Origin of the sequence: Paracoccus sphaerophysae, assembly GCF_000763805.1 — a bacterium.
GTDB lineage: Bacteria > Pseudomonadota > Alphaproteobacteria > Rhodobacterales > Rhodobacteraceae > Paracoccus > Paracoccus sphaerophysae.
The window spans coordinates 1-55,586 of record NZ_JRKS01000004.1 but is presented as its reverse complement, the minus strand read 5'-3'; the positions used below and the strand labels follow the sequence as shown (position 1 = coordinate 55,586).

Sequence of the window (55,586 nt, the reverse complement as noted above, 5' to 3'; positions counted from 1 at the left end):
CGAGGCCGACGAGGCCGAAGCCGCCTGAGCGCCGCCACGTGCTTCTCTCAAGGGCCGTCCCTGACTGGGGTGGCCTTTCCTATTGGAACAGCCGCACCACCAGCGGCGCGATGATCGCCGTCAGGATCGCGTTCAGCCCCATGCCAATGCCGGCAAAGGCGCCCGCGGTCGGGTTGACCTGGAACGCCCGCGCCGTGCCGATCCCGTGCGCGGCGGTGCCCACGGCCAGCCCGCGCGCCCGCCAGTCGCGGATGCCCAGCAGGTTCAGGAACGGCGTCACGACCATCGCCCCGAAGATGCCGGTGCACAGCACCAGGGCGGCGGTCAGCGTGGGCTGCCCGCCCAGCCGCTCGGCGATGCCGATGGCGACGGGGGCGGTGGTGGATTTCGGCGCCAGCGCCGCCAGGATCTGCGGCCCGGCGCCAAGGGCGCTCGCGATGGCCAATGCCGACACGACCGCGACCAGCGACCCGGCCAGCAGCCCCGCCGCGATCGGCAGCACCGCCCGGCGCATCCGCGGCAGGTTGTCGAACATCGGCAGCGCCAGCGCCACCGTGGCCGGGCCCAGCATGAAATGGACGAACTGCGCGCCTTCGAAATAGGTGGCGTAGTCGGTGCCGGTGACAGTCAGCAGCACCCCCAGCAGGATCACCGCGATCAGCACCGGGTTGGCCCAGCTTTGCCGCCCCGCGGCGCGGAAACAGGCGTCGCCGATGGCATAGGCGGCCAGCGTCGCGGTCAGCCACAGCAGCGGACCTTGCGTCAGATAGGCCCAGATCAGCGCCGGATCAGCCTGCATCCTCGCCTCCTGCGTCGTCGTTGCCCGTCAGCCGCGCGACGGCGACAAAGGCCCACGCCCCCGCGGCCAGCGCCAGCAGCGTCGAGCCGGCGATCGCCAGCACCGCCGCCGCCGCCTGGTCCCGCAACAGCGGCAGATGCGCGACGACCCCGACCCCGGCCGGGACGAAGAACAGCGACAGATGCCCCAGCAGCCCGCCGATGACGCCGCGCAGCCGCTCGGCCAGCGGCTGCCACAGCCGGAACGCGGCCAGCAGCAGCACCAGCCCGACCACCGGCCCCGGCAGCGGCAGGGCGAGGGCGCGCGAGGCGATCTCTCCGACCAGCTGGAACGACAGGATGATGACGAGCGCGGGGACCATGACCGGCATCATGCCGCGTCGGCGGGCCTTGGGCCAGCGGCGGAGCGGCGCGATCCCGCATGGCGGAAAATGCGAGCCATTGTGGATAACGCGGCCGCAGACACCATATCTGGCGTCTTTCGTTGACTCGCGGACCCTCCGCCCCGAAACTGCCGGGGCGATTCCCCAAGGTGCCGCGATGCGCTTCGACAAACTCCGCCTCACCGGCTTCAAGAGCTTCGTGGACCCGACCGAGCTGGTCATCCGCGAGGGCCTTACTGGCGTGGTCGGCCCGAATGGCTGCGGCAAGTCGAACCTGCTGGAAGCCTTGCGCTGGGTGATGGGCGAAAACCGCCCCACCGCGATGCGCGGCGCGGGGATGGAGGACGTGATCTTCGCCGGCACCACCCGCCGCGCCGCCCGCGGCCATGCCGAGGTGACGCTGGCGGTGGACAACCGCGACCGGCTCGCCCCCGCCGGGTTCAACGACGCGGATGCGCTGGACATCACCCGCCGGATCACCCGCGACGCGGGCTCGGCCTATCGGATTAACGGGCGCGAGGTGCGGGCGCGCGACGTGCAGATGCTATTCGCGGACGCCTCGACCGGCTCGCATTCCCCGGCGCTGGTGCGGCAGGGGCAGATTTCGGAACTCATCAACGCCAAGCCCACCGCGCGACGCCGGATTCTTGAGGAAGCGGCGGGGATCGGCGGCCTGTATCAGCGCCGCCACGAGGCCGAACTGAAGCTGAACGGCGCCGAACAGAACCTGACCCGCGTGGACGACACGCTGGACCAGCTCGCCGCGCAGGCCGCGGCGCTGGCGAGGCAGGCGCGGACGGCGACCCGATACCGCGAGATCGGCGCCGCCCTGCGCAGCGCCGAGGGCGCGCTGATCTGGCGCCGCTGGTCCGAGGCCGCGGCGGCGCTGCTGGCCGCGGGCGAGGCGCTGGCCGCGGCGCGGTCAGCCGCCGCCGAGGCCGAGGCCGCCGCCCGCGCCGCGACCGATACGCGCGGGGCGGCCGAGGCGGCGCTGCCCCCGCTGCGCGACGAGGAAGCGGTCGCCGCCGCCATCCAGACCCGCGCCGCAGCCGAATCCGACGCGCTGGACGAGGCCGAGGCGCGGGCGCGCGAGGCGATCGCCACCCTGACCGCCCGCATCGCCCAGCTGGACCGCGACATCGACCGCGAGGCGGCGCTGAACCGCGACGCGGCCGAGGTGATCGACCGGCTGGGCTGGGAAAAGGGCGAGCTCGACAAGGCCCATGCCGGCCATGACGACCGCCTGACCGCCGCGACCGCGGCCGCCGAGGAAACCGCCGCCGCCCTGCGCGCGGTCGAGGCGCGGCTGGGCGAGCTGACCGACGAATCGGCCCGCCTCGCCGCCCGCCACCAGTCGGCCGAGCGGCTTTCGGTGGACCTGCGCGCCATGCGCGACCGCGCCGAACGCGCGGCTCTCGAGGCGCAGGCCAGCGTGACGCGGGCCGAGGCCGCCGGCCACGACGCAGCCGCGGCGCTGACCGGCGCGACCGCCGCGCAGGACGCCGCCCGCAGCGCCGCCGCCGATGCCGAGGCCGCGCTGACCGCCGCCGAGGCCACCCGCGCCGACACCGAGCGCGCCGAGACCGCCGCCCGCGCCGCCCGCGCCACCGCCGAGGGCGAGGCCGGCGCGCTGGAGGCCGAGCGCGCCGCCCTGTCCCGGCTGGTCGATCGCGGCCGCGCCGGGGGCGAGGCGCTGCTGGACCGGGTCAGCGTCGCGCCCGGCTATGAACGCGCGCTGGGCGCCGCGCTGGGCGACGACCTGCGCCTGCCCGCCGCCGCGGCCGGCGCGGGCTGGCGGACGCTGCCCGGCTATGACGACGCGGCCCCGCTGCCCGCGGGGGCGGAACCGCTGGCCGCGCAGACCCACGCGCCGCCGGCGCTGGATCGCCGGCTGGCGCAGACCGGTGTGGTCGCCGACCCCGCCACCGCCGCCGCGCTGCAGGCTTCGCTGCGCCCCGGGCAGCGGCTGGTGACCCGCGACGGCGATCTCGTCCGCTGGGACGGGCTCGCGCTGCCGGCGGGCGAGGCGTCCTCGGCCGCGGCGCTGCATCTGGAACAGGTCAACCGGCTCAAGGACCTCACCGCGCAGGCCGATTCAGCCCGTGCACGCGCCGCCGAAGCGGTCGCCTCCCATGACACCACCCGCGCCGCCCTGCGCGAGGCTGCCGCCGCGGAAACCGCCGCGCGCGAGGCCAGCCGGGCCGCTGAACGGGCGCTGGCCGAGGCCGGGCGCACCGCGACCCGCGCCGAATCCGACCTGTCGCTCGCCACCGGCCGGGCCGAGGCGGCGCGCGCCGAACTCGCCCGCCACGCCGGCGACGCCGCCGACGCCGCGCGCCGCCTGGCCGAGGCCGACCGGGCGCTCGCCGAGCTGCCCGACCGCAACGCGGCCGCCGCGGCGGTCGAGCACGCGAGGACCGGCGTCGAGGCCGCCCGCATCGCCACCCTGTCGCGCCGCGGCGCCCTCGACGAGTTGCGCCGCGAGGGCACCGCCCGGGTCAAGCGCCTGCAGGAAATCGCCAAGGAAGTGTCGGGCTGGCGTCTGCGGCTGGACCAGGCCGGCACCCGCGCCGCCGAACTGACCGGGCGGCGCGAGGCCACCGCGGCGGAACTGGCCGAGGCCGAGGCGCTGCCCGCGCAACTGACCGCCCGCCGCGCCGATCTGGCCGACCGTGTTGCCGGCGCCGATGCCCGCCTGACCCGCGCCCGCGCCGCGCTGGCCCAGGCCGACGCCGCGCTGCTGGCCGCCGCCGCCGCTGAACGCGACGCCGAACGCGCGGCCTCGGACGCCCGCGAGGCCCGAGCCGTCCGCGAGGCCCGCGCCGAGGCCGCGCGCGAGACCGAGGCGCAGGCCCGCGCGCGCATCCTCGAGGAAACCGGCGGCGACCCGCAGGCGCTGGCCGACACGCTGGGCGACACCGCCGCCCTGCCCGCCGCCGACGCGCTGGAAACCGAGATCGCCCGCCTGCGCACCCAGCGCGACGCGCTTGGCCCCGTCAACCTGCGCGCCGACGAGGACAAGCGCGAACTCGAGGAGGAGCGGGCGAAGCTCGCCGCTGAAAAGGACGACCTGACCGCCGCGATCCACAAGCTGCGCGCCGGGATCGGCAGCCTGAATCGCGAGGGGCGAGAGCGCCTGCTGGCCGCCTTCGACACGGTGAACGCTAATTTCTCGACCCTGTTCAAACATCTCTTCGGCGGCGGCGAGGCGCGGCTGGCGCTGGTCGAATCCGACGACCCGCTCGAGGCCGGGCTGGAAATCCTCGCCCAGCCGCCGGGCAAGAAGCTGTCCACCCTCAGCCTGCTGTCGGGCGGCGAGCAGACCCTGACGGCCCTGGCGCTGATCTTTGCGGTGTTCCTGGCCACCCCCGCGCCGATCTGCGTGCTGGACGAGGTGGACGCGCCGCTGGACGACGCCAATGTCGGCCGCTTCTGCGACCTGCTGGACGAGATGACCCGCCGCACCGACACGCGGTTTCTCATCATTACTCACCACGCGGTGACGATGGCGCGCATGGACCGGCTGTTCGGGGTGACGATGGTGGAACAAGGGGTCAGCCAGCTGGTCAGCGTGGACCTCAAGCGGGCCGAGGCGCTGGTAGCCTAGGGGCAGAACGGGTAGGATTGCGCCGCCAGGACAATCCCGACGAGGCCCGACCCATGCTTCTGCCGCCGATCTCCGCCCGCCGCGCCATCCTCGCCCTGACCATCGCCGCCCTGCCGCTGCCCGCATCTGCGCAGGTGCTGGGCGATGCGGATGTGGTGGCCGAACTGCTGATCGACTATGGGTTGCGGGTCGAACGGCGCACCGACGACTATGGCGATCCGGTGATCGACAGCCGTATCGACGGCACCCGCTTCAACGTCAGCTTTTACGACTGCGACCCCGGACCCTGCGGCTCGATCCAGTTTTCCGCGGGATTCGACATGAACGATCCCGTGTCGTCCCGCGTCATCAACGAATGGAACCGCGATCACCGCTTTGGCAAGGCATTTCTGGACAAGGAAGGCGACCCCTTCCTGCAACTGGACGTGATGATGTCCGGCGACGGGATCGGCAAACGCAACTTCGACGAAATCCTCTCGATGTGGCAGGACGCGCTGTCCGAGTTTCGCACCACCATCGACTTCTGAAAGGCTGCCCATGTCCATCGACTCCCGCCTGCGTGACCTGAACATCACCCTGCCCGACGCCCCGGCCCCGGCGGCGAACTATGTGCCCTATGTCCAGACCGGCAACCTGCTGTTCGTCTCGGGCCAGATTTCCAGCGGCCCGGACGGCCTCATCAAGGGCCGGCTGGGCGCGGACATGGATGTGACGCAAGGCGCGGCCGCCGCGCGGGCCTGCGGGCTGGCGCTGCTGGCGCAGGCGAACGCGGCGCTGGGGTCGCTGGACCGGGTGGCGCGGGTGGTCAAGCTGACCGGCTTCGTCGCCTCGACACCGGACTTCACCGACCAGCCCGAGGTCGTGAACGGCTGCTCGGACCTGATGGTCGAGGTTTTCGGCGACAAGGGCCGCCACGCCCGCGCCGCGGTCAGCGCCGCCGCCCTGCCGCGCGGGGTCGCGGTCGAAATCGAGGCGATCTTCGAGATCGCGTGAGTTCTTCTTTGCCAAAATATCCCGGGGTCCGGGGCAGCGCCCCGGTCCGGCGGCGCGGTTGACGCGCGCGGTCGCGACGGGCAAACGCCCGGAAAGCCCTCAGCCAAAGGCCGCATGATGACCATCCACCTGCACCACCGCGACCTGCCCGACGGGCTGGACCTTGGCCCGGTCGTTGCCATCGACACCGAAACCATGGGCCTCGACCCGCGCCGCGACCGGCTGTGCCTCGTGCAGATGAGCGCGGGCGACGGCGACGCCCATCTGGTCCAGATCGCCCAGGGCCAGCGCGAGGCGCCGAATCTGACCCGGATGCTGGCCGATCCGGCCGTGCTGAAGCTGTTCCATTTCGGCCGCTTCGACGTCGCGGCGCTGGAAAACGCCTTCGGCGTCGTCACCGCGCCGGTCTGGTGCACCAAGATCGCATCCAAGCTGGTGCGCACCTTCACCGACCGGCACGGGCTGAAATACCTGCTGAACGACCTCGTCTCGGTGGACGTGTCCAAGCAGCAGCAGACCTCGGACTGGGGCGCCGAGGTGCTGACCGAGGCGCAGCTGGACTATGCCGCCTCGGACGTGCTGCACCTGCACCCGCTCAAGGCCGAACTGGAACGGCGGCTGGCGCGCGAGGGGCGCACGGCGCTGGCGCAGGCCTGTTTCGATTTCCTGCCCACCCGCGCTCACCTCGATCTGATGGGCTGGGGCGATGACAACGACATCTTCCGTCACTAGATCGCGGCGATGAGACCCTATCTCGAGACCGCCCGCCGGGTGATCCGCACCGAGGCCAACGGCCTTGCCGCGCTGGAAGCCGCGCTGGCCGACGGCCTGGCCGACCCCTTCGTCGCCGCGATGCGGCTGATACTCGACGCGACCGGGCGCGTCGTGGTGTCCGGGATGGGCAAGTCCGGCCATGTCGGGCGCAAGATCGCGGCGACCTTCGCCTCGACCGGGACGCCTGCGCAGTTCGTGCATCCGGCCGAGGCCAGCCACGGCGATCTGGGCATGGTGACCCGCGGTGACGTGGTGCTGGTGCTGTCGAACAGCGGCGAGACGCCCGAGATCGCCGACATCGTCGCCCACACCCGCCGCTTCGATATCCCGCTGATCGGGGTGGCGGGGCGCGAGGGCTCGACCCTGCTGCGGCAGGCCGACGTGGCGCTGCTGCTGCCGCAGGCGGCCGAGGCCTGCGGGACCGGGATCGTGCCCACCACCTCGACCACCATGACGCTGGCGTTGGGCGACGCGCTGGCCGTGGCGCTGATGGAGCATCGCCGCTTCACGCCCGAACATTTCCGCAACTTCCACCCCGGCGGCAAGCTGGGGGCGCGGCTGGCGCGGGTCGCGGACCTGATGCACGCCGACATGCCGCTGGTGGCCGAGGACGCGCCGATGACCGAGGCGCTGCTGACGATCAGCGCCAAGGGGTTCGGCGTCACCGGGGTCGTGGACGGCGACGGCGCGCTGGTCGGCATCATCACCGACGGCGACCTGCGGCGCCACATGGACGGCCTTCTGACCCACAATGCGGCCGAGGTGATGACCCGCGCGCCCCGCACCATCGCTCCCGCCGCACTGGCCGAGGCCGCTCTGGCGCAGATGCAGGACCGCAAGATCACCTGCCTGTTCGCGGTCGATGACGGCCGCCCGCAGGGCATCCTGCATATCCACGACTGCCTGCGCGCCGGGATGGTCTGAGATGGACCGCACGCGCATCGTCCGCTGGCTGCGCGTGCTGTTCCCGCTGGCCGCGCTGGCGATCCTGTCGGTGCTGTTCCTGCTGTCGCGCAAGCCCGACCCCGACGCGGGCGTCCCCTATGCCGAGGGCGGGATCGAGGACCTCGCCCGCCACCCCGGCATGACCGCGCCGCAGTTTTCCACCGTCACCGCCGACGGCACCACCGTCACCCTGACCGCCGACCGGGCCACCCCCGGCGAGGAGGGGACGGCGGCCAGCAACCTCGCGCTCGACTGGACCACGCGCGAGGGGACGGCGGCGCGGCTGACCGCCGCTGTTGCCGACCAGCAGGGCGCGCAGGTCACGCTGCAGGGGGACGTGGACATGACGCTGTCCACCGGCTGGCACCTGACCGCGCCGCGGATCGAGGCCGACACCGCCGAGGGCCGCCTCGCCGCCCCGCACGAGGTCGCGGTGACCGCGCCCTTCGGCACGCTCACGGCGGGCGGCATGGTCCTGACCCGGGCGGCAGAGGGCGCGCAGGTTCTTGAATTGAACCGGGGCGTCCATCTGATATACCGCCCCTGAGCACCCCGACCGCCATCCCTCTGCGCCGAAAGAGCCGAAGATGCCGCGTTTCCTGATCCTCGCCGCCCTTCTTGCCCTGCCACTGCCGGTCGCCGCGCAGACCGTGGCTTTCGGCGGGATCAAGGCCGACACCAGGGCGCCGGTCGAGGTCACGGCAGAGACGCTCAAGGTCGACCAGTCGACGGGACAGGCGAATTTCACCGGCAACGTGCTGATCGGCCAGGGGCAGATGCGGCTGTCGGCCGACAGCGTCACCGTGACCTATGCCCAGGGCGGGCAGCAGAAGATCAAGACGCTGAACGCCTCGGGCGGGGTGACGCTGGTCAACGGCCCCGACGCGGCCGAGGCGGCCGAGGCGGTCTATGACGTCGAGACCGGCAACATCGTCCTGACCGGCGACGCCATCGTGACCCAGGGGCAGAACGTGCTGGCCGGGGACCGGATCGAGGTCAACCTGACCGACGGCACCGCCAGCGTCGCGGGCCGGGTCCGCACCGTGCTGCAGCCCGGCGGCAACTGATGGACGCCGCGACCGCTGCCGAAGCGGGCCGCGTGGGCGGGGGCCCGGACGCGACCCGCGCCGCGCGGACCGGCGGGCTGCGGGTCGAGGGGCTGCGGAAATCCTATCGCAACCGCCCGGTGATCCGCGACGTGTCGCTGGCGCTGGACCGGGGCGAGGTGGTGGCGCTGCTGGGGCCGAACGGGTCCGGCAAGACCACCTGCTTCTACTGCATCGCCGGGCTGATCCTGCCCGATGCCGGCCGCGTCGTCATCGACGGGCAGGACGCCACCGCCCTGCCGATGTTCCGCCGCGCGCAGATGGGGATCGGCTATCTGCCGCAGGAGATGTCGATCTTTCGCGGCCTGACCGTGGAACAGAACATCATGGCCGTGCTCGAGGTGGCGCTGCCCGACCGCCACCGCCGCCGCGAACGGCTGGAGGAACTGCTCGGCGATTTCTCGATCGGCCATCTGCGCCACGCGCCGGCGCTCGCTCTCTCGGGGGGCGAGCGCCGGCGGGCCGAGATCGCCCGCTGCCTCGCCTCGGACCCGGCCTATCTGCTGCTGGACGAACCCTTCGCCGGGGTGGACCCGATCGCGGTGGGCGAAATCCGCGGGCTGGTCCACGACCTCAAATCGCGCGGCATCGGCGTGCTGATCACCGACCACAACGTGCGCGAGACGCTGGGCATCGTCGACCGCGCCTGTATCCTGCATGACGGGCACGTGCTGAAATCCGGTAGCACGGCCGAGATCGTCGCCGACCCGCAGGTCCGCGAGGTCTATCTGGGCGACAGCTTCAGCATGGGCTGAAGCGGGCCCCCGGACCCCGGTTACGAGGTCAGCTTCATCCTGTTGCAGCGGCCGTCCCGGCCGGCGCGGATCGGCTTGACCGGGCCTTCGGGCACGGCCGCCGCCGCGGGGGCTGCAGGCGCGGTCACGGCCGGCTGCGGGGCCGGCGGGGTTGCGGGGGCGGTCTGGGCCAGCGCCGGGCCAGCCAGCAGCGCCGCGCCGAATGCGAGCGTCACGATCCGGGTCATCGTCCTGCCTTTCAGGGTCGCGGCCCCGGCCAACGGGGGCCGCGGCACCCATCATGCCCCGATTCGCCGTTTCCGCCAAATCCTGCCTGACCCGGCCGCCTGATCCGCCCCCCCACCCCGTCGTGCCGCGCGCGCATAATTGACAGCCGCGGGGTGCTGATCCCAAATGAACCCAAGGGGCCCGACGGTCCCCTGACCGCCCGCCCCGCCCTGCGGCCGGGCCAAAGGAAAGGGAAAAAACCATGCGCTATCAGATCAGTGGCAAGCAGATCGACGTGGGAGACGCGCTTCAGACCCACGTCAAGGGCGAGCTGGAGGAGACCTTCGGCAAGTATCAGCAGCGCCCCACCGACGCCACGGTGATCTTTTCGCGCGATGCGCACAACCTCGCCTGCGACGCCGTTGTGCACCTGTCCACCGGGCTGAACGTGCAGGCCCGCGCGCAGGACCCCGACAACATCTATGCCGCGTTCGAAAAATGCCGCGAGAAGATGGACAAGCAGCTGCGCCGCTACAAGCGCCGGCTCAAGGACCATCACAAGGACCGGACCGCGCCGGTTGAATACGCCGCCGCCCCCAGCTATGTGCTGGCCGCTGACGAGGACGAATGGGAATCGCACGACGATGCCGGCCTGCAGCCGATCATCGTGGCGGAAACCGAGCTGCGGGTGCCGACGCTGTCGGTCGGCGACGCGGTGATGCAGATGGAGCTTGCGGGCGCGCCGATGCTGGTGTTCCGCAACGAAAAGCACGGGGGCGTGAATGTGGTCCACCGCCGCGACGACGGCAACGTGGGCTGGATCGACCCCCGCAATCTGGGCTGAGGCCCCACGGCGCCTGACGCGGCCGGGGCGGCGGTCCCTCCGCCCCGGTCCCGCGACGGACCGCTTTGGCGGGGTCACTGGCAAAGGCCGCGCGCGGCGCGGGAACGGCAGGACGGCACCAGATGCGCATCGCTGACATCCTTTCCCCCGCGGCCGTGCGGTCGCAGGCCCAGGTCAGTTCCAAGAAGCGGCTGTTCCACGACCTGGCCGAGATGGCGGCGCAGGCCTACGGGGTGAACGCCGCGCAGACGCTGGACGCGCTGCAGGAACGCGAAAGCCTCGGCGCCACAGGCGTCGGCCACGGCGTCGCCCTGCCCCATGCCCGGATCGCGGGGCTGGACAAGGTCGCGGGGCTGTTCCTGCGGCTGGACAAACCGATGGATTTCGACGCCGTGGACCGCCAGCCGGTCGATCTGGTGTTCACGCTGCTGGCCCCCGACAGCCCCGGGGTGGAACATCTCAAGGCTTTGGCGCTGGTCAGCCGCACCCTGCGCGACGCGGATCTGCGCGCCAAGCTGCGCGCCAACGACGACCCGGTGGCGCTGCACGCGGTGCTGGCCGCGGGGCTGGGCGCGCCCGCGGCCTGACGCCTCAGCGCCCGCCGGCGACGTCCAGGATCGCCCCGCTCACATAGCTCGCCGCATCCGACATGAGCCAGGTGATCGCGGCCGCGACCTCGGCGGCGGTCCCGGCGCGCCCCAGCGGCAGGGTGGGACCCAGCTCGGCCACCCGGTCCGGCTCGCCGCCATCGGCGTGGATCTGGGTGTCGATGATGCCGGGGCGGACGCCGTTCACCCGGATGCGGCGCGGGGCGAGCTCCTTGGCCAGCCCGATGGTCAGCGTGTCCACCCCGCCCTTGGTCGCGGCGTAATCGACATATTTGCCCGGCGAGCCCAGCCGCGCCGCGGCCGAGGACACGAAGACGATGGTGCCGCCGTCGGGCAGCCTGCGCGCCGCCTCGCGCGCCTGATACAGCGCCGCGGTCAGGTTAACCCGGACGATGCGGTCCAGCCGCTCGGGCGTCATCTCGGCCAGCGGCATGACCTGTTCCACGATCCCCGCGTTGACGACCACCGCATCGAGCCCCCCCAGCGCGGCCTCGGCCTGGTCGAACAGCCGCGCCACCTGCGCCGGATCGGCCACGTCGGCGGCAAAGGCATGGGCGGTGCCCCCGGCCTCGCGGATCGCGGCCAGCGTCGCGTCGGCCGCGGCGGCGTTGCCGCGATAGTTCAGCGCCACCGGCCAGCCGCGAGCGGCGCAGTCCAGCGCCGTGGCGCGGCCGATGCCGCGGGTGCCGCCCGAGATGAGGGTCTTCATGGCGCGTATCCTTCAAAGGTGATGTTGGCGGCGACCCGGCGGGCGGCAGCCTCGTGGTCCGCCGAGCGGATCGTCCAGCACAGCACCGGGACGCCGCGGGCCGCCAGCGCGGCCACCGCCGGGTTCGCCAGGTCGAGATGGTGGTGCGAGATGAACGAGGCGCCGACCGCGTCGAACTGCGCCAGCGCCGCCAGCTCGGCCCGGCGGGGGGCGGGGACGCCCGGCCAGTCATCGGCCGCAAAGGCGCAGCTGGTCAGGCCCACGGGGATCTCGGGGGCGGCGGCGTGAACCATCGCGGCCGCGTGGGGGTTGAAGGACATGACCGCGACCGGCGCACCGGGATGGCGCTGCAGGTGGCGGCGGACGACGTCCGCGACCCGGTCTGGCAGACCGCCCATCTGCGGCCCCAGGGCGCCGTCCTGGTCCTTGATCTCGATCAGGACCGGCACCCGGCCCGCGACCATGTCCAGCACCGAGTCCAGCGTCGGGATGCCCTCGTCCGTTCCCAGCAGACGCCGCGCCCCGGCCTCGGCCACGGTGAGCGCCGAGATCATGCCGCCCGCGCCGGTCAGGCGGGCCAGGTCATGATCGTGAAAGACCAGCGGCGTGCCGTCGCGGGCGGGCTGCACGTCCAGCTCGATCCCGTGGCCGGCCGCCACCGCGGCCCGAAACGCGGCCATCGCGTTTTCCGGCACACCAGGCCCATGCAGCCCGCGATGGGCAATGGGACGGGTCAGGAAATCAGCGTGCAGCATGGTGGTCCTTTCCGAAGCATCATCCGATCCACGCCCGCAGCACCGCCGCGACCAGCGTCACGGCACCGACCCCGGCCGCATACAGCAGCACGAACCATCCCAGCCGGCGCGCCATCAGTGATATCCCGCCTGCGGGTCCACCTTGCCGCGGAACACCCAGTAGGCATAGCCGGTATAGGAGAGGATCACCGGGATCATCAGCACCACCCCGGTCATCAGGAAGCGCTGGCTCTTTTCCGGCGCGGCGGCGTCGTGGATGGTCAGCGCGCCGGGCACGATCCAGGGGAACATGGAAATCCCCAGCCCGGCGAAGCACAGCGCGAACAGCGCCAGCGTCAGGATGAACGGCCAACGGTCGCGCCGCGCGGCCAGCGCCCGGATCAGTGCCAGGGCGACCAGCCCGACCAGCAGCGGCACCGGCGCGGCCAGCGCCACGGTGGGCCAGGTGAACCAGCGCCGCCAGTATTCGCCGTGCAGGAACGGCGTCGCCAGGCTGACCGCCACGATCGCCGCCAGCACCGCGAACAGCAGCGGCCGGGCGAGCCGGTAGGCGTCGTCGCGCAGATGCCCCTCGGTCTTGAGGATCAGCCACCCCGCGCCCAGCAGCAGATAGGCGACGATCACCCCCGCCCCGGTCAGCAGCGTGAAGGGCGTGAGCCAGTCGAACCAGCCGCCGGCATAGGCGCCGTCCTGGACCCTCACGCCCTGCAGCACGGCGCCCAGCGCGATCCCCTGCATCGCCGCCGCTACGACCGAGCCGGAAAAGAACGCCCAGTCCCACCAGTGCCCGCGGCATGTGGACCGGGCCCGGAACTCGAACGCGACTCCGCGAAAGACCAGCCCCAGCAGCATGAGGATGATCGGCACATACAGCGCCGGCATCAGCACCGCGTAGGCCTTGGGGAACCCGGCCATGACCGCGCCGCCGCCCAGCACCAGCCAGGTTTCGTTGCCGTCCCAGACCGGCGCGATGGAGTTCACCATCACGTCGCGGTCCTGCCGCCGCATGGCCGGGAACAGCATCGCGAGGCCGAGGTCGAAGCCGTCCATGACGACATACAGGAACAGCGCGAACACCACCGTCATCGCAGTCAGCGTGGTCAGATCGAGGCTCATCGCTTGCCCTCCATCGCCGGGGCGGGGGTGATGCCGGCGGCGCGCTGGGGCTCGCCGCGCACCGGGCCGTGCTCGTGCGGCATCGGCGGGCGGGCCATCAGGCGCAAGAGGTAAGTCGTGCCGGCGACGAAGATCACCGCATAGACGAGGATGAAGCCGATCAGCGACGCCCCCACCGCCGGCGCGGCGACCGGGGACACGCTGTCGGCCGTCCGCATCAGCCCCCAGATCGTCCAGGGCTGGCGGCCCACCTCGGTCGTGACCCAGCCGGCCAGCACGGCGACGAACCCCGCCGGTCCCATCGCGAAGGCCGCGCGGTGCAGCCAGCGGCTGTCATGCAGCCGCCCGCGCCACCAGGCCAGCGCGGCCCACAGCCCCAGCCCCAGCATCGCCATGCCCAGCCCGACCATCAGCCGGAACGACCAGAACACCACCGGCACCGGCGCCCAGTCCTGCCGCGGCACCGTGTCCAGCCCCGCCATCGGCGCGTTCGGGTCGTGCTTCAGGATCAGCGAGCCCAGTTTCGGGATGCCGATGGCATGGTCCAGCCGCGCCTCCTTCATGTTCGGCAGGCCGAACAGATACAGCGGCGCGCCCTCGGGGTGGCTGTCGAAATGCCCCTCGATCGCCATGATCTTGGCCGGCTGGTGGTCCAGCGTGTTCAGGCCGTGGCGGTCTCCGGCGAGGATCTGGGCGGGGGCGGTGACCAGCACCATCCCCATCGCCATCAGGAACATGACCCGGGTTTCCGCCGTCGCCCGGCGGCGCAGCATCTGGAACGCCGCCGCCGCGCCGACCACCAGCGCGGTGGTCAGGTAGGCCGCCAGCACCATGTGGACCAGCCGATAGGGCAGCGAGGGGTTCAGCACGATCGCCCACCAGTCGCCGGGCAGGAACGACCCGTCCGGCCCCATCACGTGGCCCTGCGGCGTCTGCATCCAGCTGTTCACGGCGAGGATCCAGAAGGCCGAGATCAGCGTTCCCAGCGCCACCGCATAGGTCGCGACCGCGTGCAGCGCCTTGCCGACCCGGTCCATGCCGAACAGCATCACGCCCAGGAAGCCGGCCTCCAGGAAGAACGCGGTCAGGACCTCATAGGCCATCAGCGGCCCGATGACCGGCCCGGCGCGTTCCGAAAACACAGACCAGTTGGTGCCGAACTGATAGGACATGACGATGCCCGACACGACGCCCATGCCGAAGGCCACGGCAAAGACCCGGATCCAGTACTTGAACAGGTTGTGAAAGACCTCGCGGCCGGTCGCCAGCCACAGGGTTTCCAGCACCGCGAGAAAGCTCGCCAGCCCGATGGTGAAGGCCGGGAAGACGATGTGGAATGACATCGTGAAGGCGAATTGCAACCGCGCCAGCAGCACGGCGTCAAGCGTCTGGAACATCGGTCGGCCCCCTGTCCGAGGTCAGGGGACCAGAGCCGGGCGGGCTTGTCCACCCCGCCCGGCGTCGCACCCCCCGCTCAGCCGCCGGTGCCGCTGCCGCCGGTCGCGGCGTAGCACTCGCCGGTGATGTAGCTCGCCTCGTCCGAGGCCAGCAGCACGTAGATCGGCGCGATCTCGACCGGCTGGCCGGGGCGGCCCAGCGGGTTGTCGGCGCCGAACTCGGGCAGCTTGTCCTTGAACTGCCCGCCCGAGACCTGCAGCGCGGTCCAGAACGGCCCCGGCGCCACCGCGTTCACCCGGATGCCCTTGGGCGCCAGCTGCTTGGCCAGCGCCTGCGCAAAGGCCCGGTTCGCGGCCTTGGTCTGGGCATAGTCGAACAGATGCGCCGAGGGCGAGAACGCCTGCACCGACGAGGTGATGATGATCGAGGCGCCGTTTTTCAGCGAAGGCAGCGCCTGCTGGGCCATCCAGAACGGCGCATAGATGTTGGTCTTGATGGTGGCGTCAAAGGCGTCCGAGGTGATGTCCTCGATCGACTTCTCGGCCTGCTGGCGGCCCGCGTTCAGGACCAGCACCTCGAGCCCGCCCAGCGCCTTGACCGCGTCGTCGACGACCTTGCGGGCGGCAGCCTCGTCGCGCAGATCGGCGGGCAACGCGACGGCCTTGCGGCCCTCGGCCTCGATCAGCGCGATGACGGTCCGGGCGTCGGATTCCTCGTCGGGGTGATAGTTGATCGCCACGTCGGCGCCCTCGCGCGCGAAGGCGATGGCGGCGGCGCGGCCGATGCCGCTGTCCCCGCCGGTCACCAGCGCGCGCTTGCCGGTCAGCCGGTCACGGCCCTTGTAGCTCTGCTCGCCGTGATCGGGCTGCGGGTCCATCTTTGCGGCCAGCCCCGGCCACGGCTGCTGGTCGTCGGAATAAGGGTTCAGCGGCAGGTCCGGGTCGCTGATCGCGCCCGAGCGATGCGGGGGCAGGACGGGATCGGTCTTGTCGTCGGCCATCGGAAATTCCTTTCGGCAACAAAGGGGATGTCGGCGGGCCAACGTGCCCGCCCGGCCGATGTTCCGGCGGATTAACTTTGTTTCCCGCGCGGCCGCCCGGTTCGTAGGGGCCGGTCAGGCGGGGCCCGCTCAGGCGAGGCCCGCTCAGTCCGGCCGCGGCGGCTCGGGCTGGGGCCGGGTGCGGCGGCGGCGGATCGCGGCGCGGTATTCGGCGTCGTAATAGCGCACCACGACCCCCAGCGCGGCGGCGATCGGCACCGCCAGCAGCAGCCCCGCAAAGCCGAACAGCGCCCCGCCGACGGCCAGCGCCAGCAGCAGCCAGACCGGGTGCAGCTTGACGCTGTCGCCGACGATGCGGGGGGTGACGAAGTTGCCCTCGACCACCTGGCCGAAGACGAAGACCAGGGCCACCAGCGCGATCTTCCACCAGTCGCCCCAGAACTGGACCAGCGCCACCCCGGTCGCCAGCACGAAGCCCGAGAACGACCCCAGATAGGGGATGAAGTTCAAAATCCCCGAGGCGAGCCCGATCAGCAGCCCGTAATTCAGCCCCAGCATCATCAGCACGGTGGAATAGAAGGTCGCGAGCAGCGATCCGACCACCAGCTGCCCCCAGACAAAGCCGGTCAGCACACCGTCGATGTCGGCCGCGAGCCGGCGGATCAGCGGCGCCTGCTCCGGCGGCAGGCGGCGGTTCACCCCTGCCACCAGCCGGTCCCAGTCATACAGCAGATAGATCGCCACGGTCGGGGTGGCGATGAAGATGAACAGCGTGCCGACGGCGCTGATGACGGTGGACAGCGTGCCGCCCAGCAGGCCCAGCGCGGTCTGGCGGATGCGCTCGGTCACGTCGGTGAGGAACTGGCGCACGAAGCTGCCATCCTCCATCAGCTCGGGAAAGCGCAGGTTGAGGAAATCAAAGCCCGACCGCACCGCGCGCGGCATCGCCTCGACCGCCTGGCGGACCTGGCCCACCAGCGTCGGCAGCAGCCACAGCGCCGCGGCGGCGATGGCCGAGGTCGCCGCCAGCGCGATGATCGCCACCGCCCAGGCACGCGAGAATCCCAGCCGCTCCAGCCGGTCGGCCACGGGGTCGAGGAAATAGGCGATGGCCGTGCCCAGCACGAAGGGCAGCAGGACGCCGCCGGCGCGGTCGATCACGCTCAGCACCACGGCCAGCCCGACGAGCAGCCAGATCGTCCGCGGTTTCAGCATCACGAGCATGTCGCCGTCCATCGCCTTGGTCCGGCGCCACTATCCGCGACCGCCGCGGCCCGCGCAATGGCCGGCGCGGGCGGTCGAATGCCGCGGGGCCGCGAGCGCGGACAACGCGCAGGGTGGCGCGTTTCCCGCGAGGTCCAGCACGTGTAAACCGCCGACAAGGCGGCTTTCCAAGGACGCGCCGGTCCGGGGGCTTGTCCCCCCGGTCCCGCCGTGTCCCCGCATGGGCCTACTCTGCCGGCACCGCCGCCAGGTCGCCGGTCTCGGCCAGTGGATGCTTGAGATGCGGCAGCATCTCGCGCGGGCACAGCTGCACGAAATGGGCCTTTTCGCGGTCCCAGTCCGCCAGGATGTCCCGCGCCCGGCGGCTGTCGGTTTCGTCGGCGTGGCGCTGGACCAGCGATTTCAGCTGCTCCTCCCAATGCGCGACCGTCACCGGGCAGCTGACCAGAGTCTCGGCGTTGACATAGCCCGCGGCCACCCCTTCCGGGTCATACAGATAGGCCATGCCCCCGGTCATCCCGGCGCCGAAATTGGCGCCGATGCGGCCGAGGATCACCGCAACCCCGCCGGTCATGTATTCGCAGCCGTTGGTCCCGCAGCCCTCGATCACCACCGACGCGCCCGAGTTGCGCACCGCGAAGCGCTCTCCCGCCCGCCCGGCGGCGAACAGGAACCCCCCCGTCGCGCCATAAAGCACCGTGTTGCCGATGAGGACGTTGTCGGCCGCGACCAGCGGGCTGCCCATCGGCGGCTTGACCACGATCACGCCCCCCGACAGGCCCTTGCCGACATAGTCGTTGGCGTCGCCGGTGACCTCGATCTTCAGCCCCGGCGCCGCAAAGGCCCCCAGCGACTGCCCGGCCGAGCCGGTCAGGCGGATGGTCAGGTGGTCGGGCTGCAGCTGGTTGCGCATCCCGAAGGTCGACACGATCAGCGACGAGGTCCGGGTGCCGATGGTCCGGTGGGTGTTCCGCACCGCATAGTTCAGCTGCATCTTCTCGCCCGCGGCAAAGAAGCGTTCGGCGTCGCGGACGATCTCGGCGTCCAGCGTGTCCAGCACGGCGTTGCGGGGCTTCGAGCGGTCATAGACGATCTTGTCCGACCCATCGACGGTGATCAGCAGCGGGTTCAGGTCCAGATCGTCCAGGAACGCGCTGCCGCGGCTGACCTGGGTCAGCAGGTCGGCCCGCCCGATCACCTCGTCCAAGGACCGCGCGCCGATCTCGGCCAGGATCTCGCGCACCTCCTGCGCATAGAAGGTAATGAGGTTCACCACCTTGTCGGCCGAGCCGGTGAACATCGCGCGCAGGCGCTCGTCCTGGGTGCAGACGCCGACCGGGCAGGTGTTCGACTGGCACTGGCGGACCATGATGCAGCCCATCGCGATCAGCGCCGCGGTGCCGATGCCGTATTCCTCGGCCCCCATCATCGCCGCCATGACGATGTCGCGCCCGGTCCGCAGCCCGCCGTCGGTGCGTAGCGTCACCCGGTCGCGCAGGCGGTTCATCGCCAGCACCTGATGCGCCTCGGTCAGCCCCATTTCCCACGGCAGGCCGGCGAACTTGATCGACGTCGCGGGGCTGGCCCCGGTGCCGCCATTATGCCCGGAGATCAGGATGATGTCGGCCTTGGCCTTGGCCACCCCCGCGGCGATGGTGCCGACGCCCGACCCCGCCACCAGCTTGACCGTGATCTTGGCGCGCGGGTTGATCTGCTTGAGGTCATAGATCAGCTGCGCCAGATCCTCGATCGAATAGATGTCGTGGTGCGGCGGTGGGCTGATCAGCGTCACGCCGGGCGTCGAGTGCCGCAGCCGCGCGATCAGCGAGGTGACCTTCATCCCCGGCAGCTGGCCGCCCTCGCCGGGTTTCGCGCCTTGCGCGACCTTGATCTCCAGCTCCTCGCACGCGTTCAGGTATTCCGCCGTCACCCCGAACCGACCCGAGGCCACCTGCTTGATCTTGGCGCAGGGGTTATCGCCGTTGGGCAGCGGGTGGCTGTGCGCCGGGTCCTCGCCGCCCTCGCCGCTGTCGGACTTGGCGCCGATGCGGTTCATGGCGATGTTCAGCGTCATGTGCGCCTCGGGCGACAGCGCCCCCAGCGACATGCCGGGCGTCACGAAGCGCTTGCGGATCGAGGTGATGCTTTCCACCTCCTCGATCGGCACCGGCTTGCCCAGCGGCTTGATGTCCAGGAGGTCGCGGATGTGGATCGGCGGGTTCGCCCGCATCGCGGCCGAGAACTGCTTCCACACCTCGTAGCTCGCCTTCTCGCAGGCCAGCTGCAGCAGCCGCATGGTGCCGGCTTCCCAGGCGTGCTTCTCGCCCGACCGCCGCGCCTTGTAGAAGCCGCCGACCGGCAGCAGCGCGGCCGAGGGCGTGTGCCAGCCCTTGTGGTGGATCTCCTCCAGCTTCTGCTGAAGCCCGTGCAGGCCGATGCCGGAAATCCGGCTCTGCATGCCGGGGAAATACTCGGCCACCATGGCGCGGGACAGGCCCACGGCCTCGAAGTTCAGGCCGCCGCGATAGGACGACAGCACCGAGATCCCCATCTTGGCCATGATCTTCAGCAGGCCCTGGTCGATGGCGTCGCGATAGCGGCGCATCGCCTCGACCAGATTGCCCGGCAGCAGGCCGCGGTCGATCCGGTCGGCGATGGTGTCCTGCGCCAGGTACGGGTTCACCGTGGTCGCGCCGCAGCCGATCAGCACGGCGAAGTAATGCGGGTCGATGCATTCCGCCGACCGCACGTTCAGCGACGAAAACGTCCGCAGCCCCTTGCGGGTCAGCCAGCTGTGGACCGCCGACACGGCGAGGATCATCGGCAGGCCGATCCGGTCGGGGCCCTGGTGTTCGTCGGTCAGGACCAGCTGCCCCGCGCCCGAGCGGACCGCGTCCTCGGCCTCGGTGCGAATGCGGGCCAGCGCCTCGGTCATCGCCTCGGGCCCCGCCCCATCAGCGAAGGTGCAGTCGATCCGCGTCACCGCGTCGCCGAACATGCGTTCGACCTCGGCCAGTTCGCCGGTGGCGAGGAACGGGGTTTCCAGCAGGGTGATCTCGGTGTGCTTCGAGCTTTCGTCCAGCACGTTCTTGAGGTTGCCGAACCGGGTCTTGAGGCTCATCACCCGCGTCTCGCGCAGGCTGTCGATGGGCGGGTTGGTCACCTGGCTGAAGTTCTGGCGGAAGAAGTGGCTCAACGGGCGATACTGCCCCGACAGCACCGCCGGCGGGGTGTCGTCGCCCATGCTGGCCAGCGCCTCTTTCCCGTCCTCGGCCATCGGGGCCAGCACGCCCTCGATTTCCTCGACCGTGTAGCCGGCGGCGATCTGGCGGCGGCGCAGTTCCTCGCCGGTGAAGGTCTGCGGCTCGGGCAGGTTCTCCAGCAGCTTGCCCGGCTCGATCACCTTCTCGCTCCAGTCGCCAAAGGGCTGGCTGGCGGCGAGCAGGTCCTTGATCTCGTGGTCGTGGTAAAGCCGCTTCTGCCGCATGTCGACGGCGATCATCTGCCCCGGCCCCAGCGCGCCCTTTTCGCGCACCGCCGATTCGTCGACCGGCACCATGCCCACCTCGGACCCCGCGACCAGCAGCCCGTCGCCGGTCACCACATAGCGCATCGGCCGCAGCCCGTTGCGGTCCAGACCCCCGCAGACCCAGCGCCCGTCGGTCATCGCCAGGGCGGCGGGGCCGTCCCACGGCTCCATGATCGAATTGCAATAGGCGTACATGTCCGCCCAGGCCTTCGGCATGTCTGTGGTGGCCTTGGACCACGCCTCGGGCACCATGATCGTCTTGACCATCGGGGCCGACCGGCCCGACCGCACCAGCACCTCGAACACCGCGTCCAGCGCGGCCGAATCCGACGACCCGCCGGGCACGATCGGCTTGATGTCTTCGGCCATGTCGCCAAAGGTCGACGAGGCCATGCGGATCTCGTGGCTTTTCAGCCAGTTGAGGTTGCCCTTCAACGTGTTGATCTCGCCGTTATGGGCGAGCATCCGGAACGGCTGGGCCAGCCACCATTGCGGGAAGGTGTTGGTCGAATAGCGCTGGTGATAGATCGCGAAGGCCGATTCAAACCGCGCGTCCTTGAGGTCGGGGTAGAACTCGGCCACCTGCTCGGCCAGCATCATGCCCTTGTAGATGATCGACCGGCAGCTGAGCGTGCAGATATACATGCCCGCGATCTGGCTGGCGACGGCGGCGCGTTCGATGCGGCGGCGGATGATGTACAGGTCGCGCTCGAAGGCCTCCTCGTCGATGTCCTTGTCGCAGCGGATCAGGATCTGCTCGATCTCGGGGCGGGTGGCGTTGGCCTTGTCGCCCAGCACGGCGGTGTTCACCGGGACGTGGCGCCAGCCATAGATATAGTGGCCCATCCGCAGGACCTCGGTTTCCACGATGGTCCGGCAGCGTTCCTGGGCGGCAAAGTCGGTGCGCGGCAGGAACACCTGCCCGACGGCGATCAGCTTGCCCATGTCGGGCTCGTGCCCCGTGCGCCGCACCTGGTCATAGAAGAACGGCACCGGGATCTGCACGTGGATGCCCGCGCCGTCGCCGGTCTTGCCGTCGGCATCGACGGCGCCGCGGTGCCAGACGGCCTTCAGCGCCTCGATCCCGTGTTCGACGACGCGGCGGCTGGCCTTGCCCTCGATCGAGACGACCAGCCCGACCCCGCACGAGGAATGTTCATCCTCGGCCCGGTACAGCGAATTCTCGGCCATCCAGGCGCGGCGGGTTTCCTCGGCGTCCATCCAGTCGGCGTCCATCCGGTTGGGGGCGATGGTCATGGCATGTCTCCTTCCAGATGGGGGTTCCCGGCTTCGTACTGGGCGCGGGTGGCGCGGCGATGGTCGCCGGCCAGCGCGAGGCCGGGCAGCGCCCGGTCGGTATAGATCTCGCTCTGCAGCGGGATGTCGCGGGCGGCGTCGAACAGGCCCGGCATCAGGTCATAGCTGCAGTCGTCCGCCTCGATGTTCCGCATCCACAGATGCGAACCGCAGCGCGGGCAGAAGGCGCGCTCGGCGAACGGAGCGGACTGATAGCGGGTGACCTCTCCGGTCACCGTCACCGCGTCGGCGGGGGCGTTGAAGCTGACGAACAGCGCCCCCGACCAGCGCTGGCACATCCGGCAGTGACAGGCGCCGGTAAATCCGCCGTGGCCGGTGACGCGGACGCTGACCGCGCCGCACAGGCAATGCCCCTCGATCATGCGCCGCCCCCGGTGATCCGACCGACCATCTGCATGTCGCAGTCGAATTGCGGGTCGGTCGAGCCGAAGCCGGCCTCGCCCGGGCGGGCGAAGGTGACCGGCGTGTCGTTCGTCTCGGACACCTCGCCGGACCAGTCGGTCGCGGTTTCCAGCCCGCCATAGAACCGCCCCGTCTCGCGGCTGACGAACTGGGTGCCGGTGCGGCGGATCAGCAGGTCGCCCTCGGCAGAAAAGGTTTCCAGTTCGAACCGGGTGGTGTCCAGCGCCACCCCGTCGATGGTGGTGTGGCCGGTCAGTTCGTCATGGCCGACATGGCGCAGCCGCTCGCCGCTGTCCGACACGGTCCAGAAATCGAAATCGTCGCGCCCCGAGGCCATCAGCGTGCGCAGGCTGGCATGATCGGCGGCGTCCGGTTCCAGCCGGTCGGTGATGCCGCTGACCGTGTCGGTCGATTCCATCCACCGCGTCTCGGCATCGATCCGGGACTGATAGACCAGCCCCTCGCGGGTGAAATACGCCACCCACTGGTCGCCCGGCGCATCGGTGGCGCAGGTGAAGTGCTGCGCCACCGTGCAGGACCGCTGCTGGACCGTCATCGTCAGGGTGCAGCCGGCGGGCGGCCTGAACTCCGCAGCCGCCGCTGGAAGGGCCAGGACAAGGCAGGCCAGCTGACCCACGCGCCGCATCGCAGCGTGACATGCTGCGCGTGCGGTATGCACGAACTGTGCACGAACGGTGCATGAACGCTGCATGAACATCACTCTGCCGCCACACGCTCCGAGCCGGCCAGTTCGGCGGCGATCACGTCGGCGGCCTCGCGCCCGTCGCGGATAGCCCAGACCACGAGGCTGGCGCCGCGGACGATGTCGCCGACCGCGAACACGCCGGGCAGGCTGGTGCGGTGGGTGCGGTAATCGGCCTTGATCGTGCCCCAGCGGGTCACCTCGAGCCCCTCGACGCCCCACAGCCGCGGCAGGTCCTCGGGCTCGAACCCCAGTGCCTTGATGACCAGGTCGGCCGGCTCGTCGTAATCGCCGCCCGCGATCGGCTCGGGCGATTGCCGGCCCGAGACGTCCGGCGCGCCCAGCCGCATCCGCGTCACCCGCAGCCCGGCCACGGCGGATTCGGTCGCGACGTGAGCCGGCGCGAGACGGGGGTTGTCGCCGATCCCGTCTCCGGTCACGTCGCCGCCGGCATTGGCCACCTGCGCCTCGTCGGCCTTGCGCGCCTCGCCGGTGGCGTGGCCGGCAAAGGCGTTCGGCGCGCTCAGCCAGACGAACTCGACGCCCTCCTCCTCGGCGTTCTGGACCTCGCGCTGCGAGCCCGGCATGTTGGCGCGGTCGCGGCGATACAGGCACTTGACCGAACTCGCCCCCTGCCGGATCGCGGTGCGCACGCAGTCCATCGCGGTGTCGCCGCCGCCGATGACCACGACGCGCTTGCCGGCGGCGTTCAGCTCGCCGTCCTCGAAATCCGGCACCTCGTCGCCCAGGTCGATGCGGTTCGAGGCGGTAAGGTAGTCCAGCGCCCGCACCACGCCGCGGGCGGGCGGGTTGTCGATGTCCAGGTCGCGGGTCTGATAAACCCCGGTCGCGATCAGCACCGCGTCATGCTTGCCGCGGATCGCGTCAAAGCTGATCGTGGCGCCGACATCGGCGCCCAGCACGAACTCGACCCCGCCGTCCTCCAGCAGCCTGTTGCGGCGCTCGACGACGTGCTTTTCCAGCTTGAAGCCGGGGATGCCATAGATCATCAGCCCGCCGGCGCGGTCGTGGCGGTCATAGACGGTGACCTGGAACCCCATCCGCCGCAGCCGGTCGGCGGCGGCCAGCCCGCCCGGCCCGGCGCCGATGATGCCGACGCTTTCGCTGCGCTCGGCGGCCGGGCGGATCGGCTCGACCCAGCCTTCCTCCCAGGCGGTGTCGGTGACGTATTTCTCGATCGCGCCGATGGTGACGGTGCCGTGGCCGGACTGCTCGATCACGCAGTTGCCCTCGCACAGGCGGTCCTGCGGGCAGATGCGGCCGCAGATCTCCGGGAATGTGTTGGTTTCCTGGGCGCGCAGATAGGCTTCCTGGGTGCGGCCCTCGGCGGTCAGGCGCAGCCAGTCGGGGATGTTGTTGTGCAGCGGGCAATGGCTCTGGCAATAGGGCACGCCGCACTGGCTGCAGCGGCTCGCCTGTTCCTCGGCCTTGGCGGCTGCGAATTCGCGGTAGATCTCGTGGAAATCGTCGCTGCGCTCGGCCGGGTCACGCTTTTCGGGCATCTGCCGATGCACGTTGACGAACTTGAGCATCTTCTGCGTGGCCATCGGCTGCGCCCCCTCGAATCATCCGGGGACCGCTGTACCGCAGGGTTTCGGCGATAAAAAGTCAGTCTTGCTGACTTAATAAGTAGTTTTCGGGTTCACGAGACGCATTCGAGTCGCGAAGAGGCCCGTAATTAGGTTTCTCATGAAACCTATATTCGCGCAACTAGCTGAATTTTCGAAACTTCATGAGACAATCCCCGCCATCCCCATCCCCAGCAACAAGATGCCGAACACGATCCGATAGATTGCGAAAACGGTGAAGCGGTTGGTCCTGATATAGCCCAGCAGCCATTTCACCGACACGAAGGCGGTGACGGTCGACACCGCAAAGGCGATCGCCAGCCCGGTCCAGTCCTCGGCCACGCCGCTGCCCACCTGCCCGATCAGCTGATAGGCGCTGGCGGCATACATGGTCGGGATGCCGACCAGAAACGCGAACTCGGTCGCCGCGGCGCGGTTCGAGGTGCCCAGCAGCATCGCCGCAAAGATCGTCGCGGCCGAGCGCGAGGTGCCCGGAAACACCCCCGCCACCACCTGCGCGATGCCGACCGCCACCGCCACCCGCCAGGTGATCGCCGCTGAATCCGGCAGGCGGGCGGCAAGGTTCTCGGCCAGCAGCATCCACAGCCCGCCGATGACCAGCGCCCAGGCGATGGGGGTGACCGTCTCGGGCAGCTCGAACCCCGCCTTCTTGACCACCACCCCCAGCACCGCGGTCAGCAGGAACGCCGTCGCCAGCTTGGCCAGATAGTTGCGGTTCGCTGGATCGCGCCAGCCGGTCGCCAGATCGACCAGCCTGCGCCAATAGATCAGCGTCACCGCCAGGATCGCCCCGGCCTGGATGACGATGTTATAGGTGTCCGACCGCGCCCCCAGCCAGTGCTGCGCCAGCAGCAGGTGGCCGGTGCTGGAAATCGGCAGGAACTCGGTGATCCCCTCGATCACCCCGAGGATCACGTCGTTGAAATAGCTCACGGGGATGTCCTTGCGGGCTCAGCTTTCGCGCAGGTTGCGCGCCGAAGCCTTGATCGCGTCATATTGCCCCGAGGGGCGGAAGCGCCACAGGTAGTCCGGGATGATCGCCTCGGCCGCCATCGGCGCGATGCCCAGATCGGCGAAGGTCCGGACGCCGGTCCCGACCCGGTTCGGCTGCCGCAGCAGGCGGACCTGGTCGCGGGTCAGCACGCGGTTTGTGACCAGCCCGCCGGTCGCCCATTGCACCGCGTCGAAGCCCGCGCCCATCAGCCCGGCCAGGAAACGCGGCAGGCCGATGATGGCGCGCCGGCGCCCGGTCACCCGGGCCACCATCTGCGCCAGTTCGCGCATCGTGTAGACGTCGGGCCCGCCCAGCTCATAGATGCCGGGCGCCGCCTCGCCGCGCGCGGCCATGGCGGCGGCGCGGGCCACATCCTCGACATAGACCGGCTGCACCTCGACGCTGGCGCCCGGCAGCGGCAGGATCGGCCCCAGCCGCATCATGCAGCCCAGCTTGTTGAAGAACCCGTCATCCGGTCCGAACACCACCGAGGGCCGCAGGATCACCGCGTCGGGCCGATGCTGCAGCACCAGCGCCTCGCCGCGGCCCTTCGAGGCCGCATAGTGGCTCGCCGCATCGACATTCGCGCCGATGGCCGAGACATGCACCAGCCGCGGCACGCCGCGTTCGGCCGAGATGCGGGCGATGCGGCCCGCGGCCTCCTCGTGGATGGCGTCGAAGGTGTTGCGCCCCTCGCGCACGAGGATGCCCACGCAGTTGATAACCGCATCGGCGTCCATCATCGCAGCGGTCACCGACAGGTCGTCGCGGACGTTGCAGGGCACCGGCTCGACCTGGCCCACCGCGCCATAGGTGCGCACCACGCCGGCCTGGTTCGGACGCCGGCAGGCCACGCGGACCCGCCAGCCCGCCGCGGCCATCTGCCGCGCGATCTGGCGCCCCAAGAATCCCGAACCGCCATAGATCGTGACCAGTCTTGCCATGAACGCGCCCTCCGGGACTGCCAGCGCGCCGGTTCCGGCGCGTCGTCAAGGTGATAGCCGACCCGGTGCGAGGCATCAAGCGCAGCGGCCCGCCCGGCCCCGGTTCTTCTTTGCCCAAATATCCTGGGGGAGCGCGGAACGCGCGGGGGCAACGCCCCCCTTTTCGAGCGAACCGATTTTTCCGCAGATGCCCCGTTGACACCCCCGACGGGCGGCCTTAATCACCCCCCTCACGCGACCTGCCCAGGTGGCGGAATTGGTAGACGCGCACGGTTCAGGTCCGTGTGCCGCAAGGCGTGGAAGTTCGAGTCTTCTCCTGGGCACCAACGTCAAAAACCCCCGCGGCCTCGCGCCGCGGGGGGTTTTCCGTTGCGGCTTCCACTCCGTCCGCTGAACCCGGCCCCCGGCAGATGCGTTTATCGGCCGAAATCAACCGCAACGCCGGAGGACGCCATGTCCCAACTGATCGTCATCGGATTCGACAACGAGGCCGACGCCTTCGCCCTGCGCCAGGAACTGGCCGGGGCGCAGAAGGAATATCTGCTCAAGCTCGAGGATGCCGTCGTCGTCACCCGCCCGACCGAGGGTGAATACCAGCTGCACCAGGCGCTGAACCTGACCTCGGCCGGGGCGCTGGGCGGGACGTTCTGGGGCGGGCTGGTCGGGCTTCTGTTCCTCAACCCGCTGGCCGGGGCGGCGATCGGCGCCGGCGCCGGGGCACTGGCCGGATCGGCCACAGATTACGGCATCCCGGACGACTTCATCCGCCAGATCGGCAAGACCGTGCCGGTCGGCAGCGGCGCGGTGTTCATCCTCGCCGACGGGTTCAACATGGACAAGCTGCTGCCGCGGCTGGAAAAATACGGCACGCGGGCGCGGGTGATCCAGACCTCGATGTCGAACGCGGACGAGGCGCGGCTGCGCAAGACGCTGGCCGCGCCGGCCTGGGCGGCCTCGACGGCGGCCTCGGCTGCCGGCACCGGCGCGGCCCTGCCGGGGGGCGCGGCGACGGTGGCCACCGACACCACCGCGGCCCATGACGCGACCGGCAACGCCATCGGCCACCACCCGGTGCCGCCTGAAAAGCTGTAAGCGGCGCGGGTTTTCTTGACCTGACCGGGCGGGGCATGAGACGGAGACGTCCATGCCCCGCCAGCCCCTTCCCCCTTACGTCGACGAGCTTGCCCCCGCCCCGGCGCGGCGGCCCGGCCTGGTCCGCTGGCTGGCGCGCAAGCTGCGCTGGCTGGCGTTGCGGGTCTTCGCGCTGATGCTGGCGCTGGTGGTGCTGTTCGGCTGGGTGCTGAACCCACCCACCACCTGGACCATCCTCACCGAGGGCGAGCTGCCCCGCCGCTGGACCCCCGCCGCCGACATCGCGCCGGTGATGCTGCGCTCGGTCGTCGCCGCCGAGGACGCCAATTTCTGCGTCCATTGGGGCTTCGACATGGCTGAGATCCGCCGCGTGATCGGGCGGGGCGAAAGCCGGGGCGCCTCGACCCTGACCCAGCAGACGGCCAAGAACGTCTATCTGTGGCAGGGGCGCAGCTGGGTCCGCAAGACGCTCGAGGCGATCTACACCCCGATGATCGAGGCGGTCTGGACCAAGCGCCGGATCGTCGAGGTCTATCTGAACGTGGCCGAGTTCGGCCCCGGCGTCTTCGGCATCCACGCCGCCGCCGCGCAACATTTCGGGACCACTCCCGACCGGCTGTCGGCCCGGCAGGCGGCGGCGCTGGCCGCGGTGCTGCCGGCGCCCAAGACCCGCGGCGCCGATCCCCGATCCGCCCGGGCGCGGGCGATCGCGGACGGGGCCGAGACGATCCGCCGCGACGGTCGGGCGGCGTGCTTCGATCCGCCGTCCGACGCGGCCGCGCGCCCCGGCGGCGGTTGAAACGCGGCCCTCTGCCGCGTATCACCGGCCGACCCGTCCGACCCTTCCTGACGCCGAAAGGCTGCCCTTCCGATGAATACCCCCGCCACGCCGCGCCTGTATCACACCGCCCTGTCGCCGTTCTGCCGCAAGGTCCGGCTGGTGCTGGGCGAGAAGCGGATCGAGGTCGAGCTGGTCGAAGAACGCTGGTGGGAGGCGGGGTCCGAGATCATGCGCCGCAACCCCGCCGGCAAGATTCCGGTGCTGCGGATGGACGGCCGGCTGCTGTCGGAAAGCCAGGCGATCGTCGAATACTTGGACGAGACCGTCCCAACCCCGCCGCTGATGCCAGCGACACCCGCGGAACGGCACGAAGTGCGGCGGCTGTGCGCCTGGTTCGACGACAAGTTCAACGACGAGGTGACACGCCCGATCCTGTCGGAACGCGTGTGGAAGAAGGTGATGAACGCCGGCTACCCGGATTCGCGGCTGGTGAAATCGGGGCTGCGCGCGGTCAAGGAGCACATCGACTACATGACCTCGCTGCTGGATTCCCGGAAATGGCTAGCCGGCAACATGCTGACGCTCGCCGATTTCACCGCGGCGGCGCACCTGTCGTGCCTCGATTATATCTCGGACGTGGACTGGGACCGCTCGACGGTGCTGCGCGACTGGTATGCGACGGTGAAGTCGCGCCCGGCCTTCCGCAGCGTGCTGGCCGATCAGGTGTCGGGGCTGGCGCCGGCGCCGCATTATGCGCAGCTCGACTTCTAAGCCGGGCGCGCAAGGGGGGGGCGTTGCCCCCCGTCCGCCGGGGGCGGACTCCCCCCAGGATATTTCCGCAAAGAAGAAGCTGATCCTGGACCGGGCGCGGGTCGAGGGGTTCTCGGCCGCGCGGGTCACCACGCCGGACGCGATCCCTCAGGCGGCCGGGTGGCTGGCCGAGTTCGTCGCGGCCGGGCGCCACGGGCAGATGAGCTGGATGGCCGAGCGGATGGGCTGGCGCGGCGATCCCGCGGCGCTGTGGCCCGCGGCGCGGTCGGTGGTGATGCTGGCCGAAAGCTATGCTCCGCCGCATGATCCGCGCGCGGATCTGGCCCGCCCGGATCGGGGCGCGGTCAGCGTCTATGCGCAGGGCAAGGATTACCACGACATCGTCAAGGCGCGGCTGAAGCGGCTGGGGCGCTGGATGATCGACAGCTTCGGCGGCGACATCAAGGTCTTCGTCGATACCGCCCCGGTCATGGAAAAGCCGCTCGCGCAGGCCGCGGGTCTCGGCTGGCAGGGCAGGCACACCAACCTGCTGAGCCGCGACCTGGGCAACTGGTTCTTCCTCGGTGCGATCTTCACCACCCTGCCGCTGACCCCCGACGCGCCCGAGGCCGAGCATTGCGGGTCCTGCCGCGCCTGCCTGGACGTCTGTCCCACTGATGCCTTCCCGGGGCCGTTCCGTCTGGATGCCCGGCGCTGCATTTCCTACCTGACCATCGAGCATCGCGGCCCGGTGGACGAGGCCCTGCGGCCGCTGATGGGCAACCGCATCTATGGCTGCGACGACTGCCTGGCCGTCTGCCCGTGGAACAAGTTCGCCGCCGAGGCCGCCGACCTGCGCTATCACGGCCCCCACCGCGCCCCGCCGCTCGAGGAGCTGGCGGCGCTGGACGAGGCCGGCTTCCGCGCCCGCTTTGCCGGAAGCCCGATCAAGCGCATCGGCCGCGACCGGATGGTCCGCAACGCGCTCTATGCGATCGGCAATTCCGCGCTGCCCCGGCTGCGGCCGGTGGCGCAGGCGCGGGTGGACGATCCCGATCCTGCCGTGGCCGACGCCGCCCGCTGGGCCGTGGCGCGGCTGTGAGCCCGATCACCGGCATCCTGCTGAAGCTGGGCAGCGTGTTCCTGTTCACCGTGATGGCCGCGATCCTCAAGGCCACCGCGGCGACGGTCCCGGCCGGCGAGCAGATGTTCTTCCGCTCACTCTTCGCGATCCCGGTGATCCTCGCCTGGCTGTGGTCGCGGGGAGAACTGGCCACCGGACTGCGCACCACCGACCCGATGAGCCATGTCTATCGCGGCATCGTCGGGTCGCTGGCGATGGGCACCAGCTTTGCCGGGCTGGGGCTGCTGCCCTTCCCCGAGGCGACGGCGCTGGGTTACGCCATGCCGCTGCTGACGGTGATCTTCGCGGGGATGTTCCTTGCCGAGCAGGTGCGCGGGTTCCGCATGTCGATGGTGGCGATCGGGCTGGTCGGCGTGCTGATCGTGCTGTCGCCGCGGCTGTCGATGCAGGCATCGAGCGTCACCATCGGGGAAACCCTGGGCGCGATCCTGACCCTGACCGGGGCGGCCTTCGGGGCGCTGGCGCAGATCTTCATCTCGCGGATGATCCAAACCGAGCGCACCGCGGCGGTGGTGTTCTGGTTCTCGGTCACGGCGACGGTGCTGTCGCTGGTGACGCTGCCCTTCGGCTGGGTGGTCCCGGACCTTTCCACTTTTGCGCTGCTGGTCGCCTGCGGGATCATCGGCGGGGTGGCGCAGATCATGCTGACCTCGGCCTATCGCTATGCGGATGCCTCGCTGGTGGCGCCATTCGACTATGGCTCGATGCTGATGGCGCTGGCGATCGGCTGGTTTGTGTTCGGCGAGGGCGCCTCGCCCCGGATGCTGGTCGGGGCGGCGGTGATCATCGCGGCGGGGGTGGCGATCATCTGGCGCGAACGCCAGTTGGGGATCAGCCGCGCGCGGCGCGCCGGGACGCCGCGCTAGAGCGCCGATCAGGCGAGCGGCTTCAGCCCCGCCTCGATCTGCGCCCGGCGCGGTTCCAGGAAGGGCGGCAGGGACAGCGCCTCGCCCATCGTCTCGAACGGCTCGTCCACGGCAAAGCCGGGGGTGTCGGTCGCGATCTCGAACAGGTTTCCGCCCGGTTCGCGGAAATAGAGCGAGCGGAAATAATACCGCTCGACCTCGCCCGAGTTCGGCACCCGCATCTCGCGCAGCCGCTGGGCCCAGTCGTGGATCGCGGCATTGTCGGGGACGCGGAAGGCGACGTGATGCACCGCCCCTGCCCCCTGCCGCGCGACCGGCAGCCCCGGCTGGACCGCGACATGCAGTTCGGCCGCGGCACCGCCCGCGCCCATCTGAAAGACATGGACCTGCCCCTCGCCGTCGGGGCTGGCATAGCTGCGGGTCTGGCGCATCCCCATCACCTGGGTCAGCACCGTCTGGGTCGGCCGCAGATCGGGGACCGAGATCGTGATCGGCCCCAACCCGCGGATCTGGTGATCCGCCGGCACGGCGCTGCGGTCCCAGGGATGGGCGGGGCCGCCGTCATCGGCGATCAGGCGCAGGCGCTGGCCCTCGGGGTCCTCGAAATCGACCGATCCGCGGCCGTCCAGCAGCACCGGCGCGCCCGCCGCCAGCCCCGCGTCGCGCAGCCGCGCGGCCCAGTAATCCAGGCTCGCCTCGGCCACCCGCAGCCCGGTGCGGCTGATCGAGCGGGTGCCGCGCCGTTCCCGCGCCGCCGGCCAGTCGAAGAAGGTCAGGTCGGTGCCCGGGCTGCCGGCCCCGTCGGCATAGAACAGGTGATAGGCCGAGGTGTCGTCCTGGTTGACCGTCTTCTTGACCCGCCGCAGCCCCACCGTGCGGGTGTAGAATTCGTTGTTGCCCGCCGCGTCGGCGGTGATCGCGGTCAGGTGGTGAATGCCGGTGAGGGTCATGGCGACCTCCTTTCGTTGCGCCTGATATCGGTTTCGCCCGGGCGCAACGCCAGTCCGCCGCTGGCGAACGCGGCGTTCGATATTTGCGAACGACCGGGGACCGGCTAGACTACCCGAATGCGCTATAGCCTCGACGAGATCGACACCTTCCTGACCGTGATGGAGCTGGGCACCGTGACCGCCGCCGCGGCGCGGCTGAACCTGTCGAAATCCGTCGTCTCGCGGCGGATCACCGAGTTCGAGACGACGCTGGGCGCGGCGCTGTTCCGCCGCCATGCCGGCCGGATCGTCCCCACCGAGACCGCGCTGCGGCTGGCCGAGCGGCTGCGCCCGGCCCTGGCCGAGCTGGTCGCGGCGGCCGAAAGCGCCGGCTGGGGCATGGACGGCCGTCTGCCGCTGCAGGGGCAGCTGTCGATCGCCGCGCCGATGAGCTTTGGCACCATGCATCTGTCGCCCCTGCTGGCCGAATTCGCCGCCGCCCATCCGGCGCTCGAGCTGCGGGTCGATTATGACGACCGGCTGCGCGACCTGGGCCGCGAGGGGTTCGACCTGGGCATCCGCATCGGCGCCCCGCGCGACGGGTCGCTGAAGGCGCGCAAGATGGGCGAGGACCAGCAGGTGGTCGTCGCCAGCCCCGGCTATCTGGACCGCCACGGCACTCCGCGCACCCCCGCCGATCTGCGCGGCCATGCGGTCATCAGCTACAGCCACCTGCCCAACGCCGCCGCGTGGCAGTTCCGGCAGGGCGGGCGCATGGTCTCGCCCTCCGTCTCGGGCCGGATCACCGTGAACAATGGCGAGGCGATCCGCGAGATGGCGATCGCCGGGCTGGGGCTGGCGATGCTGCCGCGCTTCATCGTCTCGACGCCGCTGATCTCGGGCCGGCTGGTGCGGGTGATGGCGGATGTCGAGACCCGCCGCCTGCCGATCATGGCGGTATGGCCGGCGGTCGAGCCGGTGCCGGCCAAGCTGCGGGCGCTGATCGACCACCTGGCGCTGCGGCTGTCGGCCGAGCGCTGGGGCGGCTAGCCCGCCGCCGCCAGCCGGGCGAGCGTGTCGGGCAGGTCGGCTGCATCGGCCACGACCGCATCGGGGCGCAGCGCCTGCATCGCCTGCGCCAGCCCAGCCGCCGCGGCGTGGCTGCCGGCCAGCAGCGCGACCACCCGCATGCCCGCGGCGCGGGCGGCCTCGACCCCGGCGGGGCTGTCCTCGATGACGATGCAGTCCGCCGGCGGCAGGCCCAGCCGGTTGGCGGCCAGCAGGAACAGGTCGGGCGCGGGCTTGCCGCGGGCGACCTCGGTCGCCGAATAGACATGCGGCGCAAAGCGGTCCCACAGGCCGGTCAGCCGCAGCGTGTGTTCCAGCCGCGGCGGGGTCGAGGACGAGGCGACCGCCCGCGGTCCCGGCGGCATCCGGTCCAGTGCCTCGGCGATCCCCGGCACCGGCCGCAGTTCCGCCGTGAAGCGGTCGCGCAGCCGGGCGCGATAGGCGGGCAGCAGGGACGTGGCGTCGGCGCCCTCTTCGGCCGCGACGATGGCCACGATCTCGGCGACCGGGCGGCCGATCATGCGGGCAAAGACCTGAGCGTCGGTGATCCCCGCCCCGGCCTCGCGCAGGGTGCGGCCCAGTTCCGCCACCGACAGCGGTTCGCTGTCCACCAGCACGCCGTCGCAGTCGAAGATGAACCCGGTCATCGCCCGAGATAGTGCCGCAGCGTGGCGGCGGTCCCGTCCCGCCACAGCATCGCCAGCCAGCGCGCGAACGGCGCGGCAATGCGCGCATCCTGCCCGGTCGCGCCATAGATGTCGGCCATCCCCAGCCACGCCTGCGGGTCGGTGCGTGCGGCCTGCGCCGCGGCGGTCAGCCGGTCCCAGTCGGGATCGTTGGGCGCGATCACGGCGCCGCTGTCGGTGGTCCCGGCGCAATAGCGGCACCACAGCGCCGATTCCAGCGCCAGCCCCTCGACCGGCAGGCCCTGCGCCAGCCGGTCGGCGATGGTCGGGATGATGAACTTGGGCTGGCGGTTCGACCCGTCCAGGCACAGCCGCCGGATGGTGTCGCCGATCTTGGGGTTGGCGCAGCGTTCCTTGACCTTGGCGAAATAGGCATTCAGGTCCGTGTTCGGCACCGGCGGGACGACCGGGATCACCTCGTCGCGCTCGACCTTGTCGAGGAAGGCGCGCACGAGGTCGTTCTGCATCCCCTCATGGACGAAGTGGATGTCCATCAGTCCCGAGGGATAGGCGATGATCGCGTGGCCGCCGTTCAGGATGCGGATCTTCATCATCTCGTAGGGGGTCACGTCGGGGACGAATTCCACCCCCACCTTTTCCAGCGCCGGGCGGCCGGCGGGGAAGTCGTCCTCCAGCACCCACTGGATGAAATCCTCGCAAAAGACCGGGCTGGCGTCCTCGACGCCAATCTCGCGGATCATCGCCCGTTCGCGGTCGCTGGTGGCCGGCGTGATGCGGTCCACCATCGCGTTCGGGAACGAGACATGGGCCGCGATCCAGTCGGCGAGCGCGGGGTCGGACAGGCGCGCGGTCTCGACCACCGCCTCGCGGGTGACGACGCCGTTATGGGGGATGTTGTCGCAGCACATGACCGTGAAGGGCGGCAGCCCCGCCTCGCGCCGCGCCCTGAGGCCCGCGACGATCAGGCCGAACACCGTGGCGGGGGCGGCAGGGTTCCGGCCGTCGGCCGCGATGGCCGGGTGGGCGGGGTCGAAATGGCCGGTCCGGGCATCGATGAAATACCCGCCCTCGGTGATCGTCAGCGACACGATGCGCGTCGCCGCATCGGCCAGCGCCGCGATGGTGCGGGCGGGATCGCCGGGCGGCATATAGCCGGTCATCACCCCGATCACGCGGGGGTCCGAGGCGTCCGCCGCCTGCTCGACCACGGTATACAGGAAGTCCTGCGCCGCCAGCGTCTCGCGCGCGGCGGCATCGGCCGGCATCACCCCGGCGCCGAGGATGGCGAAGTCGTGCCCCTCGCCCAGGTTCATCAGCCGGTCGAGATAGACCGCCTGGTGGGCGCGGTGGAAATTGCCCAGCCCGAAATGGACGATGCCGGGCCGCAGCGCGCGGCGGTCATAGGACGGGACGGCGACCGGCAGGTCGGCCAGGGTGGCGTCGGAAAGTTTCATCTCAACTCATCCAGTTCCCGCCGTCGACGTTGTAGGTCTGGGCGACGATGTAGTCGGCCTCGGACGAGGCCAGGAATACGGCCATCCCGGTCAGGTCGGCGGCGGTGCCCATGCGGCCATAGGGGACGGCGGCGCCGACCTCGCGCTTTTTCTGGCCGCGCGGCTTGTTTTCGTGGGCGGCGAACTTGGCGTCCACGCCGTCCCAGTGTTCGCCGTCCACGACGCCGGGCGCGATGGCGTTGACGTTGATGCCGTGGCGGATCAGGTCCAGCCCGGCGGACTGGGTCAGGCTGATGACGGCGGCCTTGGTGGCGCAATAGACGGCGACCAGCGGTTCGCCCCGGCGGCCGGCCTGCGAGGCCATGTTGATGATCCGCCCGCCTTGCCCGCGGTCGATCATGTGCCGCGCCACGGCCTGCAGGGTGAACAGCGTGCCCGCAACGTTGATCGAGAACAGCCGGTCAAAGCTGTCGCGGGTGATCTCGACGATCGGCGCCAGGTCGAACAGCGCGGCGTTGTTGATGAGGATGTCGATGCCGCCCAGCTCGCGCACGGCCTCGGCCACGCCGGCCTCGATGCTGTCCTGGCGCGAGACGTCCATGACGATCGGACGCGCCCCGATCTCGGCCGCGGTGGCGCGCACCCGGTCGGCGTCGATGTCGGCGATGGCGACGGTGGCGCCCTCGGCGATATACGCCTCGGCGAAGGCGCGGCCGATGCCGCGGGCGGCGCCGGTGATCAGCGCGGTCTTGCCGTCAAGCCTCATGCCGCCAGCCCCTGCTTGTCGAAGCGATAGACGCGGTCGTCCTGCGGGGTCAGCCAGATGCGGTCGCCGTGGCTGACCGGGAATTCGCCGCTGGCCCGCGCGATCACATGCGCGCCGCCATCCAGGTCGACATGCAGGAAGGTGTCCGACCCCAGGTGCTCGGCGACGCCGACCTGGCCGGCAAAGGCGCCCTCGGTGGTGGAGAGCCGCCAGTGTTCGGGGCGCACGCCGATGCTGTGGGCGCCGTGCCGGGCGGCGGCCTCGCCATCGATGAAGTTCATGTTCGGGCTGCCGATGAAGCCGGCGACGAACTTGTTGGCGGGCTTGTTGTACAGCGCGAGCGGGCTGCCGACCTGTTCCACACGGCCGGCCCGCAGCACCACGATCTTGTCGGCCATCGTCATCGCCTCGACCTGGTCGTGGGTGACATAGACCATCGTGGTCTTGAGGTTGTTGTGCAGCTGGCTGATTTCCACCCGCATGTTCACCCGCAGCGCGGCGTCGAGGTTCGACAGCGGTTCGTCGAACAGGAACGCCTCGGGTTCGCGCACGATGGCGCGGCCGATGGCGACGCGCTGGCGCTGGCCGCCCGACAGCTGGCCCGGGCGGCGGTCCAGGTAGCTGTCGAGATTCAGGATGCGCGCCGCTTTGGCCACGCGGCGCTGCTGTTCCGCCTCGGGCATCTTGGCCATCTTCAGCGGAAAGGCGATGTTCTTGCGCACCGACATATGCGGGTACAGCGCATAGGACTGGAACACCATCGCCAGCCGGCGCCGGGCCGGCGGCGCCGCGGTCACGTCCTGCCCGTCGATCAGGATCCGGCCCGAGGTCACGTCCTCGAGCCCCGCGATCAGCCGCAGGAGGGTCGATTTGCCGCAGCCCGAGGGGCCGACGAAGACCGCGAACTCTCCGTCCTCGATGGTCAGGTCGACGCCGGGGATGACCTCGACATCGCCAAAGGCCTTGCGGACGTTTTCAAGGGTAATGCGCCCCATCGGAAATCCCTCCTATTTCACCGCGCCGAAGGTCAGGCCGCGGACCAACTGTTTCTGGCTGAACCAGCCCATGACGAGAATCGGCGCGATGGCCATCGTCGAGGCCGCGGACAGCTTGGCGTAGAACAGCCCCTCGGGGCTGGAATAGCTGGCGATGAAGGCGGTCAGCGGGGCCGCCTTGGAGGCTGTCAGGTTCAGGGTCCAGAACGCCTCGTTCCACGCCAGGATGATGTTGAGCAGCATGGTCGAGGCGATGCCGGGCACCGCCATCGGCGTCAGGACGTGGCGGATCTCGTTCCACAGACCGGCGCCGTCCATCCGGGCGGCCTCCAGGATCTCGCCGGGGATCTCGCGGAAATAGGTGTACAGCATCCAGACAATGATCGGCAGGTTCATCAGCATCAGGACGACCATCACCCCGAAGCGGTTGTCCAGAAGCCCCGCGCGCTGGAACAGGATGTAGATCGGGATCAGCACGCCCACCGCCGGCATCATCTTGGTGGACAGCATCCACATCAGCAGGTCCTTGGTCCGCCGCGTCGGCTGGAACGCCATCGACCACGCGGCGGGGACCGCCACCAGCAGCCCCAGCAGCGTCGAGCCGATCGAGATCACCACCGAGTTCATGAAGTGGCGGAAGTAGTTCGACCGCTCCTGCACCGTCGCGTAGTTCTCGGTCGTCCAGTCGAAGAACAGGAACCGGGGCGGCGAGGCGATGGCCTCGCCCTCGGTCTTGAAGCTGGTGAGGACGGTCCACAGGATCGGGAAGAAGATCAGCAGGGCCGCCGTCCAGGCGAGGAGGGTGAAGACCCATTTGCGCGAATTGGAAACGCTGCGTGCCATGTCCGCCCCCTCAGTCCAGCGTCTTGCCGATCAGGCGCATCAGGAAGAGCGCCACGATGTTGGCGAGGATCAACCGCCACGATGCCGCCCGCCGATGCGCCGCCCACGTCGAACTGCAGCAGCGCCTGCGAATAGACGAGATAGGTCAGGTTGGTGGACTGATAGCCCGGCCCGCCATTGGTGGTGACGAGGATCTCGGCGAACACCGACAGCAGGAAGATCGTCTCGATCAGGATCACCACGGTGATCGCGCGGCTCATGTGCGGCAGGGTCAGGTGGGTAAAGCGCGCCCAGGCCGAGGCGCCGTCCATCTCGGCCGCCTCGACCTGCTCGCTGTCCAACGATTGCAGCGAGGTCAGCAGGATCAGCGTGGCGAAGGGCAGCCACTGCCAGGCGACGATCACGATGATCGACAGCAGCGGATACTGGCCCAGGAAGTCGATCGGCTGCGCGCCCACGGCCCGCGCCAGCGACGCGAACAGCCCGTTTTCGGGGTTCATGAACATGTTCTTCCAGATCAGCGCCGACACCGTCGGCATGACGAAGAACGGGGCCAGCACCAGCAGCCGCACGATGCCTTGGCCAAAGATCGGCTGGTCGATCAGCATCGCCAGCCCGACCCCGCCCACGACCGAGATCAGCAGGATGCCCGCGACCATCAGCAGGGTGTTGGTCAGCGCGGTCCAGAAGCCGGGATCGGTCAGGAAATACCTGTAGTTGCTCAGGCCGATGAACTCCTCCATCCCCGGCATGAGCAGGTTGTAGCGCTGGAAGCTGAACCACAGCGTCATCGCCAGCGGCACGATCATCCACAGCAGCAAGAGCACCACCGAAGGCGCGACCATGAACCGCGCGAGGGTGCGTTGATGGGCTGTCGCCATGGGCCTCCCCCCCTTCCCTGAAAATCGACTGGAAATCGGCGCGCGACGGGGTCGCCCCCCGCGCGCCGGGTACTCGTTACTTGATGTATCCGGCCCTGGTCATCTCGCGCTCGGTCAGCTGCTGGGCCGAGGTCAGGGCCTGGTCAGGCTTGACCTGGCCCGCGACGGCGGCGCTGAACTGCTGGCCGACGGCGGTTCCGATGGCCTGGAATTCCGGGATCGCGACGAACTGCCCGCCGGTATAGGGGATGTCCTTGACCGAGGGCTTTTCGGGCGTCGCGGCGTTGATGGCCGCCAGCGTCTTTTCGGCAAAAGGCGCCGCCGCCTTGTAGTCAGCGTTCTCGTAGAGCGAGGTCCGCGTGCCCGGAGGGGCGGCGCGCCAGCCCTCCTTCTCGGCGACGAGGTTGGTGTAGCCCTTCGAGGTCGCCCAGGCGACGAACGCCCTGGCCGCGTCCGGCGCGTCGGTCGAGGCGGGGATCGCCAGGTTCCACGACCACAGCCAGTTGCCGTGGTTATCGACGCCTTCCTTGTTCGGGAACTGCGCGTAGCCGACCTTGTCGGCCACGGTCGATTCCTTTTCGTCGGTGACGAAGGACGCCGCGACCGTCGCGTCGATCCACATCGCGCACTTGCCCTGCTGGAACAGCGCGAGGTTCTCGTTGAAGCCGTTCGACGAGGCGCCCTGCGGGCCGGCGTCGGCCATGACCGACACATAGTCGTTCAGCACGGCCTTCCATTCCTCGCCGTCGAACTGGGGCTTCCAGTCGGGGCCGAACCAGGCGGCGCCATAGCTGTTGGCCATCGCCGACAGGAAGGCCATGTTCTCGCCCCACCCCGCCTTGCCGCGCAGGCAGATGCCCGAGATGCCGGCGTCCTTGTCGGTCATCTTGCGGGCGGCATCCAGCACCGTGGCCCAGGTCGGCGCATCGCCCAGCGTGACGCCGGCCTTCTCGGCCAGGTCGGTGCGATACATCACCATCGCCGATTCGCCATAGAATGGCGCCGCATACAGGTTGCCGTCCATCGACAGCGCCGCGCGCAGGGCGGGCAGCAGGTCCTCGACGTCATAGTCGGCGGGCAGTCCGTCCAGCGGCACCAGCCAGCCCTGTTTGGCCCAGATCGGCACCTCGTAGTTGCCGATGGTGACCACGTCATACTGGCCGCCCTTGGTGGCGATGTCGGTGGTGACGCGCTGGCGCAGGATGTTTTCCTCGAGCGTCACCCATTCCAGCGTGACGTCGGGGTTCTTGGCCGTAAAGTCCTCGGCCAGCTTCTGCATCCGGATCATGTCGCCGTTGTTGACGGTGGCGATGGTCAGGGTGGTGGCCGCCATCGCCGGCACGGCCAGGGCGGATACGGCGCAGGCGCCCAGCAGGGCGCGGGTCAGTCGGGTCATGAGCTCCTCCTCCGGACAGGGCATTTGCCCTTGTGATGGGCAAATGCTCATACCAGAATGCGAACTTGTCAAATCCTTTCGATGGACCAGAAGGGCCCGATGACGCGCGGCGGTGACAGACTGGATCAGGCGGCCCGGGCCGCATGGCTGTCCTGGGTGGCCGGGATGACCCAGGACGAGATCGCGCGCGAGCTGGGCGTGTCGCGGCAGACCGCGCAGCGGCTGGTCGCGCAGGCGATGGCGGCGGGGATCGTCAAGGTCCGCATCGACCACCCGCTGGCGGAATGCCTGGACCTGGGCGCGGCGCTGAAGGACCGCTTCGGGCTGCAACTGGCCGAGGTGGCGCCGGCGGCGGGCGCTCCGGCCGGGGTCGCGATGCAGCTGGCGGCGCTGCTGGAAACGCTGCTGGCGCGGCCCGAGCCGAAGACGCTGGCGCTGGGGACCGGGCGCACCCTGCGCGCCGCGGTGGCGCAGATCGGCCGGGTCGATTGCCCGCAGCACCGCGTCGTGTCGCTGACCGGCACGATCGCGCCGGACGGCTCGGCGGCCTATTACAACGCGCTGTTCTCGCTGTCGGAAAAGGTCACCGCGCCGGCATTTCCGCTGATCTTGCCGGTGATCGCCGCCAGCGCCGAGGAACGCGCGGCGCTGCACCGCCAGCCCGGCAACCGGCGCGTCATGGCGATGGCCGCGGCCGCCGACGCGGCGCTGATCGGCCTGGGCGATCTGGGGCCCGAGGCGCCGTTGCGGGTGGACGGCTTTCTCACCGTGGCCGAGATCGCCCGGCTGGTCGCCGCCGGCGCGGTCGGAGAGATCCTGGGCCACGCCTTCGACATTCAGGGGCGGATGCTGCCGCGCGACGACCGCGTGGCCTCGGCGCCGCTGCCGCCGGCCGACCGGGCGCTGATCGTGGCCGCGGTCCACGGCCCGGCCAAGCGCGCCGCGACGCTGGGGGCGCTGCGCGGCGGGCTGGTGAACGGCGTGGTCTGCGACCAGGACCTTGCGGCCTGGCTGCTGCGTCAGGGCCGGGCCTGAAGGGCCCGCCCCGCCCCGGCCACCCCCGTCGCCACCACGAACAGCACCGCCGCGGCGCAGACGATGGTCGGTCCCGTCGGCGTGTCCAGCCGCCACGCCGCGCCGAGCCCGGCCAGGGTCGCCACGCTGCCGATGAGGCCGGCGGCCAGCACCATCGCCTCGGGGCTGCGCGACAGCGGCCGGGCGGCAGCGGCGGGGATGATGAGCATCGCCGAGATCAGCAGCGCGCCGACGATGCGGATGCCGACCGCGACGACCAGGGCCAGCGCGATGTTCAGCACCCATTGCTCGACCCGGGGCGAGATCCGGTCGGCCACCGCCATCTCGGGCGACAGCGTCGCCAGGATCAGCCGCGACCAGCGCCAGAAGATCAGGGCGGCGACGGCCGCCGCCCCCAGCCAGATCGTCACCAGGTCGCCGCGGGTGACGGACAGGATGTCGCCGAACAGCCAGGCGCTGAGATCGCTGCGCACGCCCTGGACGAAGGACACCGCGACCAGCCCCGCGGCCAGCGCGGCGTGGGCCAGCACCCCCAGCAGGGTGTCGACCGACTGCCGCCCCGACAGCGCCCCCACCGCCGCGGCCATCGCCAGCGCGACGGCGATCACCGCCGGCGCCAGCGGCAGCGACATCGCCAGCGACAGCGCCACCCCCAGCAGCGCGGCATGGGCGGTCGCGTCGCCATAATAGGCCATGCGCCGCCAGACGACGAAGCAGCCCAGCGGCGCGCAGGCCACGGCCAGGCCGATCCCGGCCAGCGCCGCGCGAACCATGAAATCGGGTGGCATCAGGCGGCGTCCTCGCCGTGGTCGTGGCCGGCGCAGGGGGTGCCGTCGGCGTGGACGTGGTCGTGATGGTGGCGATACAGCGCCAGCGCGCCCTCGCCGCCGCCGAACAACCCGCGATAGGCGGCGGACCCCGAGACGTTCTCGGGCGTCCCCTCGCAGCAGATATGCCCGTTCAGGCAGATGACGTGGTCCGAGGCGCGCATCACCACCTGCAGGTCGTGGCTGACCATCAGCACCGCGCAGCCGGTTTCGGCGCGCAGCTGCTCGACGCGGGCGTAATAGGCGGCGACGCCGGGCTGATCGAGCCCCGCGGCGCCCTCGTCGAGGATCAGCAGATCCGGCTCGCTCAGCATCGCGCGGGCCAGCAGCAGCCGCTGCAGCTGCCCGCCCGACAGCGCCGAGACCGGGCGGCTGCCCAGCCCACCCAGCCCGGCGCGGGTCAGGGCGGCGGCGACGCGGCCCGGATCGCGGCGATGCGGCAGGTTCATGAACCGCCCGGCGGTGATCGGCAGCGAGGGGTCGATCGCCAGCCGCTGCGGCACATAGGCCAGCCGCAGCCCCGCCGCGCGGGTGATCCGCCCGGCCGAGGGCGCCAGCGCGCCGATGATCAGCCGCATCAGCGTGGTCTTGCCCGACCCGTTGGGACCGACCACGGTGACGATCTCGCCCTGCCGCACGGTCATGTCGATGTCGCGCAGCACGGCGTGGCCGCCCAGCGTGACGGCGACGTTGTCGAGTTCGATCAGCGGGGCGGACAGCGGGGCGGTCAGCGGGGCGGTCATGCGGCGGCCCGGCAGTCGGCGCACAGGCCCTCGGCCTCGCGCACGGCGGTCTCGATGGCAAAGCCGGCCTCGGCGGCGGCGCTGTCCAGCACCCCGCCGGGTGGTTCGGTGGGGGTCTCGATGACCTTGTGGCACTGACGGCAGATCAGGAAGGCGGGGACATGGCCCTGCCCCGACCGGGTGCAGGCGACGAAGGCGTTCAGGGTCTCGATCCGGTGCACGAACCCGGCCTTCATCAGGAAATCCAGCGCCCGATAGGCGACCGGGGGCTGGCTACCCAGCCCCTCGGCCCGCAGCCGGTCAAGGATTTCATAGGCGCCCAGCGCCCGATGCTGTTCCAGCAGGATTTCCAGCACCCGGCGGCGGACCGGGGTCAGCTGCAGCCCGTCGGCCGCGCAATGCGCGTCGACATGCGCCATCGCCCGCGCGATGCAGCCGGCGTGGTCGTGGGCGGTGGGGTCCTGGACGGCGGGGTCGGGAACGGCGCGCTCAGGCATCGCCGCCCCCCGCCATTGACTGCCAAGATGTTATAATGTAACTCATCATGTTATCTTATGACGGAGTTCAGCGAATGTCACGATCCTCTCTTGCCGCGATGCTGGTGATCCTGGCCGGGACCGCCCATGCCGAGGCGCCGCGTGTGGTGACCGACATCGCCCCGGTGCAGGGGCTGGCGGCCCGCGTCATGCAGGGGGTGGGCGAACCCGCGGTGCTGGTCCGGCCTGGCGCCTCGGCGCATGGCTATGCGCTGAAGCCCTCGGACGCGGCGGCACTGGAATCGGCGCAGGTGGTGTTCTTCGTCGGGCCCGAGCTGACCCCGTGGCTGCTGCGCCCGATCGAGACGCTGGCCCCGCAGGCGGCGCATGTCGAGCTGCTCGCCGCCCCCGGCACGGTCGAGCTGCAGGCCCGGCAGGGGGCGACGTTTGCCCCCCATAAGGATCACGACGCGGCCGACGGGCACGACCAAGCCGATCACGACCACGCCGAGGACCATGCGGACGAGCACGGCCATTCCCATGACGGCGTCGACCCCCATGCCTGGCTCGACCCGGAAAACGGCAAGGCCTGGACCCGCGCCATCGCGGCCGAGCTGGCCCGCCTCGACCCGGCCAACGCCGCCGCCTACGCCACCAATGCCGACGCGGCCCTGGCGGAAATCGACGCCGCCGCTGCCGAAACACGCGCCGCGCTGGCGGCGCTGGGCGACCTGCGCTTCGTCGCCTTCCACGACGCCTATCAGTACATGGAAAACCGCTTCGGGGTGACCGCCGCCGGGTCGGTGTCGCTGAGCGACGCCAGCACCCCCAGCCCGGCGCGGATCGCGGAGTTGCGGGCTGCGGTGGGCGCGATGGGCGTGACCTGCGCGCTGAGCGAGCCGCAATTCGACCCCGACCTGCTGGGCACGGTGTTCGAGGGCAGCGGCGTCACCACCGCGGTGATCGACCCGCTGGGCGCCGCGATCCCGCCGGGGCCGCAGTTCTACCCGGCGCTGATCCGCAGCTTTGGCACCGCGCTCGCCGCCTGCCGGGCCGGCGGCTGAGAGGCCCGGTCAGCCGATCCGGCCCAGCGCCGGGAAGGTTTCCAGCAGCCAGTAGCTTATGACCCCCAGCCAGCCGGTCAGCAGCAGCACGCCGACGGCGATCAGCAGCACGCCGGAAATGCGCTCGATCAGGCCCATGCGCCGCTTGATGCGGTTCATCAGCCCGATCGAGCGTTCGATGAAGATCGCCGACAGCAGGAACGGGATCCCAAGCCCGAGCGCATAGACGCCCAGCAGCCCGGTGCCGCGGGCCGGATCGGTCGCCGCGAGGGTCAGGATCATCGACAGCTGCGGGCCGATGCAGGGCGTCCAGCCAAAGGCGAAGGCCAGCCCCAGCAGATAGGCGCCCAGCGCCGAGCCGCCCTTGTCGCCGGTGTCCAGCCGCGCCTCGCGATCCAGCAGCGGGATGCGGAAGACATGCAGGAAATGCAGGCCCAGCAGGATGACGAAGGCGCCCGACAGCTTCACCAGTAACGGCTGATATTGCAGGAAGGCGCGGCCAAAGGCCGAGGCGGCATAGCCCATCAGCAGGAACACCGTGCTGAGGCCAAGGACAAAGAACAGCGCCGGCAGCACCGCGCTGCGCTGGCGGTCCTGCAGCGCCGACACCTTCACCCCGGTCATGTAGGCCAGGTAGGGCGGCACGATCGGCAGCACGCAGGGTGACAGGAACGACAGCACCCCGGCCGCGACGGCGACGAGCGCGGCGGGCAGAAAGGCGGCGTCGGCGAGTTCGATCCCAAACATGGCGACACCTTGCCGAAAAGCGAAGGGCCGGGAAAGCCCCAGCCCCTGCGCGAATTGTCACGGCTGCGTCAGGCGGTTGGACCGCCTCGCGTCAGCCCAGCGACCACCAGCCACGGCGCTTGGGCCGCGCGGCGGCGTCATCCTCGCCCGCGCCGGCGGGTTCCGGTTCACGCTCAGGCTGGGGCGCGGGTTCGGGCGCGGTAAGGGCCGGTTCCTCGGCCGGGTGGGCGTCGGCAGCGCCCTCGTGGGCCCTGTGGTCATCCGCGCCCGCGTCGACGCGGGTGGCGTCGTCGCCGGTGACGGCGGACGTCCCTTCGTCGTCAGACACCAGATCGGCGGGCGTCTCGTGGGCAAACGCCTCGTCGTCAGCCTCGCCCTCACGGGACGTCTCGTCGGCAGCCACCTCGTCACCGTAGGCCGCGTCGGCGCTGGCAGGCTCCTCGGCAGCTACAGGTTGATGGCCAACCGCGTCGCCCGCATCCGCGGCAACGTCTGCACCCTCGTCCGCGTTCACCGCGTCATCGTCGGCCTCAGCCAGCCCGTCCGCATCTGCCAGCCCATCGGCATTGGCCGGGATGCCGCCGGTGGCGACGGCTTCACCCTCGCCCGCCGGGACATCGCGGCTTTCGTCGATGATGTCGCCCGCCTCGGTGGTCGCGGCGACCGCGAGGGTCGCGCCGTCGTCATCCTTGCGGCGGCGGCGCGAGCGGCTGCGGGTGCGGCGCGGCGCCGGCTCTCCGGTGTCGGCGGCCTCGTCCGCGCCCGTTGCGGGCTCCTCGCCCTCATGGGCACCCTCGGCCGTGGTCCCGGCCGCGTTGTCCTCGGGCGAATCCGACCCATCAGCCTCGTCACGGCCGCGACCGCCGCGGCGGCGGCGGCGACGGCGGCGCGAGCGGCCGTCGCCGTTCTCCTCTGCCTCGTCGCGGTCGGCCGCACGGGGGGCTTGGTCTACCTGCGCCTCGGCCTGCGCTTCGGCCTCGGCCTCGATCTCGTCCAGTACCTCGTCGGCGTGATCCTCGGCCTCGTCGATCTGCGCCATCAGGCTGGCGTCCACCGACAGCGCCGAGGTCACCGATTCCGGCACCACCCGCGTCGCGGTCTTGAACTTTTCCAGCGCATAGTCGGGCGAGATCAGCGCCGGGTCGGCCTCGACCCGCACCGACAGGCCGAAGCGCGACTCGATCATCGCGATATGCTCGCGCTTCTGGTTCATGAGGAAGTTGGCGACCGCCACCGGCGCCTTGACCAGCACCTCGCGCGAGCGCTTGCGCGTGCCCTCTTCCTCGATCGCCCGCAGGATGGTCAGCGCCATCGAATCGTCCGACCGGATCAGGCCGGTGCCGTGGCAATGCGCGCAGGGCTGGGTGGTGCTTTCCAGCATCCCCGGCCGCAGCCGCTGGCGGCTCATCTCCATCAGGCCAAAGCCCGAGATGCGGCCGACCTGGATCCGCGCCCGGTCGTTCTTCAGCGCATCCTTGAAGCGCTTCTCGACGGCGGCGTTGTTCTTGCGCTCGTCCATGTCGATGAAGTCGATGACGATCAGACCGGCGAGGTCACGCAGCCGCAGTTGGCGGGCGATCTCGTCGGCCGCCTCGCAGTTGGTCTTGTAGGCGGTGTCCTCGATCGAGCCTTCCTTGGTCGCCCGGCCCGAGTTCACGTCGATGGCGACCAGCGCCTCGGTGATGCCGATGACGATGTAGCCGCCGGATTTCAGCTGCACGACCGGGTTGAACATGCCCGACAGATAGCCCTCGACCTGGTAGCGCGCGAACAGCGGCATCGGGTCGGTGTAGTGCTTCACCGCCCGCACCTGGTCGGGCATGATCATCGCCATGAAGTCGCGGGCAGTGCGATAACCGCGCTCGCCCTCGACCAGAACCTCGTCGATGTCCTTGGAATAGAGGTCGCGGATGGTGCGCTTGATCAGGTCGCCTTCCTCGTAGATCGGCGCCGGCGCCATCGACTTGAAGGTCCGTTCGCGGATCTGTTCCCACAGCCGCATGAGGTATTCGTAGTCGCGCTTGATCTCGGTCTTGGTGCGCTGGCTGCCGGCGGTGCGGATGATCAGCCCGGCGCCCTGCGGCACCTCGAGGTCGCCCGCAATTTCCTTGAGCTTCTTGCGGTCGGCGGCGTTGGTGATCTTGCGAGAGATGCCGCCGCCGCGGGCGGTGTTCGGCATCAGCACGCAATAGCGGCCGGCGAGCGACAGATAGGTCGTCAGCGCGGCGCCCTTGTTGCCGCGTTCTTCCTTGACCACCTGGACCAGCATGATCTGCCTGACCTTGATGACCTCCTGGATCTTGTAGCGGCGGGCGCGCGGCTTGCGGGCCGGGCGGATTTCCTCGGCCACGTCCTCTTCAGCGACCGATTCGATGTCCTCGACGGCGGTGGCGTCGTCGGGGTGGTCGTCGGCGTGGTCGTCAGCCTCTTCCGATTCGGGTGCCGCCTCGACCCCGTCGGCGTCGCCGCCCTGGCCGTCGACGGTCGGGTCGATGACGTCGCCGCCGGCGGCGGCAAAGCCGGATTCGATGGCGGCCTCGTCGTCGTCCGGGCCCGCGTCGATGATTTCCATCCCCGGCACGGCGTCGCTTTGCGTCACCTCGTCGGCCGAGACGGCGCGCTCGGCCTGCTCGCCGGCCCGGTCGTCGGACTTGCTGCGGCTGCGGCGCCGGCTGCTGCTGCCGCTGCTGCGGCGCTCGCGGCCGGATTCCTCGGCCTCGGCGGCCTCGGCGGCGGCGCGGTCTTCCTCGATCAGCGCCTTCCGGTCGGCGGCGGGGATCTGGTAATAATCCGGGTGGATTTCCGCGAAGGCGAGGAAGCCGTGGCGGTTCCCGCCGTAATCCACGAAGGCCGCCTGCAGCGAGGGTTCGACCCGGGTGACCTTGGCCAGGTAGATATTGCCGGCAAGCTGGCGCTTGTTCAGCGTTTCAAAGTCGAAATCATCGACCTTGGTCCCGTCGACCACGACGATCCGAGTTTCCTCGGCATGCGTGGCGTCGATCAGCATCTTCTTTGACATGTAATCTGCTTTCACGCAGCCCGTCCGGCCCTGGCCGGAACAGCGTCCGGCAGGGGATGGGAACGGGGATGCGCATTGATGCGGACGCGGGTTGCACGGGCGGGCGGGCTGCGGCCGGAACGACCGCACGGGCCGCAAGGCCAAAGCCCTGCCGCCCGTTCATGTCCCTGCCCGTCGCGCGATCCATCGCGTCTGTTACCTCTTGCCCGGAACGGCCCGGAAAGGCCCGCGCCGGACGACGAATGTTGCCAGCCCCTGCGGGCATGCACCCGGCGGGACCGATTTTTTCCCGCGCGGCGCGCCCCCGGGCCTGTCGGACCGGGCGGACGTGTCGCGCTGCGAAACTGGCGGAACAGCACCGCCGCCCGATGGGCGGATGCGACGGTTCCTTCCCGGAACATAGGCATCGCGGGGCCGGATTGACAATGGCGAACTGTCGGCAATCCCATGCAATTCCGCCGCGCGACCCTGCCGCGCGGCGATTTGGCCCAGGTTTTACAGGTAATCGCCGCGGCTCAGCCCGTATTTGGCCATCTTCTCGTTCAGCGTGCGCCGCGGCAGGCACAGTTCGTCCATGACCGCGCTGATCGCCCCCTTGTGGCGCCGCATGGTGTTGTCGAGCAGCATCTTTTCGAAGCTTTCGACATATTCCTTCAGCGGCTTGCCCTCGGTCGTGGTGGCGTCGGCGGTGTGGCTGTCCTCTCCGTCGGCCATCAGCAGCGAGGCGATGGACCCCGATCCGCGGCGGTTCTGCAGCACCGCGCGCTCGGCCACATTTATCAGCTGGCGGACGTTGCCCGGCCACGGCGCCTGCAGCAGCTGGGCGGCCTCTTGCGCCGTCACCTGTGGCGGTTCGCAGCCGTATTCTTCGGCGAACTGTTCGGTCATCCGGGTGAACAGCGACAGGATGTCCTCGCCGCGCTGGCGCAGGGCAGGCACGGTGATCTTCAGCGCGGACAGGCGATAGAACAGGTCCGGCCGCAGGCTGTCCTCGGCCCGGCGGCCCTCGCCGCGGGCGTTCGAGATGGCGATGATCCGGGTTTCCGCGGGCTGGCCCTGGTCGGCGATGAACGCCAGCAGCCGCGCCTGCAACGGCTCGGACAGCGCCTCGATGTCCTCGAGGCACAGGGTGCCGCCGCGGGCTTCCTCGACCGCCGGCAGGCCGTCCTCGACCGGGCCGAACAGGCGCACGGCCAGCGCCTCGTCGGCAAAGGCGGCGCAGGAAATCGGCACGAATTTCTTTGACGCCCGCGGCCCGACCGCGTGCAGCGCATGGGCGACCAGCGTCTTGCCGGTGCCGGTTTCGCCGTCGATCAGCACATGGCCGTCGGCCTGACCGAGGTCGAGGATGTCCTCGCGCAGCCGGTCCATCGCCGGGCTGGCCCCGACCAGCTTGGACATGACCTGCTGGCCCTCGCTGAGGTCGCGGCGCAGGGCGCGGTTGTCCAGCGTGATCCGCCGCGCCTGGGTGGCCTTCTTGGCCAGTTCCGTCATCCGGTCGGGGTTGAAGGGCTTTTCCATGAAGTCCATCGCGCCCAGCCGCATCGCCTCGACCGCCATCGGCACGTCGCCGTGGCCGGTGATCATGATGACCGGCAGGCCGGAATCCTGGCCCATCAGGCGCTTGAGGAACACCATCCCGTCCATCCCCGGCATCCGGATGTCGGAGATCACCACCCCCGGCCAGTCCGGGCCGATGGCCTTGAGCGCGTCCTCGGCACTGGGGAAGGTTTCGGTGTGAAACCCGGACAAGCTCAGCCACTGGCTGATCGATTCGCGCATATCGGGTTCGTCGTCGACAATCGCCACCGTCATGGTCTGCGCCATTGCGTCATCCTTTCGTCATTCCGCCGCCAGCGGGCGAGCGCCGCGGGCCTGCGGTTCGTAAAGAGGCAGTTCAACATCGAAGACCGCGCCGCCGCTGTCGCGGTTATGGGCGGTCAGGCGGCCGCCGAAATCGGCGACGATCCCCGACGAGATCGCCAGCCCCAACCCGGTCCCTTCGCCCGGCCCCTTGGTCGTCCAGAAGGGTTCAAACAGCTTTTCCAGGTCCGGGACACCCGGCCCATTATCGCGCACCGACAAATGCGCGTGAGACAGCTTGTCCACCACCAGCTCGATCGACGGATCGCGGACCGTGCGGGTCGCGTCGAGCGCGTTGCGGATCAGGTTGATGATGACCTGTTCCAGCCGGATGCGGTCGCAATGCACCATCACCGGCTCGCGCGGCAGGCTGCGCTGCAGGCGGACCCGGCGGTGGCGCAGCTGCGGTTCCATCATCGTCAGCGCACCGGACAGGGCGACGCGCAGGTCCACGGCCTCGAACGACTCGCCGCCCTTGCGGGCATAGGATTTCAGCTGCCGGGTGATCGTCCCCATTCGTTCCAGCAGGTCGTCGATGCGCTGGAACGAGGTCAGCGCCTCGTCCCCGCGGTCGCGTTCCAGCAGCAGCCGGGCGCCGGCGAGATAGGTCTTCATCGCCGCCAGGGGCTGGTTCAGCTCGTGGCTGACGCCGGCCGACATCTCGCCCAGCGCGGCGAGCTTGGAGGCCTGCTGCACAGTCTGTTCGGCCACCCGCAACTCGCGCTGGACCCGTTCGCGTTCGGCGATCTCGCGGGTGAGGCGCGCGTTCAGCGCCCGCAGGTCAGCCGATTCGCGGCGATAGCGGGCGGATTGCACGCGGGCGCGGCGGGACAGCAGGTAGAACCCGGCCGCCAGCAGGATCGCGAAGCCCATGATCTCCAGCGCGAGGAAGGCGTTCACCCGCTCGCGGATGGAATCGAAGGTGGTGAACAGCGTCATCCGCCAGCCGCGGAAGGGGATCCGCGCCTCGGACTGCATCACCGCCTTGCCGCGGACATAGGCGTCGGCGGGGCGGGTAGACCAGTCGGCGGTGACCTGGAAGGCGCGCTCGATGGCCGAGGGGGCCGACCGCACGGCCAGCGCGTCGTCGAGCGTCAGGCCGCGCCAGCGCGGCTCGGTCGACAGGATGATCCGGCCCTCGCTGTCGGTGACGGCGACGGCGTCCAAGATCCCCGACCACGACCGTTCCAGCCGGTTCAGGTCGGCGCCGACGACGATGACGCCCAGCGTCCGCCCCTCATGGATGACGGCGCGGGAGTAGGCGAAATCATAGCCGCCGGTTTCCGCCTCGGCGACGGTGAAGACGGTGTCGTTGGTGCGCAGCGCCTCGACATAGAAGGGTTGCAGCACGTAGTTCGTGCCAAGCAGCTTGCGATCGGTGGCGCCGACGGTGCGGCCGGAATTGTCCAGCAGCCGAATCGAGGCGGCACCGATTTCCTTTTGCGCCGCGATCAGGCGGGCCGAGACGGTGCTGTATTCCTTGCTGGACAAGGACCCGATCAGTGCCGGGTCGCGCGCCAGCAGCAAGGGCACCACCGCCGTGCGCTGCAATTCCGACAGCAGGTTTCCGGTATACAGCGCCGATCGCAGTTCCGACCGCACGCGGGTGTTTTCCGAAAACCGGTCGGTCAGCCACTGGTTGGTCCACCAGATCGCCCCGACCGCGGCGACCAGCAGCACGAGGATGCCCAGCCGGTTGACCAGCCGCACCCGTCCCGGCACCCGGACGCGGGGCGCGGGATCGGTCTGGGAATCCTCGGATGCGCGGGCGTCGGGCATGCCGGCCAATCTAGGCAATGGCGAAGATCGGCTCAAGGGCGAGCCCCTCGGCGTCGATCTGGTAGTTGCCGTCGTGATGGGCGACCGGGAAGCTGATCTCTTCGCCGGCCGAGAACGCCGCGAGCCATGCGTTGTCGCGGCTGGCCACGGTCAGCGGCGCGTCCTTGCAGATGAAGGTCAGCCCGGCGTTGCGCATCAGCGCGCCGGGCAGCAGGCCCAGCTCGGTCAGGACCTGAAAGCCGTTGCAGACCCCCAGCACATGGCCGCCGCGCCCGGCATGGGCGCGGATCGCCCCGGCGATGGGCGAGCGCGCCGCGATCGCCCCGCAGCGCAGGTAGTCGCCAAAGGAAAAGCCGCCGGGCACGCCGACGAGGTCGGTGCCCTCCGGCAGCGCGTCGTCCTTGTGCCAGACGCGGGTGACGTCGGCCCCCGCCCGTTCCAGCGCCAGCGCCAGGTCGCGGTCGCAGTTCGATCCGGGAAAGGTGATGACGGCGGCTTTCATCGGTCAGGCTCCGGGCGCAGGGGGACAGAGGACAGATAGCGCCGGCGGGCGCCCTTGGAAAGCCGGAACCCCGGGGCGCCGCGGTCGGTTGGGCCGCTGCCCCCACCATGCCCTGTCCGAGAGGAGACGCCGATGCTGACCCGACGCCAGACGATCCTGACCGCCGTTGCCGGCGGCGTGACGGCCGCCCTGCCCGCGCGGCTGGCGGCCCAGGCCGCCGCCCCCGCGCCGGCCGCCGCGGCGGCCCCCTCGCCGGCCGCGCCCCTTGCCGCTGTCCCTGCCGCGACCGACAGCGCGGTGCCTGCGTTCCTCAACCCCTTCGAGCACGCCAGCCTGATGCTCACCCTGGGCGGCAAGCGGTTCCTGATCGACCCGGTCGGCGCCCCCGCCCCCTATCTCGCCGCCGGAGAGCCGGACGTGATCCTCATCACCCACGAACATGGCGACCATTTCGACCCCGAAACGCTCGCCGCGCTGGCCGGCGACTCGGTCGCGCTGGTGGTGAACCCGGCGGTCGCGGACAAGCTGCCCGAGCCGCTGAAGGCGCGCGCCCGGGTGATGAAGAACGGCGACACCGCCGAGATCGCGGGCATCCCCGTCGAGGCGGTGCCGGCCTACAACATCACCCCCGACCGGATGAAATACCACCCGCAGGGCCGCGACAACGGCTATGTGTTCAGCGCCCCGGAGGGCCGGATCTATGTCGCCGGCGACACCGAGGACACGCCCGAGTTCCGGGCCCAGAAGGACATCCTGCTGGCGATCGTGCCGATGAACCTGCCCTACACCATGACCGCCGACCAGGCGGCGGCGGGGGTGGCGGCGATGGCGCCCCGGCAGGTGAGTGCCTATCACCACCGCGGCACCGACCCGGCCGCGTTCGCCGAAAAGCTCAAGGCTGCGGGCGCGGCGACCGAGGTGATCGTCATCGACTGGTATCCAGGCAACGACGACCCGACCGGCAAGAAGCCCGACTGAACGGAAACGGCCGGGCAGATTGCCCGGCCGTCTCGGTCCCGCAAGGGGCGGCGATCAGCCCGCCAGCGCCTTGTTCAGGTACTCGTCGACCTTTTCCAGGTAGCCCATCGTGGTCAGCCATTTCTGGTCCGGCCCGACCAGCATCGCCAGGTCCTTGGTCATGTAGCCGTCCTCGACCGCCTGCACGGTGACCTTTTCCAGCGTCTCGGCAAAGCGCATCAGCTGCTCGTTGCCGTCCAGCTTGGCGCGGTGCTTGAGCCCGCCGGTCCACGCATAGATCGACGCGATCGAGTTGGTCGAGGTCTCCTTGCCCTGTTGGTGCTGGCGATAGTGGCGGGTGACGGTGCCGTGCGCCGCCTCGGCCTCGACCGTCTTGCCATCCGGCGTCATCAGCACCGAGGTCATCAGCCCCAGCGACCCGAAGCCCTGTGCCACGATGTCGGATTCGACGTCGCCGTCATAGTTCTTGCAGGCCCAGACATAGCCGCCCGACCATTTCAGCGCGCTGGCCACCATGTCGTCGATCAGCCGGTGTTCATAGGTGATCCCGGCCTTCTTGAACTGGTCGGCGAACTCGGCGTCGAAGGTTTCCTGGAAGATGTCCTTGAAGCGCCCGTCATAGGCTTTCAAGATTGTGTTCTTGGTCGACAGATACACCGGATAGCCGCGCTGCAAGCCATAGTTCAGGCTGGCGCGGGCAAAGTCGCGGATCGAGTCGTCCAGGTTGTACATCCCCATCGCCACGCCGGCGCCGGGAGACTGGAACACCTCGTGTTCGATCGTCTCGCCATCCTCGCCGACGAACTTGATCGACAGCACGCCCTTGCCAGGGAAACGGAAGTCGGTGGCCTTGTACTGGTCGCCGAAGGCGTGGCGGCCGACGATGATCGGCTGGGTCCAGTGCGGCACCAGGCGCGGCACGTTCTGGCAGATGATCGGCTCGCGGAAGATCACCCCGCCCAGGATGTTGCGGATGGTGCCATTCGGCGACTTCCACATCTTCTTCAGGCCGAACTCCTCGACCCGCGCCTCGTCGGGCGTGATCGTGGCGCATTTCACGCCGACGCCGTATTGCTTGATCGCATAGGCGGCGTCGATTGTGACCTGGTCGTCGGTACGGTCCCGCTCTTCGATGCCCAGGTCGTAATATTTCAGGTCGATATCCAGATAGGGCAGGATCAGCTTCTGCTTGATGAAGGCCCAGATGATCCGGGTCATCTCGTCGCCGTCGAGCTCGACGACGGGGTTGTCTACCTTGATCTTGGTCATGGGTGCCCTCTGGTGTCAGGATTCGGTTGCGCGCGTCATAGCGCAAGACAGGGCCGATGGAAAGGGTTGTATGCCGTGGTATACAGCAATCTCTGGGGGACACGCGAACGTCGGTTGCCGTTCGGCCGTCTTCTGGCAGCCTGACGCCACCTGCCCGCCGTCAAGGACCGTCTGATGGACCATCCGCTGACCGCTGCCCATGCGCTCGTTGCCCTCGCACTGGCTGCCCTGCCTGCCGCCGCGGCCCCGTGCTGTGACCCCGCCAGCCCGTTTCGCCAGGGCGAAGAGATGCCGGCGCAGAATGCCACCTGCGGCACGCTGCCCGGCTGGGTCGATCGCGCGCCACAGACAGACGACCGCGTCTCGATGGCGATCGAGGGGCGGGTGACGTCTGCCGAGGCCGACGAGGTGCTGGCCTATCTGGCGATGTGCGAGGATGCGCCGGTGACGGTGGTCTGCGTGACCTATCTGCCGCTGGAACACGCCAAGGGCGACCGGCTGGTGCTGGCGGGCGGCTACAACCGGGCCGAGCCGGGGCTGGTGGTGCTCGACCCCTGCCTGCCCTTCGCGCCCGCTCAGGCCGGCTGATCCGCCGCGAGGGCGGGTGGACCGCCCCCGCGCGGGGACGGTCCGTAGTCCGATGCTCAGGGCTTGGCGGGTTGCGTCCCCTCGGCCCCCGGCCACGCCGCCCCGGCCCCCGAACGAGGCGCCGCACCCCCCCAGCCCACGGCCTCGGGCCCCCGCACCCCCCCGCGCCGGGGCCGGCGGGCGCCGCCGCCCCCCCCCGAGGGGTGTGCCCGGTGGGTCGGGCGGGCGGGATCCACAGACCCCCGCCGATCCCCGGCGCTCTCTGCAGGAGAAGACGATCATGGCTTATGACGGCCGCATCGAAACCGGTACCTCGCGCACCGGCGTGATTTCGTACAACGGCGAATATGACAGCTTCAACAC

52 protein-coding genes, 1 tRNA gene and 2 pseudogenes (1 of these 55 running past the window's edge) are annotated in these 55,586 nt (G+C 70.3%); 22 read left to right on the top strand and 33 right to left on the bottom strand.

Annotated features, from left to right (window positions below; translation table 11 throughout):
• Positions 1–28, top strand: the end of a protein-coding gene (locus IC63_RS02690; RefSeq protein ID WP_036716657.1) for a DUF6280 family protein. Its footprint begins 299 nt before the window's first position; the window shows 28 of its 327 coding nt (coding positions 300–327); its start codon lies beyond the left edge, outside the window; its stop codon occupies positions 26–28.
• 51 nt (positions 29–79) lie between these two features.
• Here IC63_RS02690 and IC63_RS02685 read toward each other — a convergent pair whose 3' ends face one another.
• Both IC63_RS02685 and IC63_RS02680 read right to left on the bottom strand, forming a co-directional pair.
• Positions 80–799 carry an LrgB family protein gene (locus IC63_RS02685; RefSeq protein ID WP_036716655.1) on the bottom strand — a complete coding sequence of 240 codons (720 nt, stop codon included), beginning with the start codon at positions 797–799 and terminating at the stop codon, positions 80–82.
• A complete protein-coding gene (locus IC63_RS02680; RefSeq protein ID WP_036716719.1) occupies positions 789–1,160 on the bottom strand; it encodes a CidA/LrgA family protein in 372 nt (123 codons plus the stop codon). Before IC63_RS02680 ends, IC63_RS02685 begins: the two co-directional genes overlap by 11 nt.
• Positions 1,161–1,338: 178 nt before the next feature.
• On the opposite strand from IC63_RS02680, the gene IC63_RS02675 reads away from it, so the two are divergent.
• The 8 genes from IC63_RS02675 (at position 1,339) to lptB (ending at position 9,361) form a co-directional block, all read left to right on the top strand.
• The gene (locus IC63_RS02675) at positions 1,339–4,788 is read left to right on the top strand and encodes a chromosome segregation SMC family protein (RefSeq protein ID WP_036716653.1); all 3,450 of its coding nucleotides are present in this window, start codon (positions 1,339–1,341) and stop codon (positions 4,786–4,788) included.
• A 53-nt stretch (positions 4,789–4,841) separates the two neighbouring features.
• Complete coding sequence (locus IC63_RS02670; RefSeq protein WP_036716652.1) at positions 4,842–5,315, top strand: YbjN domain-containing protein; 474 nt, start codon at positions 4,842–4,844, stop codon at positions 5,313–5,315.
• Between the two features lie 10 nt (positions 5,316–5,325).
• On the top strand, positions 5,326–5,781 hold the full coding sequence (locus IC63_RS02665) for a RidA family protein (protein ID WP_036716650.1): 456 nt from the start codon (positions 5,326–5,328) through the stop codon (positions 5,779–5,781).
• Positions 5,782–5,898: 117 nt separating this feature from the next.
• On the top strand, positions 5,899–6,513 hold the full coding sequence (locus IC63_RS02660; protein ID WP_036716717.1) for a ribonuclease D: 615 nt from the start codon (positions 5,899–5,901) through the stop codon (positions 6,511–6,513).
• 9 nt (positions 6,514–6,522) lie between these two features.
• Complete coding sequence (locus IC63_RS02655; RefSeq protein WP_036716649.1) at positions 6,523–7,479, top strand: KpsF/GutQ family sugar-phosphate isomerase; 957 nt, start codon at positions 6,523–6,525, stop codon at positions 7,477–7,479.
• Position 7,480: 1 nt separating this feature from the next.
• On the top strand, positions 7,481–8,047 hold the full coding sequence (locus IC63_RS02650) for an LptA/OstA family protein (RefSeq protein ID WP_036716648.1): 567 nt from the start codon (positions 7,481–7,483) through the stop codon (positions 8,045–8,047).
• Positions 8,048–8,087: 40 nt separating this feature from the next.
• Positions 8,088–8,567: a lipopolysaccharide transport periplasmic protein LptA gene (gene lptA, locus IC63_RS02645; RefSeq protein ID WP_036716646.1), complete on the top strand. Its 480-nt coding sequence runs from the start codon at positions 8,088–8,090 to the stop codon at positions 8,565–8,567.
• Entirely contained in the window at positions 8,567–9,361 is a 795-nt protein-coding gene (gene lptB / locus IC63_RS02640) for an LPS export ABC transporter ATP-binding protein (RefSeq protein WP_084115407.1), read from the top strand. The genes lptA and lptB overlap by 1 nt, the downstream gene beginning before the upstream one ends.
• 20 nt (positions 9,362–9,381) lie before the next feature.
• Here lptB and IC63_RS18355 read toward each other — a convergent pair whose 3' ends face one another.
• Positions 9,382–9,588 carry a hypothetical protein gene (locus IC63_RS18355; RefSeq protein WP_198026224.1) on the bottom strand — a complete coding sequence of 69 codons (207 nt, stop codon included), beginning with the start codon at positions 9,586–9,588 and terminating at the stop codon, positions 9,382–9,384.
• A 242-nt stretch (positions 9,589–9,830) separates the two neighbouring features.
• Here IC63_RS18355 and hpf point away from each other — a divergent pair, with 242 nt between their 5' ends.
• A complete protein-coding gene (gene hpf, locus IC63_RS02630) occupies positions 9,831–10,412 on the top strand; it encodes a ribosome hibernation-promoting factor, HPF/YfiA family (RefSeq protein ID WP_036716643.1) in 582 nt (193 codons plus the stop codon).
• Positions 10,413–10,534: 122 nt separating this feature from the next.
• On the top strand, positions 10,535–10,999 hold the full coding sequence (locus IC63_RS02625; RefSeq protein WP_036716641.1) for a PTS sugar transporter subunit IIA: 465 nt from the start codon (positions 10,535–10,537) through the stop codon (positions 10,997–10,999).
• A gap of 4 nt (positions 11,000–11,003) precedes the next feature.
• Here IC63_RS02625 and IC63_RS02620 read toward each other — a convergent pair whose 3' ends face one another.
• The 13 genes from IC63_RS02620 to IC63_RS02565 form a co-directional block, all read right to left on the bottom strand.
• Entirely contained in the window at positions 11,004–11,729 is a 726-nt protein-coding gene (locus IC63_RS02620) for an SDR family oxidoreductase (protein WP_036716640.1), read from the bottom strand.
• A complete protein-coding gene (locus tag IC63_RS02615) occupies positions 11,726–12,484 on the bottom strand; it encodes a glycerophosphodiester phosphodiesterase family protein (RefSeq protein ID WP_036716639.1) in 759 nt (252 codons plus the stop codon). Before IC63_RS02615 ends, IC63_RS02620 begins: the two co-directional genes overlap by 4 nt.
• Positions 12,485–12,503: 19 nt before the next feature.
• Positions 12,504–12,599 (bottom strand): DUF2474 domain-containing protein, encoded by a 96-nt coding sequence (locus tag IC63_RS17835; RefSeq protein WP_156965318.1) that lies wholly within the window; start codon positions 12,597–12,599, stop codon positions 12,504–12,506.
• Entirely contained in the window at positions 12,599–13,600 is a 1,002-nt protein-coding gene (gene cydB, locus IC63_RS02610) for a cytochrome d ubiquinol oxidase subunit II (RefSeq protein ID WP_036716637.1), read from the bottom strand. The genes IC63_RS17835 and cydB overlap by 1 nt, the downstream gene beginning before the upstream one ends.
• Positions 13,597–14,997, bottom strand: a complete 1,401-nt coding sequence (locus tag IC63_RS02605; protein ID WP_036716635.1) for a cytochrome ubiquinol oxidase subunit I — start codon at positions 14,995–14,997, stop codon at positions 13,597–13,599. Before IC63_RS02605 ends, cydB begins: the two co-directional genes overlap by 4 nt.
• A gap of 77 nt (positions 14,998–15,074) precedes the next feature.
• A complete protein-coding gene (locus IC63_RS02600; RefSeq protein WP_084115405.1) occupies positions 15,075–15,998 on the bottom strand; it encodes an SDR family oxidoreductase in 924 nt (307 codons plus the stop codon).
• Between the two features lie 144 nt (positions 15,999–16,142).
• Entirely contained in the window at positions 16,143–17,234 is a 1,092-nt protein-coding gene (locus IC63_RS02595; protein ID WP_052041817.1) for an AI-2E family transporter, read from the bottom strand.
• A gap of 214 nt (positions 17,235–17,448) precedes the next feature.
• Positions 17,449–22,008, bottom strand: a complete 4,560-nt coding sequence (gene gltB / locus IC63_RS02590; RefSeq protein ID WP_036716633.1) for a glutamate synthase large subunit — start codon at positions 22,006–22,008, stop codon at positions 17,449–17,451.
• The gene (locus tag IC63_RS02585) at positions 22,005–22,430 is read right to left on the bottom strand and encodes a GFA family protein (protein ID WP_036716632.1); all 426 of its coding nucleotides are present in this window, start codon (positions 22,428–22,430) and stop codon (positions 22,005–22,007) included. Before IC63_RS02585 ends, gltB begins: the two co-directional genes overlap by 4 nt.
• Entirely contained in the window at positions 22,427–23,026 is a 600-nt protein-coding gene (locus IC63_RS02580; RefSeq protein ID WP_232222485.1) for a hypothetical protein, read from the bottom strand. Before IC63_RS02580 ends, IC63_RS02585 begins: the two co-directional genes overlap by 4 nt.
• 161 nt (positions 23,027–23,187) lie before the next feature.
• On the bottom strand, positions 23,188–24,741 hold the full coding sequence (locus IC63_RS02575) for an NAD(P)-dependent oxidoreductase (RefSeq protein WP_036716628.1): 1,554 nt from the start codon (positions 24,739–24,741) through the stop codon (positions 23,188–23,190).
• 183 nt (positions 24,742–24,924) lie between these two features.
• Positions 24,925–25,716 carry an undecaprenyl-diphosphate phosphatase gene (locus IC63_RS02570; RefSeq protein WP_036716627.1) on the bottom strand — a complete coding sequence of 264 codons (792 nt, stop codon included), beginning with the start codon at positions 25,714–25,716 and terminating at the stop codon, positions 24,925–24,927.
• A gap of 18 nt (positions 25,717–25,734) precedes the next feature.
• Positions 25,735–26,721, bottom strand: a complete 987-nt coding sequence (locus IC63_RS02565) for a complex I NDUFA9 subunit family protein (RefSeq protein WP_036716626.1) — start codon at positions 26,719–26,721, stop codon at positions 25,735–25,737.
• A gap of 241 nt (positions 26,722–26,962) precedes the next feature.
• Between IC63_RS02565 and IC63_RS02560 the strand changes: the two genes are divergently transcribed.
• From IC63_RS02560 to IC63_RS02535, 6 genes are all read left to right on the top strand, one after another.
• A tRNA-Leu gene (locus tag IC63_RS02560) sits at positions 26,963–27,047 on the top strand.
• Between the two features lie 127 nt (positions 27,048–27,174).
• Positions 27,175–27,813 (top strand): DUF1269 domain-containing protein, encoded by a 639-nt coding sequence (locus IC63_RS02555; protein ID WP_084115403.1) that lies wholly within the window; start codon positions 27,175–27,177, stop codon positions 27,811–27,813.
• A gap of 52 nt (positions 27,814–27,865) precedes the next feature.
• Positions 27,866–28,612 carry a monofunctional biosynthetic peptidoglycan transglycosylase gene (gene mtgA, locus IC63_RS02550; protein ID WP_052041816.1) on the top strand — a complete coding sequence of 249 codons (747 nt, stop codon included), beginning with the start codon at positions 27,866–27,868 and terminating at the stop codon, positions 28,610–28,612.
• 72 nt (positions 28,613–28,684) lie between these two features.
• Positions 28,685–29,365: an FtsZ-binding protein FzlA gene (gene fzlA, locus IC63_RS02545; RefSeq protein WP_036716624.1), complete on the top strand. Its 681-nt coding sequence runs from the start codon at positions 28,685–28,687 to the stop codon at positions 29,363–29,365.
• A complete protein-coding gene (gene queG, locus IC63_RS02540) occupies positions 29,346–30,446 on the top strand; it encodes a tRNA epoxyqueuosine(34) reductase QueG (protein ID WP_084115401.1) in 1,101 nt (366 codons plus the stop codon). The genes fzlA and queG overlap by 20 nt, the downstream gene beginning before the upstream one ends.
• Complete coding sequence (locus tag IC63_RS02535; RefSeq protein WP_036716623.1) at positions 30,443–31,354, top strand: DMT family transporter; 912 nt, start codon at positions 30,443–30,445, stop codon at positions 31,352–31,354. The genes queG and IC63_RS02535 overlap by 4 nt, the downstream gene beginning before the upstream one ends.
• Positions 31,355–31,362: 8 nt before the next feature.
• Here the strand turns inward: IC63_RS02535 and IC63_RS02530 are convergent, their stop codons facing one another.
• The gene (locus IC63_RS02530) at positions 31,363–32,304 is read right to left on the bottom strand and encodes a ring-cleaving dioxygenase (RefSeq protein ID WP_036716622.1); all 942 of its coding nucleotides are present in this window, start codon (positions 32,302–32,304) and stop codon (positions 31,363–31,365) included.
• A gap of 117 nt (positions 32,305–32,421) precedes the next feature.
• Between IC63_RS02530 and IC63_RS02525 the strand changes: the two genes are divergently transcribed.
• On the top strand, positions 32,422–33,333 hold the full coding sequence (locus IC63_RS02525) for a LysR family transcriptional regulator (RefSeq protein WP_036716620.1): 912 nt from the start codon (positions 32,422–32,424) through the stop codon (positions 33,331–33,333).
• Here IC63_RS02525 and IC63_RS02520 read toward each other — a convergent pair.
• The 7 genes and pseudogenes from IC63_RS02520 to IC63_RS02490 form a co-directional block, all read right to left on the bottom strand.
• The gene (locus tag IC63_RS02520; protein ID WP_036716618.1) at positions 33,330–33,998 is read right to left on the bottom strand and encodes an HAD family hydrolase; all 669 of its coding nucleotides are present in this window, start codon (positions 33,996–33,998) and stop codon (positions 33,330–33,332) included. The genes IC63_RS02525 and IC63_RS02520 overlap by 4 nt on opposite strands.
• Positions 33,995–35,452, bottom strand: a complete 1,458-nt coding sequence (locus IC63_RS02515) for a mannitol dehydrogenase family protein (protein ID WP_036716617.1) — start codon at positions 35,450–35,452, stop codon at positions 33,995–33,997. Before IC63_RS02515 ends, IC63_RS02520 begins: the two co-directional genes overlap by 4 nt.
• A 1-nt stretch (position 35,453) precedes the next feature.
• Positions 35,454–36,218: an L-iditol 2-dehydrogenase gene (locus IC63_RS02510; protein WP_036716615.1), complete on the bottom strand. Its 765-nt coding sequence runs from the start codon at positions 36,216–36,218 to the stop codon at positions 35,454–35,456.
• Positions 36,215–37,213 carry an ABC transporter ATP-binding protein gene (locus tag IC63_RS02505; RefSeq protein ID WP_036716613.1) on the bottom strand — a complete coding sequence of 333 codons (999 nt, stop codon included), beginning with the start codon at positions 37,211–37,213 and terminating at the stop codon, positions 36,215–36,217. Before IC63_RS02505 ends, IC63_RS02510 begins: the two co-directional genes overlap by 4 nt.
• A 12-nt stretch (positions 37,214–37,225) precedes the next feature.
• Positions 37,226–38,056, bottom strand: a complete 831-nt coding sequence (locus tag IC63_RS02500; RefSeq protein WP_036716612.1) for a carbohydrate ABC transporter permease — start codon at positions 38,054–38,056, stop codon at positions 37,226–37,228.
• Between the two features lie 10 nt (positions 38,057–38,066).
• A pseudogene (locus tag IC63_RS02495) lies at positions 38,067–38,937 on the bottom strand (carbohydrate ABC transporter permease).
• A gap of 76 nt (positions 38,938–39,013) precedes the next feature.
• Positions 39,014–40,333, bottom strand: coding sequence for an ABC transporter substrate-binding protein (locus tag IC63_RS02490; RefSeq protein ID WP_156965317.1), 1,320 nt, complete (start codon positions 40,331–40,333; stop codon positions 39,014–39,016).
• A 99-nt stretch (positions 40,334–40,432) separates the two neighbouring features.
• On the opposite strand from IC63_RS02490, the gene IC63_RS02485 reads away from it, so the two are divergent.
• A complete protein-coding gene (locus IC63_RS02485) occupies positions 40,433–41,368 on the top strand; it encodes a sugar-binding transcriptional regulator (protein ID WP_036716700.1) in 936 nt (311 codons plus the stop codon).
• Here IC63_RS02485 and IC63_RS02480 read toward each other — a convergent pair.
• The 3 genes from IC63_RS02480 to IC63_RS02470 are packed head-to-tail and all read right to left on the bottom strand — an operon-like array spanning position 41,353 to position 43,435.
• On the bottom strand, positions 41,353–42,156 hold the full coding sequence (locus IC63_RS02480; protein WP_036716607.1) for a metal ABC transporter permease: 804 nt from the start codon (positions 42,154–42,156) through the stop codon (positions 41,353–41,355). The two genes, IC63_RS02485 and IC63_RS02480, sit on opposite strands and share 16 nt — an antisense overlap.
• Complete coding sequence (locus IC63_RS02475; RefSeq protein ID WP_052041820.1) at positions 42,156–42,938, bottom strand: metal ABC transporter ATP-binding protein; 783 nt, start codon at positions 42,936–42,938, stop codon at positions 42,156–42,158. The genes IC63_RS02480 and IC63_RS02475 overlap by 1 nt, the downstream gene beginning before the upstream one ends.
• Positions 42,935–43,435, bottom strand: coding sequence for a Fur family transcriptional regulator (locus tag IC63_RS02470; RefSeq protein WP_052041815.1), 501 nt, complete (start codon positions 43,433–43,435; stop codon positions 42,935–42,937). The genes IC63_RS02475 and IC63_RS02470 overlap by 4 nt, the downstream gene beginning before the upstream one ends.
• Positions 43,436–43,509: 74 nt before the next feature.
• Here IC63_RS02470 and IC63_RS02465 point away from each other — a divergent pair, with 74 nt between their 5' ends.
• On the top strand, positions 43,510–44,478 hold the full coding sequence (locus IC63_RS02465) for a zinc ABC transporter substrate-binding protein (protein ID WP_036716606.1): 969 nt from the start codon (positions 43,510–43,512) through the stop codon (positions 44,476–44,478).
• 9 nt (positions 44,479–44,487) lie between these two features.
• Here IC63_RS02465 and IC63_RS02460 read toward each other — a convergent pair whose 3' ends face one another.
• The 5 genes and pseudogenes from IC63_RS02460 to purQ form a co-directional block, all read right to left on the bottom strand.
• Positions 44,488–45,225: a cytochrome c biogenesis CcdA family protein gene (locus IC63_RS02460; protein ID WP_036716605.1), complete on the bottom strand. Its 738-nt coding sequence runs from the start codon at positions 45,223–45,225 to the stop codon at positions 44,488–44,490.
• A gap of 91 nt (positions 45,226–45,316) precedes the next feature.
• Positions 45,317–48,244, bottom strand: coding sequence for an Rne/Rng family ribonuclease (locus IC63_RS02455; protein WP_036716604.1), 2,928 nt, complete (start codon positions 48,242–48,244; stop codon positions 45,317–45,319).
• 495 nt (positions 48,245–48,739) lie between these two features.
• Positions 48,740–50,071, bottom strand: a complete 1,332-nt coding sequence (locus IC63_RS02450) for a sigma-54-dependent transcriptional regulator (RefSeq protein ID WP_036716602.1) — start codon at positions 50,069–50,071, stop codon at positions 48,740–48,742.
• A 15-nt stretch (positions 50,072–50,086) separates the two neighbouring features.
• Positions 50,087–51,886 (bottom strand): sensor histidine kinase, encoded by a 1,800-nt coding sequence (locus IC63_RS02445; RefSeq protein WP_052041814.1) that lies wholly within the window; start codon positions 51,884–51,886, stop codon positions 50,087–50,089.
• A 37-nt stretch (positions 51,887–51,923) separates the two neighbouring features.
• A pseudogene (purQ, locus tag IC63_RS02440) lies at positions 51,924–52,388 on the bottom strand (phosphoribosylformylglycinamidine synthase subunit PurQ); the annotation flags it as partial.
• Positions 52,389–52,520: 132 nt separating this feature from the next.
• Between purQ and IC63_RS02435 the strand changes: the two are divergent.
• On the top strand, positions 52,521–53,366 hold the full coding sequence (locus tag IC63_RS02435; protein WP_052041813.1) for an MBL fold metallo-hydrolase: 846 nt from the start codon (positions 52,521–52,523) through the stop codon (positions 53,364–53,366).
• A gap of 54 nt (positions 53,367–53,420) precedes the next feature.
• Here the strand turns inward: IC63_RS02435 and IC63_RS02430 are convergent, their stop codons facing one another.
• On the bottom strand, positions 53,421–54,635 hold the full coding sequence (locus tag IC63_RS02430) for an NADP-dependent isocitrate dehydrogenase (protein WP_036716600.1): 1,215 nt from the start codon (positions 54,633–54,635) through the stop codon (positions 53,421–53,423).
• A 174-nt stretch (positions 54,636–54,809) separates the two neighbouring features.
• On the opposite strand from IC63_RS02430, the gene IC63_RS02425 reads away from it, so the two are divergent.
• Positions 54,810–55,223, top strand: coding sequence for a hypothetical protein (locus IC63_RS02425; RefSeq protein ID WP_052041812.1), 414 nt, complete (start codon positions 54,810–54,812; stop codon positions 55,221–55,223).
• Positions 55,224–55,586 lie beyond the last annotated feature (363 nt).

What these genes read in the sequence shown, in the direction of transcription:
- cydB (WP_036716637.1), bottom strand. Translation starts at nt 13,600, where the DNA reads ATGAGCCTCGATCTGACCACGCTGACTGCGATGACGGTGGTGTTCGCG.
- IC63_RS02675 (WP_036716653.1), top strand. Translation starts at nt 1,339, where the DNA reads ATGCGCTTCGACAAACTCCGCCTCACCGGCTTCAAGAGCTTCGTGGAC.
- IC63_RS18355 (WP_198026224.1), bottom strand. Translation starts at nt 9,588, where the DNA reads ATGACCCGGATCGTGACGCTCGCATTCGGCGCGGCGCTGCTGGCTGGC.
- IC63_RS02580 (WP_232222485.1), bottom strand. Translation starts at nt 23,026, where the DNA reads ATGACGGTCCAGCAGCGGTCCTGCACGGTGGCGCAGCACTTCACCTGC.
- IC63_RS02485 (WP_036716700.1), top strand. Translation starts at nt 40,433, where the DNA reads ATGACGCGCGGCGGTGACAGACTGGATCAGGCGGCCCGGGCCGCATGG.
- IC63_RS02650 (WP_036716648.1), top strand. Translation starts at nt 7,481, where the DNA reads ATGGACCGCACGCGCATCGTCCGCTGGCTGCGCGTGCTGTTCCCGCTG.
- IC63_RS02685 (WP_036716655.1), bottom strand. Translation starts at nt 799, where the DNA reads ATGCAGGCTGATCCGGCGCTGATCTGGGCCTATCTGACGCAAGGTCCG.
- queG (WP_084115401.1), top strand. Translation starts at nt 29,346, where the DNA reads ATGCGCAGCTCGACTTCTAAGCCGGGCGCGCAAGGGGGGGGCGTTGCC.
- IC63_RS17835 (WP_156965318.1), bottom strand. Translation starts at nt 12,599, where the DNA reads ATGGCGCGCCGGCTGGGATGGTTCGTGCTGCTGTATGCGGCCGGGGTC.
- gltB (WP_036716633.1), bottom strand. Translation starts at nt 22,008, where the DNA reads ATGACCATCGCCCCCAACCGGATGGACGCCGACTGGATGGACGCCGAG.
- mtgA (WP_052041816.1), top strand. Translation starts at nt 27,866, where the DNA reads ATGCCCCGCCAGCCCCTTCCCCCTTACGTCGACGAGCTTGCCCCCGCC.
- IC63_RS02500 (WP_036716612.1), bottom strand. Translation starts at nt 38,056, where the DNA reads ATGGCACGCAGCGTTTCCAATTCGCGCAAATGGGTCTTCACCCTCCTC.
- IC63_RS02520 (WP_036716618.1), bottom strand. Translation starts at nt 33,998, where the DNA reads ATGACCGGGTTCATCTTCGACTGCGACGGCGTGCTGGTGGACAGCGAA.
- IC63_RS02480 (WP_036716607.1), bottom strand. Translation starts at nt 42,156, where the DNA reads ATGCCACCCGATTTCATGGTTCGCGCGGCGCTGGCCGGGATCGGCCTG.
- IC63_RS02505 (WP_036716613.1), bottom strand. Translation starts at nt 37,213, where the DNA reads ATGGGGCGCATTACCCTTGAAAACGTCCGCAAGGCCTTTGGCGATGTC.
- IC63_RS02600 (WP_084115405.1), bottom strand. Translation starts at nt 15,998, where the DNA reads ATGGCCGACGACAAGACCGATCCCGTCCTGCCCCCGCATCGCTCGGGC.
- IC63_RS02555 (WP_084115403.1), top strand. Translation starts at nt 27,175, where the DNA reads ATGTCCCAACTGATCGTCATCGGATTCGACAACGAGGCCGACGCCTTC.
- fzlA (WP_036716624.1), top strand. Translation starts at nt 28,685, where the DNA reads ATGAATACCCCCGCCACGCCGCGCCTGTATCACACCGCCCTGTCGCCG.
- IC63_RS02435 (WP_052041813.1), top strand. Translation starts at nt 52,521, where the DNA reads ATGCTGACCCGACGCCAGACGATCCTGACCGCCGTTGCCGGCGGCGTG.
- IC63_RS02660 (WP_036716717.1), top strand. Translation starts at nt 5,899, where the DNA reads ATGACCATCCACCTGCACCACCGCGACCTGCCCGACGGGCTGGACCTT.
- IC63_RS02460 (WP_036716605.1), bottom strand. Translation starts at nt 45,225, where the DNA reads ATGTTTGGGATCGAACTCGCCGACGCCGCCTTTCTGCCCGCCGCGCTC.
- IC63_RS02490 (WP_156965317.1), bottom strand. Translation starts at nt 40,333, where the DNA reads ATGACCCGACTGACCCGCGCCCTGCTGGGCGCCTGCGCCGTATCCGCC.
- IC63_RS02470 (WP_052041815.1), bottom strand. Translation starts at nt 43,435, where the DNA reads ATGCCTGAGCGCGCCGTTCCCGACCCCGCCGTCCAGGACCCCACCGCC.
- IC63_RS02625 (WP_036716641.1), top strand. Translation starts at nt 10,535, where the DNA reads ATGCGCATCGCTGACATCCTTTCCCCCGCGGCCGTGCGGTCGCAGGCC.
- IC63_RS02595 (WP_052041817.1), bottom strand. Translation starts at nt 17,234, where the DNA reads ATGGACGGCGACATGCTCGTGATGCTGAAACCGCGGACGATCTGGCTG.
- IC63_RS02425 (WP_052041812.1), top strand. Translation starts at nt 54,810, where the DNA reads ATGGACCATCCGCTGACCGCTGCCCATGCGCTCGTTGCCCTCGCACTG.
- IC63_RS02670 (WP_036716652.1), top strand. Translation starts at nt 4,842, where the DNA reads ATGCTTCTGCCGCCGATCTCCGCCCGCCGCGCCATCCTCGCCCTGACC.
- lptB (WP_084115407.1), top strand. Translation starts at nt 8,567, where the DNA reads ATGGACGCCGCGACCGCTGCCGAAGCGGGCCGCGTGGGCGGGGGCCCG.
- IC63_RS02565 (WP_036716626.1), bottom strand. Translation starts at nt 26,721, where the DNA reads ATGGCAAGACTGGTCACGATCTATGGCGGTTCGGGATTCTTGGGGCGC.
- IC63_RS02575 (WP_036716628.1), bottom strand. Translation starts at nt 24,741, where the DNA reads ATGGCCACGCAGAAGATGCTCAAGTTCGTCAACGTGCATCGGCAGATG.
- IC63_RS02605 (WP_036716635.1), bottom strand. Translation starts at nt 14,997, where the DNA reads ATGTTCCAGACGCTTGACGCCGTGCTGCTGGCGCGGTTGCAATTCGCC.
- IC63_RS02620 (WP_036716640.1), bottom strand. Translation starts at nt 11,729, where the DNA reads ATGAAGACCCTCATCTCGGGCGGCACCCGCGGCATCGGCCGCGCCACG.
- IC63_RS02585 (WP_036716632.1), bottom strand. Translation starts at nt 22,430, where the DNA reads ATGATCGAGGGGCATTGCCTGTGCGGCGCGGTCAGCGTCCGCGTCACC.
- IC63_RS02455 (WP_036716604.1), bottom strand. Translation starts at nt 48,244, where the DNA reads ATGTCAAAGAAGATGCTGATCGACGCCACGCATGCCGAGGAAACTCGG.
- IC63_RS02465 (WP_036716606.1), top strand. Translation starts at nt 43,510, where the DNA reads ATGTCACGATCCTCTCTTGCCGCGATGCTGGTGATCCTGGCCGGGACC.
- hpf (WP_036716643.1), top strand. Translation starts at nt 9,831, where the DNA reads ATGCGCTATCAGATCAGTGGCAAGCAGATCGACGTGGGAGACGCGCTT.
- IC63_RS02445 (WP_052041814.1), bottom strand. Translation starts at nt 51,886, where the DNA reads ATGCCCGACGCCCGCGCATCCGAGGATTCCCAGACCGATCCCGCGCCC.
- IC63_RS02655 (WP_036716649.1), top strand. Translation starts at nt 6,523, where the DNA reads ATGAGACCCTATCTCGAGACCGCCCGCCGGGTGATCCGCACCGAGGCC.
- IC63_RS02530 (WP_036716622.1), bottom strand. Translation starts at nt 32,304, where the DNA reads ATGACCCTCACCGGCATTCACCACCTGACCGCGATCACCGCCGACGCG.
- IC63_RS02475 (WP_052041820.1), bottom strand. Translation starts at nt 42,938, where the DNA reads ATGACCGCCCCGCTGACCGCCCCGCTGTCCGCCCCGCTGATCGAACTC.
- IC63_RS02615 (WP_036716639.1), bottom strand. Translation starts at nt 12,484, where the DNA reads ATGCTGCACGCTGATTTCCTGACCCGTCCCATTGCCCATCGCGGGCTG.
- IC63_RS02525 (WP_036716620.1), top strand. Translation starts at nt 32,422, where the DNA reads ATGCGCTATAGCCTCGACGAGATCGACACCTTCCTGACCGTGATGGAG.
- IC63_RS02430 (WP_036716600.1), bottom strand. Translation starts at nt 54,635, where the DNA reads ATGACCAAGATCAAGGTAGACAACCCCGTCGTCGAGCTCGACGGCGAC.
- IC63_RS02665 (WP_036716650.1), top strand. Translation starts at nt 5,326, where the DNA reads ATGTCCATCGACTCCCGCCTGCGTGACCTGAACATCACCCTGCCCGAC.
- lptA (WP_036716646.1), top strand. Translation starts at nt 8,088, where the DNA reads ATGCCGCGTTTCCTGATCCTCGCCGCCCTTCTTGCCCTGCCACTGCCG.
- IC63_RS02510 (WP_036716615.1), bottom strand. Translation starts at nt 36,218, where the DNA reads ATGAGGCTTGACGGCAAGACCGCGCTGATCACCGGCGCCGCCCGCGGC.
- IC63_RS02680 (WP_036716719.1), bottom strand. Translation starts at nt 1,160, where the DNA reads ATGGTCCCCGCGCTCGTCATCATCCTGTCGTTCCAGCTGGTCGGAGAG.
- IC63_RS02515 (WP_036716617.1), bottom strand. Translation starts at nt 35,452, where the DNA reads ATGAAACTTTCCGACGCCACCCTGGCCGACCTGCCGGTCGCCGTCCCG.
- IC63_RS02450 (WP_036716602.1), bottom strand. Translation starts at nt 50,071, where the DNA reads ATGGCGCAGACCATGACGGTGGCGATTGTCGACGACGAACCCGATATG.